51 protein-coding genes and 1 pseudogene (1 of these 52 only partly in view) are annotated in these 57,006 nt (G+C 71.7%); 13 read left to right on the forward strand and 39 right to left on the reverse strand.

Going from position 1 to position 57,006, the window contains the following annotated elements:
* Positions 1–173: 173 nt before the first annotated feature.
* The 16 genes from dapB to rimP form a co-directional block, all read right to left on the reverse strand.
* Positions 174–917, reverse strand: a complete 744-nt coding sequence (dapB, locus tag Ade02nite_RS03330) for a 4-hydroxy-tetrahydrodipicolinate reductase (RefSeq protein WP_203759998.1) — start codon at positions 915–917, stop codon at positions 174–176.
* Positions 914–1,834, reverse strand: coding sequence for a phosphatase PAP2 family protein (locus tag Ade02nite_RS03335; RefSeq protein ID WP_239168491.1), 921 nt, complete (start codon positions 1,832–1,834; stop codon positions 914–916). The genes dapB and Ade02nite_RS03335 overlap by 4 nt, the downstream gene beginning before the upstream one ends.
* A gap of 83 nt (positions 1,835–1,917) precedes the next feature.
* Entirely contained in the window at positions 1,918–3,249 is a 1,332-nt protein-coding gene (locus tag Ade02nite_RS03340; RefSeq protein WP_203760000.1) for a M16 family metallopeptidase, read from the reverse strand.
* A gap of 6 nt (positions 3,250–3,255) precedes the next feature.
* Positions 3,256–5,616, reverse strand: coding sequence for a polyribonucleotide nucleotidyltransferase (locus Ade02nite_RS03345; RefSeq protein ID WP_203760001.1), 2,361 nt, complete (start codon positions 5,614–5,616; stop codon positions 3,256–3,258).
* Between the two features lie 192 nt (positions 5,617–5,808).
* Entirely contained in the window at positions 5,809–6,078 is a 270-nt protein-coding gene (rpsO, locus tag Ade02nite_RS03350) for a 30S ribosomal protein S15 (RefSeq protein ID WP_026206975.1), read from the reverse strand.
* A gap of 112 nt (positions 6,079–6,190) precedes the next feature.
* Entirely contained in the window at positions 6,191–7,117 is a 927-nt protein-coding gene (locus Ade02nite_RS03355) for a bifunctional riboflavin kinase/FAD synthetase (RefSeq protein ID WP_203760002.1), read from the reverse strand.
* 93 nt (positions 7,118–7,210) lie between these two features.
* Positions 7,211–8,092, reverse strand: coding sequence for a tRNA pseudouridine(55) synthase TruB (gene truB / locus Ade02nite_RS03360; RefSeq protein ID WP_203760003.1), 882 nt, complete (start codon positions 8,090–8,092; stop codon positions 7,211–7,213).
* Positions 8,093–8,152: 60 nt separating this feature from the next.
* Positions 8,153–9,487, reverse strand: a complete 1,335-nt coding sequence (locus Ade02nite_RS03365) for an MATE family efflux transporter (protein WP_203760004.1) — start codon at positions 9,485–9,487, stop codon at positions 8,153–8,155.
* Between the two features lie 448 nt (positions 9,488–9,935).
* Positions 9,936–11,069 carry a DHH family phosphoesterase gene (locus tag Ade02nite_RS03370; protein ID WP_239168488.1) on the reverse strand — a complete coding sequence of 378 codons (1,134 nt, stop codon included), beginning with the start codon at positions 11,067–11,069 and terminating at the stop codon, positions 9,936–9,938.
* A complete protein-coding gene (rbfA, locus tag Ade02nite_RS03375) occupies positions 11,066–11,533 on the reverse strand; it encodes a 30S ribosome-binding factor RbfA (RefSeq protein ID WP_203760005.1) in 468 nt (155 codons plus the stop codon). The genes Ade02nite_RS03370 and rbfA overlap by 4 nt, the downstream gene beginning before the upstream one ends.
* A gap of 85 nt (positions 11,534–11,618) precedes the next feature.
* Positions 11,619–11,912, reverse strand: coding sequence for a DUF503 domain-containing protein (locus Ade02nite_RS03380; protein ID WP_203760006.1), 294 nt, complete (start codon positions 11,910–11,912; stop codon positions 11,619–11,621).
* A 34-nt stretch (positions 11,913–11,946) separates the two neighbouring features.
* Positions 11,947–12,966 carry a TRM11 family SAM-dependent methyltransferase gene (locus Ade02nite_RS03385; RefSeq protein ID WP_203760007.1) on the reverse strand — a complete coding sequence of 340 codons (1,020 nt, stop codon included), beginning with the start codon at positions 12,964–12,966 and terminating at the stop codon, positions 11,947–11,949.
* 64 nt (positions 12,967–13,030) lie between these two features.
* Complete coding sequence (gene infB / locus Ade02nite_RS03390; RefSeq protein WP_203760008.1) at positions 13,031–16,099, reverse strand: translation initiation factor IF-2; 3,069 nt, start codon at positions 16,097–16,099, stop codon at positions 13,031–13,033.
* 120 nt (positions 16,100–16,219) lie between these two features.
* Positions 16,220–16,627, reverse strand: a complete 408-nt coding sequence (locus Ade02nite_RS03395) for a YlxR family protein (protein ID WP_379037127.1) — start codon at positions 16,625–16,627, stop codon at positions 16,220–16,222.
* Positions 16,605–17,621 (reverse strand): transcription termination factor NusA, encoded by a 1,017-nt coding sequence (gene nusA, locus Ade02nite_RS03400; protein ID WP_203760010.1) that lies wholly within the window; start codon positions 17,619–17,621, stop codon positions 16,605–16,607. The genes Ade02nite_RS03395 and nusA overlap by 23 nt, the downstream gene beginning before the upstream one ends.
* Entirely contained in the window at positions 17,618–18,241 is a 624-nt protein-coding gene (gene rimP, locus Ade02nite_RS03405) for a ribosome maturation factor RimP (RefSeq protein ID WP_203760011.1), read from the reverse strand. Before rimP ends, nusA begins: the two co-directional genes overlap by 4 nt.
* Before the next feature lie 187 nt (positions 18,242–18,428).
* On the opposite strand from rimP, the gene Ade02nite_RS03410 reads away from it, so the two are divergent.
* From Ade02nite_RS03410 to Ade02nite_RS03420, 3 genes are all read left to right on the forward strand, one after another.
* A complete protein-coding gene (locus Ade02nite_RS03410; protein WP_203760012.1) occupies positions 18,429–18,884 on the forward strand; it encodes a hypothetical protein in 456 nt (151 codons plus the stop codon).
* Entirely contained in the window at positions 18,881–19,306 is a 426-nt protein-coding gene (locus Ade02nite_RS03415; protein WP_203760013.1) for a ferritin-like domain-containing protein, read from the forward strand. The genes Ade02nite_RS03410 and Ade02nite_RS03415 overlap by 4 nt, the downstream gene beginning before the upstream one ends.
* Positions 19,307–19,368: 62 nt before the next feature.
* Complete coding sequence (locus Ade02nite_RS03420) at positions 19,369–20,076, forward strand: nucleotidyltransferase family protein (RefSeq protein ID WP_203760014.1); 708 nt, start codon at positions 19,369–19,371, stop codon at positions 20,074–20,076.
* On the opposite strand, the gene map is transcribed toward Ade02nite_RS03420, so the two are convergent.
* Complete coding sequence (gene map, locus Ade02nite_RS03425; RefSeq protein ID WP_203760015.1) at positions 20,073–20,930, reverse strand: type I methionyl aminopeptidase; 858 nt, start codon at positions 20,928–20,930, stop codon at positions 20,073–20,075. The genes Ade02nite_RS03420 and map overlap by 4 nt on opposite strands.
* Positions 20,931–21,051: 121 nt before the next feature.
* On the opposite strand from map, the gene Ade02nite_RS03430 reads away from it, so the two are divergent.
* Positions 21,052–21,366 (forward strand): STAS domain-containing protein, encoded by a 315-nt coding sequence (locus Ade02nite_RS03430; RefSeq protein WP_203760016.1) that lies wholly within the window; start codon positions 21,052–21,054, stop codon positions 21,364–21,366.
* Here the strand turns inward: Ade02nite_RS03430 and Ade02nite_RS03435 are convergent.
* From Ade02nite_RS03435 to Ade02nite_RS03465, 7 genes and pseudogenes are all read right to left on the reverse strand, one after another.
* Positions 21,353–24,862 carry a SpoIIE family protein phosphatase gene (locus Ade02nite_RS03435; protein ID WP_203760054.1) on the reverse strand — a complete coding sequence of 1,170 codons (3,510 nt, stop codon included), beginning with the start codon at positions 24,860–24,862 and terminating at the stop codon, positions 21,353–21,355. The two genes, Ade02nite_RS03430 and Ade02nite_RS03435, sit on opposite strands and share 14 nt — an antisense overlap.
* 145 nt (positions 24,863–25,007) lie before the next feature.
* A complete protein-coding gene (locus Ade02nite_RS03440; RefSeq protein ID WP_203760017.1) occupies positions 25,008–25,790 on the reverse strand; it encodes a gamma-glutamyl-gamma-aminobutyrate hydrolase family protein in 783 nt (260 codons plus the stop codon).
* 24 nt (positions 25,791–25,814) lie between these two features.
* Positions 25,815–26,504, reverse strand: a complete 690-nt coding sequence (locus tag Ade02nite_RS03445) for a gamma-glutamyl-gamma-aminobutyrate hydrolase family protein (RefSeq protein WP_203760018.1) — start codon at positions 26,502–26,504, stop codon at positions 25,815–25,817.
* A 255-nt stretch (positions 26,505–26,759) separates the two neighbouring features.
* Positions 26,760–27,524: a 3-oxoacyl-ACP reductase gene (locus Ade02nite_RS03450; protein ID WP_203760019.1), complete on the reverse strand. Its 765-nt coding sequence runs from the start codon at positions 27,522–27,524 to the stop codon at positions 26,760–26,762.
* Positions 27,525–28,898, reverse strand: a pseudogene (locus tag Ade02nite_RS03455) (aldehyde dehydrogenase family protein); the annotation flags it as partial.
* Between the two features lie 762 nt (positions 28,899–29,660).
* Positions 29,661–31,007, reverse strand: coding sequence for a glutamine synthetase family protein (locus Ade02nite_RS03460; RefSeq protein ID WP_203760021.1), 1,347 nt, complete (start codon positions 31,005–31,007; stop codon positions 29,661–29,663).
* A gap of 56 nt (positions 31,008–31,063) precedes the next feature.
* Positions 31,064–32,587 (reverse strand): amino acid permease, encoded by a 1,524-nt coding sequence (locus Ade02nite_RS03465; RefSeq protein WP_203760022.1) that lies wholly within the window; start codon positions 32,585–32,587, stop codon positions 31,064–31,066.
* Between the two features lie 727 nt (positions 32,588–33,314).
* Here Ade02nite_RS03465 and Ade02nite_RS03470 point away from each other — a divergent pair.
* The gene (locus Ade02nite_RS03470) at positions 33,315–33,689 is read left to right on the forward strand and encodes a helix-turn-helix domain-containing protein (RefSeq protein ID WP_203760023.1); all 375 of its coding nucleotides are present in this window, start codon (positions 33,315–33,317) and stop codon (positions 33,687–33,689) included.
* Here Ade02nite_RS03470 and Ade02nite_RS03475 read toward each other — a convergent pair.
* The gene (locus tag Ade02nite_RS03475) at positions 33,674–34,231 is read right to left on the reverse strand and encodes an MFS transporter (RefSeq protein ID WP_307871194.1); all 558 of its coding nucleotides are present in this window, start codon (positions 34,229–34,231) and stop codon (positions 33,674–33,676) included. The genes Ade02nite_RS03470 and Ade02nite_RS03475 overlap by 16 nt on opposite strands.
* A gap of 177 nt (positions 34,232–34,408) precedes the next feature.
* Between Ade02nite_RS03475 and Ade02nite_RS03480 the strand changes: the two genes are divergently transcribed.
* Together Ade02nite_RS03480 and Ade02nite_RS03485 are read left to right on the forward strand one after the other, a co-directional pair.
* Positions 34,409–35,302 (forward strand): ABC transporter ATP-binding protein, encoded by an 894-nt coding sequence (locus Ade02nite_RS03480; RefSeq protein ID WP_203760025.1) that lies wholly within the window; start codon positions 34,409–34,411, stop codon positions 35,300–35,302.
* Complete coding sequence (locus Ade02nite_RS03485) at positions 35,299–36,360, forward strand: ABC transporter permease (protein WP_203760026.1); 1,062 nt, start codon at positions 35,299–35,301, stop codon at positions 36,358–36,360. The genes Ade02nite_RS03480 and Ade02nite_RS03485 overlap by 4 nt, the downstream gene beginning before the upstream one ends.
* On the opposite strand, the gene Ade02nite_RS03490 is transcribed toward Ade02nite_RS03485, so the two are convergent.
* From Ade02nite_RS03490 to Ade02nite_RS03500, 3 genes are read right to left on the reverse strand one after another with little or no spacing between them, the layout of a single operon-like run.
* Positions 36,357–36,944 carry a TetR/AcrR family transcriptional regulator gene (locus Ade02nite_RS03490; protein ID WP_203760055.1) on the reverse strand — a complete coding sequence of 196 codons (588 nt, stop codon included), beginning with the start codon at positions 36,942–36,944 and terminating at the stop codon, positions 36,357–36,359. The genes Ade02nite_RS03485 and Ade02nite_RS03490 overlap by 4 nt on opposite strands.
* A gap of 38 nt (positions 36,945–36,982) precedes the next feature.
* Positions 36,983–39,127 (reverse strand): YhgE/Pip domain-containing protein, encoded by a 2,145-nt coding sequence (locus tag Ade02nite_RS03495; protein ID WP_203760027.1) that lies wholly within the window; start codon positions 39,125–39,127, stop codon positions 36,983–36,985.
* Positions 39,124–39,732, reverse strand: coding sequence for an ABC transporter ATP-binding protein (locus Ade02nite_RS03500; RefSeq protein ID WP_203760028.1), 609 nt, complete (start codon positions 39,730–39,732; stop codon positions 39,124–39,126). The genes Ade02nite_RS03495 and Ade02nite_RS03500 overlap by 4 nt, the downstream gene beginning before the upstream one ends.
* Before the next feature lie 128 nt (positions 39,733–39,860).
* On the opposite strand from Ade02nite_RS03500, the gene Ade02nite_RS03505 reads away from it, so the two are divergent.
* Complete coding sequence (locus tag Ade02nite_RS03505) at positions 39,861–40,823, forward strand: LLM class F420-dependent oxidoreductase (protein WP_239168494.1); 963 nt, start codon at positions 39,861–39,863, stop codon at positions 40,821–40,823.
* Between the two features lie 9 nt (positions 40,824–40,832).
* On the opposite strand, the gene Ade02nite_RS03510 is transcribed toward Ade02nite_RS03505, so the two are convergent.
* Positions 40,833–41,546, reverse strand: a complete 714-nt coding sequence (locus Ade02nite_RS03510; RefSeq protein ID WP_203760030.1) for a hypothetical protein — start codon at positions 41,544–41,546, stop codon at positions 40,833–40,835.
* 203 nt (positions 41,547–41,749) lie between these two features.
* A complete protein-coding gene (locus Ade02nite_RS03515; RefSeq protein WP_203760031.1) occupies positions 41,750–42,589 on the reverse strand; it encodes a GNAT family N-acetyltransferase in 840 nt (279 codons plus the stop codon).
* Positions 42,590–42,734: 145 nt separating this feature from the next.
* On the opposite strand from Ade02nite_RS03515, the gene Ade02nite_RS03520 reads away from it, so the two are divergent.
* Entirely contained in the window at positions 42,735–43,322 is a 588-nt protein-coding gene (locus Ade02nite_RS03520; protein WP_203760032.1) for a PadR family transcriptional regulator, read from the forward strand.
* 168 nt (positions 43,323–43,490) lie between these two features.
* Here Ade02nite_RS03520 and ispG read toward each other — a convergent pair whose 3' ends face one another.
* The 3 genes from ispG to dxr are packed head-to-tail and all read right to left on the reverse strand — an operon-like array spanning position 43,491 to position 47,179.
* Complete coding sequence (gene ispG / locus Ade02nite_RS03525) at positions 43,491–44,663, reverse strand: flavodoxin-dependent (E)-4-hydroxy-3-methylbut-2-enyl-diphosphate synthase (RefSeq protein ID WP_203760033.1); 1,173 nt, start codon at positions 44,661–44,663, stop codon at positions 43,491–43,493.
* Positions 44,664–44,670: 7 nt separating this feature from the next.
* Positions 44,671–45,951, reverse strand: coding sequence for a M50 family metallopeptidase (locus Ade02nite_RS03530; protein WP_203760034.1), 1,281 nt, complete (start codon positions 45,949–45,951; stop codon positions 44,671–44,673).
* 25 nt (positions 45,952–45,976) lie between these two features.
* Positions 45,977–47,179, reverse strand: coding sequence for a 1-deoxy-D-xylulose-5-phosphate reductoisomerase (gene dxr, locus Ade02nite_RS03535; RefSeq protein ID WP_203760035.1), 1,203 nt, complete (start codon positions 47,177–47,179; stop codon positions 45,977–45,979).
* A 60-nt stretch (positions 47,180–47,239) separates the two neighbouring features.
* On the opposite strand from dxr, the gene Ade02nite_RS03540 reads away from it, so the two are divergent.
* Genes Ade02nite_RS03540 through Ade02nite_RS03550 form a run of 3 tightly spaced genes read left to right on the forward strand, consistent with a single transcriptional unit; the run spans position 47,240 to position 50,658 of the window.
* Positions 47,240–48,067: a YhjD/YihY/BrkB family envelope integrity protein gene (locus Ade02nite_RS03540; RefSeq protein ID WP_203760036.1), complete on the forward strand. Its 828-nt coding sequence runs from the start codon at positions 47,240–47,242 to the stop codon at positions 48,065–48,067.
* Positions 48,068–48,100: 33 nt separating this feature from the next.
* A complete protein-coding gene (locus tag Ade02nite_RS03545) occupies positions 48,101–49,696 on the forward strand; it encodes a phytoene desaturase family protein (RefSeq protein ID WP_203760037.1) in 1,596 nt (531 codons plus the stop codon).
* 2 nt (positions 49,697–49,698) lie between these two features.
* Positions 49,699–50,658 carry a threonine ammonia-lyase gene (locus Ade02nite_RS03550; protein WP_203760038.1) on the forward strand — a complete coding sequence of 320 codons (960 nt, stop codon included), beginning with the start codon at positions 49,699–49,701 and terminating at the stop codon, positions 50,656–50,658.
* A gap of 210 nt (positions 50,659–50,868) precedes the next feature.
* On the opposite strand, the gene Ade02nite_RS03555 is transcribed toward Ade02nite_RS03550, so the two are convergent.
* Positions 50,869–52,425, reverse strand: coding sequence for a Rieske 2Fe-2S domain-containing protein (locus Ade02nite_RS03555; RefSeq protein WP_203760039.1), 1,557 nt, complete (start codon positions 52,423–52,425; stop codon positions 50,869–50,871).
* Positions 52,426–52,552: 127 nt separating this feature from the next.
* Between Ade02nite_RS03555 and Ade02nite_RS03560 the strand changes: the two genes are divergently transcribed.
* Positions 52,553–52,789 carry a DUF2631 domain-containing protein gene (locus tag Ade02nite_RS03560; protein ID WP_203760040.1) on the forward strand — a complete coding sequence of 79 codons (237 nt, stop codon included), beginning with the start codon at positions 52,553–52,555 and terminating at the stop codon, positions 52,787–52,789.
* 45 nt (positions 52,790–52,834) lie between these two features.
* Here Ade02nite_RS03560 and Ade02nite_RS03565 read toward each other — a convergent pair whose 3' ends face one another.
* The 5 genes in view from Ade02nite_RS03565 to pyrH are tightly spaced (at most 53 nt apart) and all read right to left on the reverse strand, a layout consistent with a single transcriptional unit that may run on beyond the window.
* On the reverse strand, positions 52,835–54,013 hold the full coding sequence (locus Ade02nite_RS03565; RefSeq protein WP_203760041.1) for a DivIVA domain-containing protein: 1,179 nt from the start codon (positions 54,011–54,013) through the stop codon (positions 52,835–52,837).
* 37 nt (positions 54,014–54,050) lie between these two features.
* Positions 54,051–55,226, reverse strand: a complete 1,176-nt coding sequence (rlmN, locus tag Ade02nite_RS03570) for a dual-specificity RNA methyltransferase RlmN (RefSeq protein ID WP_203760042.1) — start codon at positions 55,224–55,226, stop codon at positions 54,051–54,053.
* A 31-nt stretch (positions 55,227–55,257) separates the two neighbouring features.
* The gene (locus Ade02nite_RS03575) at positions 55,258–56,298 is read right to left on the reverse strand and encodes a phosphatidate cytidylyltransferase (RefSeq protein WP_203760043.1); all 1,041 of its coding nucleotides are present in this window, start codon (positions 56,296–56,298) and stop codon (positions 55,258–55,260) included.
* Positions 56,298–56,855, reverse strand: a complete 558-nt coding sequence (gene frr / locus Ade02nite_RS03580; RefSeq protein WP_203760044.1) for a ribosome recycling factor — start codon at positions 56,853–56,855, stop codon at positions 56,298–56,300. Before frr ends, Ade02nite_RS03575 begins: the two co-directional genes overlap by 1 nt.
* A gap of 53 nt (positions 56,856–56,908) precedes the next feature.
* On the reverse strand, positions 56,909–57,006 hold the 3' end of the coding sequence (pyrH, locus tag Ade02nite_RS03585; RefSeq protein ID WP_203760045.1) for a UMP kinase. 619 nt of this gene lie beyond the right edge of the window; the window shows 98 of its 717 coding nt (coding positions 620–717); its start codon lies off the right edge, out of view — the gene reads right to left on this strand; it ends in the stop codon at positions 56,909–56,911.

Genomic DNA, 57,006 nt, shown 5'->3' on the forward strand with positions numbered 1-57,006 from the left:
ACGCCATCCCCCGCCGCGCAACCCCCACAGGGCGGCCCCAGCCGACCACCCCGATATCCACAACCACAGTTATCCACAGCCCACCAGCACGATCTTGCGACGGCGCAGGACAATGACGCTGTCCAGGCGGGGGCCCCCTGGGGAGGGCGGGCGCTGTGTGGGGTGAGAGCCGATCAGTCGAGGAAGCTGTCCAGGCCGATCGTGAGACCAGGCCGGCCGAGGACCTTGCGGACCCCCAGCAGCACACCCGGCATGAACGAGACCCGGTCCAGCGAGTCATGCCGGATCGTCAGCGTCTCCCCCAGGCTGCCGAAGAGCACCTCCTGGTGCGCCACCAGCCCCGCCGCCCGAACCGCGTGCACGCGCACCCCGTCCAGGTCCGCCCCGCGGGCTCCCGGCACTTCCTCCTTGGTCGCGTCCGGCATCGGGCCCAGACCCGCCGAGGCTCGGGCTTGCGCGATCAGCCGGGCCGTGTGGGTTGCCGTGCCGCTCGGGGCGTCCAGCTTGCGGGGGTGGTGCTGCTCGATGATCTCGGCCGATTCGAAGTAGCGGGCGGCCTTGGCGGCGAACTGCATCATCAGGACCGCGCCGATGCCGAAGTTCGGGGCGATCAGCACGCCGGCCGACGGCTTCTCGGCGAGCCAGGCGCGGATCTGCTCGTGGCGCTGCTCGGTGAAGCCGCTGGTGCCGACGACGAAGCTGATGCCGCGTTCGAGGCCCCAGCGCAGGTTGTCCATCACCGCGCCGGGGTTGGTCAGGTCGATCAGCACCTGGGCGTCCGCCGCGGCGTCGAGCGGGTCGCCCCGGCCGATCGCGGCCACCAGCTCGAGGTCGGCGGCCGCCGCCACGGCCTTGCACGCCTCCGAGCCCATGCGGCCCTTGGCGCCGAGTACACCCACGCGGATCGGTTCAGTCACTGCGACAACTTAACCGGTGGCTCGATCGGTGTGCCGCGAGCCCCACGCCGGTTGCTCCACCAGCGTTCCGCGAACCCGACGACGGCGAAGGTCATCGCCACGTACAGCCAGCCCACCAGCACGTCGATCACGTAGTGCTCGCCGGTGTAGACGAGCGTGAAGGTCATCGCCAGCGGGTAGGCGAGCAGCAGCGGCCACCAGCGCCGGCGCACCATCGGCAGGAAGAAGGCGACGGCCAGCATCGCGTACGCGGTGTGCAGGGACGGCATCGCCGCGACCGGGTTGGACTGCTCGACCTGGAGCGCGTTGAGGGTGTTGCCGGCGCCGTGCAGGCCGAGCACGTCGAGGCCACGGGACGAGAAGCGCACCACGCGCTCGGGGAGGTAGCCGTAGTCCGAGGCCCACCACGGGGGCGCGGCCGGGTAGAGGAAGTACGTGATCAGCCCGGCCATGCTGAGGAAGATCCAACGGCGCATGAAGCGGTACGAGAGCCCGCGGCTGCGCACCCACAGGATGACCGCGACCGTGGGCACCGCGAGGAAGTGGGAGATGTAGACCAGCGTGGTCACGACTTCCCACCAGGGCACGTGGTCGCGGTCGTAGAGGTGCTGCTGGAGCCAGATGGTCGGGATGCGGCCGCCGGTGAGCCAGCCGAACAGCTTCTCGTCCGCGTCGATCATGAACTGGACGTGTGGCGCGAAGAGCTTGTCGGCCGAGCCGCGCGAGACGTTGTAGAAGACCAGCAGCAGCACGACCGGCAGCCAGTCGCGCAGGAAGAGCAGGTGCTCGCGCCACGGCCGGTAGTTGCGCCAGGCGATCGTGGCCAGCCACAGCCAGCCGAACGCGGTGAGCGGGTCGCTGGTCGGCACGCCCACCAGGGAGACGAAGCCGACGAACGCCGCCGCCCAGATCAGCATGCCGATGATCCGGCGGCGGCGCTGCCCGGGTGTCACCTCGGGCGTGGGCGTCGGCTTCTCCAGCGTCGTCACGGGGTCCAAGGTTAGCGAGCGGTGAACTCGGCCTCGTCGAACGGTCCCACGACGGCCAGCGACATCGGCTGGGCCAGCAGGTCCGCCGCGATCGCGTTGACCTCGTCGGCGGTGACCGCGTCGACCCGGCCGAGCAGCTCGTCGACGGACATCAGGTCGCCGTGGAGCAGCTCGGACTTGGCCAGCCGGCTCATCCGCGAGCCGGTGTCCTCGAGGCCGAGCACGTACGCGCCCTTGACCATGCCCTTGCCGCGGGCGATCTCCTCGGCGTTGACGCCGTCGGCGGAGACGCGCTCGAGCTCGGCGCGGATCAGGTCGAGCACCTCCTCGACCTTGCCGGGCGCGCAGCCGGCGTAGACGCCGAAGAGCCCGGCGTCGGCGTACTGGCTCGCGTACGAGTAGACCGAGTAGGCGAGGCCGCGCTTCTCCCGGATCTCCTGGAAGAGCCGGCTCGACATGCCGCCGCCGAGGACGTTGTTGAGCACGCCCAGGGCGAAGCGGCGGTCGTCGCGCCGGCCGATGCCCACCCCGCCGAGCACGACGTGGGCCTGCTCGGTGTCGCGGTTGCGGACGACCGTGTGGGCACGCTGGGTGGGGACCCGCTTGGAGCCGGTACGGGGACCGGCGGGCTCGGCCGGCGACGTGTCCAGCGCCGTGCCGGCGAGGGCCTTACGGACCAGCCGTACGACTGTCGCGTGGTCGAGGTTGCCCGCCGCCGCGATGACGATGTGCGGGGCCGTGTAGCGCCGCTTGTAGAAGCTGTTGATCTGGGCCCGGGTCATCGGGGTGATCGACTCCTCGGTCCCCGAGATGAGGCGGCCCAGCGGGTGGTCGCCGAAGATCGCCTCGGTGAAGATGTCGTGCACCTCGTCACCGGGCTCGTCCTCGTGCATGGCGATCTCTTCGAGGATGACGCCGCGCTCGGTCTCCACGTCCGCCGGCGCGATGATCGAGTCGGCGACCGCGTCGCACATCACGTCCACCGCGAGCGCCAGGTCGGCGTCGAGCACCCGTGCGTAGTAGCACGTGTACTCCTTCGTGGTGAAGGCGTTGGTCTCGCCGCCGACGGCCTCGATCTCGGCCGAGATCTGCAGCGCCGTGCGCTTGTGGGTGCCCTTGAAGAGCAGGTGCTCCAGGAAGTGGGAGGCGCCGGACATCGCCGGGGTCTCGTCACGCGAACCGATGCCGACCCAGATGCCGAGCGAGGCGCTGCGGGTGGTGGAGATGGCCTCGGTGACGATGCGCAGACCACTGGGCAGCACGGTGCGCTTCACGCCGTCCTGCAGGGTCTTGGTAGAAACGCGGGCCGGCCTTCCGGCCGACCCGCGGGATGTCGCTGTCACTGCTGGTTACTCGCGGCGCTCGCCACGGTCACCGCCGCGCTCGCCGCGGTCGCCACCGGAGCGCTGCCGGCGACGGCGGGGCTCGCCACCGCCCTCGCCACGCTCGCGCGGCTCACGCGCCGGACGGCCCTCGCCCGACCCGGAGGCGGCGGGAGCGGCCGCGGGGGCCTCCTCGCCCTCGGGGCGGACCTTGTCGAGGTAGATCTTGCCGCGCTGGTCGATGTCCGCGATCGAGACCTCGACCTTGTCGCCGACGTTGAGGAAGTCCTCGACCTTCTCGACCCGCTTGCCGTCGCCCACCTTGGAGATGTGCAGCAGGCCGTCGCGGCCGGGCAGCAGCGAGATGAACGCGCCGAACGCGGCCGTCTTGACCACGGTGCCGAGGAACTTGTCGCCGACCTTCGGCAGCGTCGGGTTGGCGATCGCGTTGATCCGCTCGACGGCGGCCTCGGCCGACGGGCCGTTTGTCGCGCCGACGTAGATCGTGCCGTCGTCCTCGATGGAGATGTCGGCGCCGGTCTCGTCCTGGATCGCGTTGATCGTCTGGCCCTTGGGGCCGATGACCATGCCGATCTTGTCGACCGGGATCTTGACCGAGGTGACCCGCGGAGCGTACTCCGACATCTCGGCCGGCGCGTTGATGGCGGCGGCCATGACCTCGAGGATCGTGGCGCGGGCGTCGTGCGCCTGCTGGAGGGCACCGGCCAGCACGTCCGACGGGATGCCGTCGAGCTTGGTGTCCAGCTGCAGGGCGGTGACGAACTCGCTGGTGCCGGCGACCTTGAAGTCCATGTCGCCGAACGCGTCCTCGGCGCCGAGGATGTCGGTCAGCGCGACGTACTGCGTCTTGCCGTCGACCTCGTCGGAGATGAGGCCCATCGCGATGCCGGCGACCGGCGCCTTCAGCGGCACGCCGGCGCTGAGCAGCGACAGCGTCGAGGCGCAGACCGAGCCCATCGAGGTCGAGCCGTTCGAGCCCAGCGCCTCGGAGACCTGGCGGATCGCGTACGGGAACTCCTCGCGCGTCGGCAGCACGGGCACGAGCGCCCGCTCGGCCAGCGCGCCGTGGCCGATCTCGCGGCGCTTCGGCGAGCCCACCCGGCCGGTCTCACCGGTCGAGTAGGGCGGGAAGTTGTAGTTGTGCATGTAGCGCTTGGACTTCTCGGGCGCCAGGGTGTCGAGCGCCTGCTCCATGCGCAGCATGTTGAGGGTGCTGACGCCGAGGATCTGCGTCTCGCCACGCTCGAACAGCGCCGAGCCGTGCACCCGCGGCAGCACGCCGACCTGGGCGCTCAGCGGGCGGATGTCGCGCGGGCCGCGGCCGTCGATGCGAACCTGCTCGCGCAGCACGCGCTGACGGACCTCGCTCTTGGTGACCGAGCGGAAGGCCGCGCTGATCTCCTTCTCGCGGCCCTCGAAGCGCTCGTCGAGAAGCTCGTGCGCCTTGGCCTTGACCAGGTCGAGAGCCTCCTCGCGCTCCTGCTTGGCAGCGATCTTGAGCGCCTCGGCGGTCTCCTCGCGGACGGCCTCGGCCACGGCCTGGAAGACGTCGTCCTGGTAGTCGAGGAAGACCGGGAACTCGACGGCCGGCTTCGCGGCGACCTCGGCGAGCTCGCTCTGGGCGCGGCACAGCTCGCGGATGGCGGGCTTGGCGGCCTCGAGACCGCTCGCCACGACCTCCTCGGTGGGGGCGGTGGCGCCGGCCGCGATCAGCTTGACCGCGTTCGGGGTGGCCTCGGCCTCGACCATCATGATCGCGACATCGGCGCTGTCGCCGTCTCCGACGACTCGTCCCGCGACGACCATGTCGAAGGTGGCCCGCTCGAGCTCCTCGATGGTCGGGAACGCGACCCACTGGCCGTCGATGTGCGCGACGCGGGTCGAGCCGATCGGGCCGCTGAACGGCAGGCCGGAGAGCTTGGTCGACATGGAGGCGCCGTTCATGGCGACCACGTCGTAGGGGTGGGCGGGGTCGAGCGCGAGGACGGTCTCGACGACCTGGACCTCGTTGCGCAGGCCCTTGGTGAATGACGGGCGCAGCGGCCGGTCGATCAGGCGGCAGGTGAGGATCGCGTCCTCGCTGGGGCGGCCCTCGCGGCGGAAGAACGAGCCGGGGATGCGGCCGGCCGCGTACATCCGCTCCTCGACGTCGACGGTCAGCGGGAAGAAGTCGAAGTGCTCCTTCGGCGCCTTGCTCGCGGTGGTCGCGGAGAGAACGGTGGTGTCGCCCAGCTGGACGATGACCGAGCCGGCGGCCTGCTTGGCCAGGCGGCCGGTGGAGAAAGTCACCTCGCGGGTGCCGAACGACCCGTTGTCGATGACGGCGGTGCGAGATTCGGTGCCGAGAGCGGTGTTCTGCTCTGTCATGTGGTGCGGTACTCCTTCGTCGAGGACCCGGCGGTCAACACAGCGCGGTGGGAGGCTGCCGGTCTTCGATCGAAGTGCCCAGGACTGGGGCCTGGGAACCACTACCGAGGACCGGTGGCTTGCCTGCGTACCGCGCGGGTCCGTGGGTATTGCTCGGGGGAGCGGCCCTGTGGCCACTCCCCCGGGGTCAGGCTATCGGCGCAGGCCGAGGCGCTCGATGAGCGACCGGTAGCGCTGGATGTCCTTCTTCTGAACGTAGTTGAGCAGGCGGCGGCGACGGCCGACCAGCAGCAGCAGACCACGACGGCTGTGGTGGTCGTGCTTGTGCACCTTGAGGTGCTCGGTGAGGTCGGCGATCCGCTTGGTCAGCATCGCGACCTGGACCTCGGGGGATCCGGTGTCGCCGTCCTGCGCCTTGTACTCGTCGATGATCTTGGTCTTGGTCTCTTGATCGAGCGCCATGTTCTCCGAACTTCTGTGTTGCCGAGTGACTCGGACTCCGCACCCGCGGCGTCGGGCAGGCACGCGGAACCGTTCGCTGGTAGTCCAGCGTCGCGTCAACCCTACCAGGCAGTCACCGAAGCAACACTCGGGTCTCTTCCACGTCCTCCCGGATCTGGGTGATCAAGGGCTCGATGGCGTCGTACGTGCGCTGTTCGCGCAGGTGGGCGACGAAGTCGAGGCTGACCCGCTCGCCGTAGAGATCACCGTCGAAGTCGAGCACGTACGCCTCGACGCGGCGCTCCCGTCCCTCGAAGGTGGGATTTGTGCCGATTGAGACGCTGGCGGGCAGGCGCGTGCCGTCGCCCCGCAGGAACCAGGCGGCGTACACCCCGTCGGCCGGAATCGCCGCGTACCGATGAGTCATGAGGTTGGCGGTCGGGAAGCCGAGCTCGCGCCCGCGCTGATCGCCCCGGACCACAACCCCGGTGACCTGGTGCGGCCGGCCGAGGGCGTCGGCGGCCGCGCGGACATCGCCGGCGTCGACACAGCTGCGGATGTAGGTCGACGAGAAGACCAGCCCGTCCTCGGAGACGAGCGGAGCGTCCTCGACGGTGTAGCCGAACGACGTGCCGAGCCGGTCGAGCAGGGCCACGTCACCGGCCGCCTTGTGCCCGAACCGGAAGTTGTCGCCGACCACCACGACCGCCGCGTGCAGCGACTCGACCAGCACGTCATGGACGAACGCCTCGGGCGACAGCTGCGAGAACGCCTTGGTGAACGGGACCACGCAGAGCGCGTCCACGCCCAGCTCCTCGATCAGCTCGGCCTTGCGCACCGGCTCGGTCAGCACGGCCGGATGCGACCCGGGCCGCACCACCTCGGCCGGGTGCGGGTCGAAGGTCACCACGACGGACTGGAGCCCGAGATCGCGGGCGCGCTTCACGGCGTGCCCGATGATCGCCTGGTGGCCGCGGTGCACCCCGTCGAAGACGCCGATCGTGACGACCGACCGGCCCCAGCCACCCGGAACCGACTCGAAGCCCCGCCACCGCTGCATGTCCGCGCACCCCTTCGGTGTTCGCCCGTTAGCGGTACTCAGCGTATCGGGCTCGGCGCCCCGCCCCGGCCCGGGCGTATCAGGCGTGACGCGTCACGCCGGAGCCAGGACGATCTCGGCGCGGGCGCGGCCCTCCCGCTCGGAGACGATGGCGAGCACGTCACCGTTCGGGGCGAAGACGGCGTACGGCCCCGCGATGCCGACCGGGGCGAGCGGGCCGCCGTGGCTGAGCACGCGCGCCTCGTCGGGGGTGGCCTCACGCTGCAGGAACGCCTGCCGGGCGGCCTCGGACATCGGGAGCGTGACGACGTCGGGCTCCCGCTCGGCGAGTTGGTCGAGGGTGAGCGCCTCGTCGAGCGTCATGCCACCCACGGCGGTGCGCCGCAGCGCGGTGAGGTGCCCCCCGACGCCGAGCGCCGCACCGAGGTCCCGCGCGATCGACCGGATGTACGTGCCCGAGGAGCAGGTGACCTCCACGTCCACGTCGACGAAGTCGCCCACCCGCCGGATGGCCGGCACGTCGAGCCGCGAGATCGTCACCCGCCGCGCCGGCAGCTCGACCTCCTCGCCCTCACGGACCCGCTTGTACGCGCGCTGGCCGTTGATCTTGATGGCGCTCACCGCGCTGGGCACCTGATCGATCTCGCCCCGCTGCCGGGCCAGCCCGTCCCGGATCGCGTCGTCGGTCACACCGCCCGCCGGCACGGTCGCCGTGATCTCGCCCTCGGCGTCGTCGGTGATCGTCGACTGCCCGAGCCGAATCGTCGCGGAGTAGCTCTTCTCCGACCCGATCACGTACGTGAGCAGCCGCGTGGCCCGATTGACCCCGATGATCAGCACGCCGGTCGCCATCGGGTCGAGCGTCCCGCCGTGCCCCACCCGCCGCGTCTTCGCCAGCCGCCGGATCCGGCTGACCACGTCGTGCGAGGTCATCCCCGCGGGCTTGTCCACCACAATCAGTCCGTCGGCACTCACCCGACCACCTTAGGGTCCGGCCGCGGGCGCTCCGCTCCCAGCCCGTCGCGCGCTCCGCCGTCAGCCGGCCTGGGCCGCCTTGAGCTCCGCGCCGACCACTGCCCAGCGGGCCGAGCGCCAGCGCCACACCGTGCCCGCGAAGCGGATGCCGATCAGCAGGGCGAGGCCGGCCCACACGCCGCCGAGGCCGAGGTCGAGCCAGTAGGCGATCCAGATGGCCGGCAGGAAGCCGAGCAGGGTGGCGGCCAGGGTGATGTTGCGGAGGAAGCGGACGTCGCCGGCGCCGATCAGGACGCCGTCGAGGGCGTAGACGATGCCGGCGAAGGGCATCAGCGCGATGAACCAGGGCCAGACGATCGCGGCCTGGTCGTGCACCGCCGGATCCGAGGTGAACCAGCCGGGGATCACGCCCGCGCCGGCCGCCGCCAGGGCGGCGAAGGCCACGCCGGCCAGGGCGCCGGCGATCGTGACGCGCCTGGCGATGTCCTGGGCCGTCTTCGCGTCCTCCGCGCCCAGGGCCGCGCCGACCAGCGACTGGGCGGCGATCGCCACCGCGTCCAGCGCGAGCGCGCTGAAGAACCACAGCTGCAGCGCGATCTGGTGGGCGCCGACCGCGGCCACCCCGAAGCGGCTGGCGACCGCCGTGGCCGACAGGAAGCAGACCTGGAAGGAGGCGCCGCGGATCAGCAGGTCCCGGCCGAGCACCACCTGCTGGACGATGACCTGCGGGACGGGGCGCAGCGCGCGGGTCTCGCGGACGAGCGCGGCGACGAAGAGGCCGCCGGAGACGGTCTGTGCGGCGACGTTGGCCACCGCGGAGCCGTTCAGTCCCCAGCCGGCCGGATAGACGAGCAGCGGGCAGAGCACCGCGGAGAGGACGTTCGCGCCGAGGACGTAGAGGAGCGGGCGCCTCGTGTCCTGGACTCCGCGCATCCAGCCGTTACCGGCGGCGGCGAGCAGCAGGCCGGGGATGCCGAGCGACGCGATCCGCAGCCAGTGGGCGGCGGCGTCGGCGGTCTCGGGGTCGCCGGCCAGGGCGTGCACGAGCGGGCCGGCGCCGATCTGGGCCAGCAGGACGAGCAGGGCGCCCAGCGCGAGCGCGAGCCAGGAGGCCTGGACCCCTTCGGCTACCGCGGCGGCACGGTCACCGGCGCCGAACCTGCGGGCGGCGCGGCCGGTGGTCCCGTACGCCATGAGCGCGCCGAACCAGGCGGCCACCGACATCACGCTGCCGCTGACAGCCACCGCGGCGAGGGGCACGGCGCCGAGGTGTCCCACGACCGCCGTGTCGACCAGCACGTAGAGCGGCTCCGCCGCGAGCACGACGAGCGCCGGCAGGGCCAGCGCGGCGATCCGTCGCGCCGAGGCGGGAGAGGGCTGGGCAGGCGGGCTCATGGTTTGTCATGATGCCCGCCCAGCCGTAAGGAGCGCAAACGGCGCTGGTGCTTACTGGCGCGTGTCCATCGACGTCTGCAGGGCGCGGCGCGCGGCCTCGCGGGCTTCGTCGGTGGCGGGGGGCTTCTGCTTCGCAGCCATGATCGTGGTCCTTCCACGGTGGGTGGAGACGCGGCGCGACGGCGCGCCTGAGGTCGGTCGAGCGGGGCGTCGCGAGGGCCGGTCCGGGATCGCCGGACGTCTGGCAAGGGCGACGCTGCCCGGGCGGGTGGGCCCGGGTGGCTCGAGGTTCCGCGGCGGGCAGTGGTCACGACCGCGCAAAACCAAATCACCGTTCAGGTCCCAAACTATCGTTCAGGTCCGGGAAGTGAGGCGCCGTTCCCATCCAGCGGGACAAACAAAAGGGCCGGCGTCGCCGAAGCGACACCGGCCCGGGGCCCGGAACTGCCTATTGCGTGAGCGCGCCCTCGAGCAGGTCCTTGACCTGCTGGACGACCTCTTCGGGGCTGCCGTGGCCGGTGAACCCCGCCGCGAGGCGATGACCGCCGCCGCCCAGGGCCACCGCGACCTTGCTGACGTCGACCGCGCCCTTCGAGCGCAGCGACACGGCCCACTCCCCCGCCTTCATCTCCTTGACGAGCACCGCCACGTCCGCCTCGGCGACGCTGCGCACGGGGTCGATCAAAGACTCCAGCACGTACGGCTTCTGGGCGTGCCTTTCCAGGTCGGCCTGGGTCGCCCAGGTCCAGACCAGGCCGCGCCCGCCCGCGGCGCCGGCGTCGAGCCGGGCCCGGCCCAGCACCTCGCCGGAGAGCTTCATAGCACCGAAGGGACGCGTGTCGAAGATGCGCCGGGAGATCTCGGCGGGGCTGATGCCGGTAGCGATCAGGCGGGCGGCGAGCTCGTGCACCTCGGGCGTGGTCAGGTCGAACTTGAACGAGCCGGTATCGGTCGACAGCGCCACGTAGAGGCACTCGGCGATCTCGGCGTCGAGCGGCACGCCCAGCCGGGTCAGCAGGGCCTCGGCGACCACCGAGGTCGCGGCGGCGCGCGGGGCGACCAGGTTGATGCCGCCGAAGCCGGTGTTGGAGGCGTGGTGGTCGAGCACGATCACGACCGGCGCGACGGGCAGCAGCTCGACCAGGGCGCCGAGCCGCGACTCCGCGGCCACGTCGAAGATCAGGACCAGGGCCGGCGCGCGGTAGGCCTCGTGCTCGGGCACGAGCAGGTCGCTGCCGGGCAGGCCCTTGTAGGGCTCGGGGACGTCGAAGTCGCCGGGGAAGGTGGCCCGCAGGCGGGTGAGGCCGAGCCGGCGCAGCCCGAGCGCGAAGCCGAGCATGCTGCCGAGCGCGTCACCGTCGGGGTTGACGTGGCAGATGAGCTGGACCTCGTCGTCGGGGCCGAGCGCGCGGATCGCGTCGACCGCGGCGGCCCACTCGAGGTCGGCCACCCCGCCGATCACGGCCGGGGCGCGGTCGAGACCGTCGGAGACGGGCGCGGCACCGCCGAAGGACCACGCGGAGGCCGGCCGGGGCACGCCCCCGGGGGCCATGCCCCCGGGGATGCTGGAAACCGCAGTCACCCTTGGTCCTCGCGGGCACCGACCCGCTCGGTGTCGTCCTCGTCCTCGTCGTCGTCCGAGCGGTAGGGGTCGGGGTCGCCCGCGTACTGCTTGCCGGCGGCGAGCCGCTGCACCTCCTGGTCGCGCAGGCGCGCCTCGGCGAGCAGCTCGTCGATCTCCTTGGCGTGGTCTTGCACGTTGTCGAGCACGAACGTGAGGCTCGGCGAGTGGCGCAGGCCCAGGGCGTGGCCGACGCGACTGCGCAGCATGCCCTTCGCGCTCTCCAGAGCCGCCTTGGTGGCCGCCTGCTCGGTCGGGTCGCCGAGCACCGTGTAGTAGACGGTCGCCTCGCGCAGATCGCCGGTGATCCGCGCGTCCGTGATGGTCACCATGCCGAGCCGGGGATCTTTGATCTCACGTACCAGCGATGCCACCAGCTCCCGTACGCGCTCAGCATGACGGCGCGTCTTGGCCGGGTCCGACATATCGCCCACCTCCGACTGTGCTTCCGCGGGTCCGAACCGCCCCCGCCCAACTGCTGAAGCCTACCCACCCAGGGGGAAGGCTGAACTAGTCGTCCTCCCCGTAGAGACGGCGCTTGACGGACAGGAGCTCGATCTCGGGGCGGCCCGCGACCTGGTGCTCACAGGTGTCGATGACGGCACGCGCCTGCGCGGGCTCGGCGGCGACCACCGCCACCCCGAGCAGCGCCCGCCCGTGCAGGTCGTGAAAGCCCACCTCGGCGGCGCTGACCTCGTATTTCTTCAGCATCGCGAGGATCGGGCGGACGTAGGAGCGCTTCTGCTTGAGCGAGCGGGAGTCGCCGGGCAGGAGCAGGTCGAACACTGCGGTTTCGGTATACATCAGCGGGAAGGCTACCGCCGGGGTACGACACTTCTCACCGGGTTTTGCGAGCCACCAGCACATCCCGTTCGATGCCCTGGTCCACCCGGTGCTCCAGGGGCAGCTGGGGCACGATCTCCAGCCCGTTGGCGAGCAGGATGTCCTCGGCCAGCTCGCGCCTGGCGACCTTGGTGTTCCAGGACAGGCCGACCGCCCCGCCCGGGCGCAGCAGCGGCAGCCACTGCGGCACGGCGCGTTCCAGCAGGTCCAGCGGCCGCCGCGAGATGCCGCCCTCGTCGTGGCTGCCGTGCGCGATCCCGTACGGCAGGTCGGCGACCAGCACGTCGGCGACCCCGCCGCGCAGCAGGCCCTCGAGCTGCGTGGTGTCCGCCTGCACGACGGTGACCTTTTGCACGGCGCCGGCCCTGTGGTCGTCCTTGCTGGCCGCCAGCGTCACCTCCAGCCGGCGCGCGGCCCGCTTGCCCTGCCGCCGCACCGGCACGAGCTCGGCGGTGTGCTTGAGGCGCTTGCGCTTGAGCCAGGTCTGGAGGAACAGCTTGTACGCCTCGACGTCCTTGCCGTCGATCTCCACGCCGACGCCGTCGTAGCCGTACATGAGCGCCTGGTTGAGGGTCGTCCCGCGGCCGCAGAGCGGGTCGAGCACGGTCAGGTGCCCGTCGAGCATGCGGCCGGCCGAGGCCGAGGCGAGCAGGGTGAGGTTGAGCACGAGCTTGGTGAACTGCTCGTTGGTCTTGCCGGCGTACTTCGGGATGGTGATCAGGTCACTGTCGTAGCGGGCCAGCGGCGTCAGCTCCAACGGCCGCAGCAGATCGTCGACCTGCTCGAACAGCGCGTACGCCGACGACAGGTTCGACAAATACGCGATGTCCCGCGCGCCGAGGGTCCCGGAGAAGGTCAGGTACTCCACTCCGCCGAGCAGGGTCACGTCGAGGTCCGAGATCTCGGACGAAAGCACCGGCCCGAAGGCGGCGAGCTCGGCGCGGGCAAGCCGAGAGGCCTGATCGGCGTAGACGCGATTGGCGGAGGGAGCGAGGAGCAGGGCGTACCGGGACATGGGTGCCATTTCAGCAGAACGGCCCCCGCGCCTGAGCGCAGGGGCCGTCCTTACCGCCGATCTATCAGACTCGCGGCTTCTCGCGCATCTCGAAGGTCTCGATCACGTCGCCGACCTGCGGGGTGCCGAAGCCGCTCAGGGTCAGACCACACTCGAAGCCCTCGCGGACCTCGGTCGCGTCGTCCTTGAAGCGGCGCAGCGAGCTGATCGTGACGTTCTCGGCCACCACGACGCCGTCCCGCAGGACGCGGGCCTTGGCGTTGCGGCGGATGAGACCGGAGCGGACCATACAGCCGGCGATGAGACCGATCTTGGACGAGCGGAAGACCTCGCGGATCTCCGCCGTGCCCTGCTCGACCTCCTCGTACTCCGGCTTGAGCAGGCCCTTGAGCGCGGCCTCGATCTCCTCGATGGCCTGGTAGATCACGCTGTAGTAGCGGATCTCCACGTTCGCCCGGTCGGCCATCTCCTTGACCTTGTTCGAGGCCCGGACGTTGAAGCCGATGATCGTGGCGGTCGCCTCGGAGGAGGCGCTCGCCAGGTTCACGTCGCTCTCGGTGATCGCACCGACGCCGCGGTGGATGACCTTGAGCTGGATCTCGTCCGGAATCTCGATCTTGAACAGCGCGTCCTCGAGGGCCTCGACCGAACCGGACGAGTCGCCCTTGATGACCAGGGTGAGCGAGGTCTTCTCGCCCTCCTTGAGCTGCTCCATGAGCGTCTCGAGGGTCGCCTTGGTCGACGAGTTGGCGAAGCTGGCCGCACGACGGCGGGCCTGCCGCTGCTCGGCGATCTGCCGGACCGTGCGGTCGTCCTCGCCGGCGAGGAACGTGTCGCCCGCGCCCGGCACCGAGGTGAGACCGAGGACCAGCACCGGGCGAGCCGGCAGCGCCTCGGCCACCTGCTGGCCGTTCTCGTCGAGCATGGCGCGGACGCGGCCGTGCGCGCCGCCCGCCACGATCGAGTCGCCGGCCCGCAGCGTGCCCTTCTGGACCAGGACGGTCGCGACCGCACCACGGCCCTTGTCGAGGTGCGACTCGACGATCGCGCCCTGCGCCGAGCCGTCGACCGGAGCGGTCAGCTCCAGCGAGGCGTCGGCGGTCAGCAGGACCGCCTCGAGCAGGTCGTCGATGCCGATGCCGGGCTTGGCAGCGACGTTGACGAACATCGTGTCGCCGCCGTACTCCTCGGCGAGCAGGCCGTAGTCGGCCAGCTGCTGGCGCACCTTCTCGGGGTTGGCGTCCGGCTTGTCGACCTTGTTGACCGCGACCACGATCGGCACCTCGGCCGCCTTGGCGTGGTTGAGCGCCTCGACCGTCTGCGGCATGACGCCGTCGTCGGCCGCGACGACCAGGATCACGATGTCGGTCACCTGGGCACCACGGGCACGCATGGCGGTGAACGCCTCGTGACCCGGGGTGTCGAGGAAGGTGATCGCCCGGTCCTCGCCGTTGTGGTCGTAGTGGACCTGGTAGGCGCCGATGTGCTGGGTGATGCCACCCGCCTCGCCGGCGACCACGTTGGTCTTGCGGATGGCGTCGAGCAGCTTCGTCTTACCGTGGTCGACGTGACCCATGACGGTCACGACCGGCGGACGGGTGACCAGGCGGTCCTCCGCCACCTCGGCGTCGAGGTCGATGTTGAACTGCGCGAGCAGCTCACGGTCCTCGTCCTCGGGGCTGACGATCTGCACGTTGAAGCCCAGGTGCTCGCCGAGCAGCAGCAGCGTGTCGTCGGAGCACGACTGCGTCGCCGTCACCATCTCGCCCAGGTTGAACATCTCCTGGACCAGCGAGCCGGGGTTCGCGTTGATCTTGTCGGCGAAGTCGGAGAGCGACGCGCCGCGGGAGAGCCGGATCTCCTGCCCGTTGCCCCGCGGAGCGCCGGAGCTCATCTGCGGAGCGGACAGGTTGTCGAACTCTTGACGCCGCTGCTTCTTCGACTTGCGGCCACGGGTCGGCCGGCCACCCGGACGCCCGAAGGCACCCGCGGCACCGCCGCCACGACCGCGGCCGCCGCCGCCGGGACGGCCCGGAGCGCCGGCACCGGCCGGAGCGCCGCCGCCACCGCCACCGGGGCCACCGCGGTAGCCACCGCCACCGCCGCCGCCACCGGGACCGCCGCGGTAGCCACCGCCACCGCCGCCGCCACCGCCGGGACGGAAGCCGCCACCGGCACCGCCGCCGCCACCGGGACGGAAGCCGCCACCGGCACCGCCACGGCCGCCGCCACCGCCGCCGGGACCGCCACGGCCGCCGCCACCGGGGCCCGGACGGGGACCGGCGGGACGCTGCGCGGGCATGGAGGCGGGGCTGGGCCGCGGCGGCATCGAGGCAGGGCTCGGCCGCGGCGGCATGCCCGGCTGGTTGGGCCGGGGCATCGAGGCGGGCGACGGACGGGGCGCGTTGCCACCGGAGACGCCGAACGGGTTGTTACCCGGGCCACGCGACGGCGGGCGCGGGGTGTTGCCACCGGCCGGGCCGGGGCGCGGGCCGGACGGGGCGCCCGGCGTGGCCGTGCGGCCGGCCGCGGGAGAACCCGGGCGCGGCGGGACCGCGCCGGGGCCGGGGCGAGGGCCGCGAGGCGCGGCGCCACCGTCGGCCGGGCGCTGCTGCGCCTGGCGCTCGGCGGCCTGGGTGCGGGCGGCCTGAGCGGCCTTGACCGCGGCCTCCTGCTCGGCCTTGAGCGCCGAGGCACGGGCCTCTGCCGCGGCGACCTCGATGTCGTGGGCGCTCGCCGGCTTGGCGACCGGACCGGGCGTGGGGCCCGGGCGGCCGGCCGGCGGCTTCGGACGCGCGAACTGGCCGGGCGACGGCGCGGGCGACGTCGGGGCGCTGGGCGCGCTCGACGCGGGACCGGGCCGGCGGGGCGGCTGGGGGCGCGCTGCGGGCGGAGCCGGGCGAGCCGCGGACGGCGCGCTGGGCGCAGCACTGGCAGCGGGCGCGGACGGGGCGGGCGCCGCGGGAGCGGAACCTGCCTCGAGGGCGCCACGCAGTCGCCGGGCCACCGGGGCCTCGACGGTGCTGGATGCGGACTTAACGAACTCGCCCATCTCCTTGAGCTTGGCGAGAACGGTCTTGCTGTCGACCCCGAGCTCCTTCGCGAGCTCGTGTACGCGGGCCTTTCCTGGCACTGCACTCCTCACTTCGAGGTCGTGCGAGCGCACCCGCAACGACCTCACTCGTGCACTAGAAGCCTGTTCATCTCAGGGACTTCATCGTGTGCTCATCTGGGTCGTCCTACCTTGCTGGGTTCATGACGGGGCCACCGTGGCCTCGTCATCGGTCGTTCCGCACGGCCATGCCGTACGGATGTGCTCGGCCAGCAATCCGGTGTCAGCAACACCGGTGAGACGCAGCGCGCGCCCGAAGGCGCGGCGCCGCTCCGCCAGCGCGAAGCAGGCCGGATCAGGATGCAGGTGTGCTCCCCGGCCCGGCAGTCGGCGGCCCGGATCGGGCTGGAGCCGGAGATCATCCCCGGAGCCGGCCGCGACGAACCGAATCAACGCGGAGGCCGGCGCGCGCTTGCGACAACCGACACATGTCCTGACAAAGTCAGTACGTGCGCTGACCGAGTCAGGACGTGTCGGGCCGACCATGAGAAAGTCTACTCCTCGCACGTGCCCAACGCGTATCCGGTCAGCTTCCCGCCTCCGCCGCATCGCGGTCGGACGCGGGAGCCGGCTCGTTGTCCGGCCGGATGTCGATGCGCCAGCCGGTGAGCCGCGCCGCGAGCCGCGCGTTCTGCCCCTCCCGCCCGATCGCCAGCGAGAGCTGGAAATCGGGCACTGTCACCCGGGCCGTGCGGCTGGCCGCGTCGACCACCTCGACCCGCAGCGCCTTGGCCGGGGAGAGCGCGTTGCCCACGAACTGGGCCGGATCCTCCGACCAGTCGATGATATCGATCTTCTCGCCGTGCAGCTCGCTCATCACGGCGCGGACCCGCTGGCCCATCGGGCCGATGCAGGCGCCCTTGGCGTTCACGCCCGGCACTGTCGAGTGCACCGCGATCTTCGTACGGTGACCTGCCTCACGCGCGATCGCGGCGATCTCGACGGTGCCGTCGGCGATCTCCGGCACCTCGAGCGCGAAGAGCTTCTTGACCAGGGCCGGGTGCGACCGCGAGAGGGTCACCTGGGGGCCGCGGAAGCCCTTGGCGACGTGCACCACGATCGCCCGGATGCGGGAGCCGTGGTCGTACGTCTCGCCGGGCACCTGCTCGGACTGCGGCAGCACCGCCTCGATCTTGCCGAGGTCGACGATGACGATGCCCTTCTCGGCCCGCGCGGCGTCCGCCTGCACGATGCCGGTGACCAGGTCGCCGTCGCGCCCCGCGTACTCGCCGAAGTGCTGCTCGTCGGTGGCCTCGCGCAGCCGCTGGAGGATGACCTGCTTGGCGGTCATCGCCGCGATGCGGCCGAAGTCGTGCGGGGTGTCGTCCCACTCGCGCACGACCGTGCCGTCGGCGTCCAGCTCCTGCGCCAGCACCGACGCGACGCCGGTCTTGCGGTCGATCTCCACACGGGCGTGCCCCTGCGCGCCCTCGGTGTGCCTGTACGCGGTCAGCAGAGCGGTCTCGATCGCCGCCAGAATCGTCTCGAACGGGATCTCCCGCTCGCGCTCCAGGGCGCGCAGCGCCGCGAGGTCGATGTTCACTCCCCGCCCTCCCCATCGTCGGTGTCGGTGTCGTCGTCGTCCTCGTCGCCGAAATCGGCCTCGTCGAGCCGCTTGAACTCGATCTGCACCTTGCCGGGGCCGAGCTCGGTGTAGCGCAGCTCGCGCGGCGTGCCGTCGACGTCGAGCACGATGCCCTCGTCGTCGGTGTCGATCACCCGGCCGGTCACGCCGTTCACGGCGACCAGCCGGCCCCGGTTGCGCCGCCAGTGCCGCGGCGCGGTCAGCGGCCGGTCGACGCCCGGCGAACCGACCTCCAGTTGGTACTCCCCCGCGAGGACCTCGTCGCCGCGCTCCTCGGCGGCGTCGAGCGCCTCCGAGATCGTGCGGGAGACGACGGCCACGTCGTCCAGGCTGATCCCGCCGTCGGTGTCGACCAGGACGCGGACCACGTGCCGGCGGCCGGCGCGGGCGACGCTCACGTCCTCGAGGTCGTATCCGGCGTCGGCGATCACCGGCTCGATGACGGCGCGAACCCGGGCGCGGGCCGCGGCGAGATCGACGCGCGGAGCGGCGGGAACCCGCTCCTCCGCCTCGTCGCGCCTCTTGCGACCGCCGGGGCGCCCTCCAGGCCGGGCACCGGCGCGACCACGCTGCGTCATCGGGCCTCGACCTTTCCTCAGCATCCAAAGCAACGACTGTATGCCGCCGGGCGAACGCCCCGCGGCTGACGCAGAGCGTAACGCGCCGGTCGCATCGACGGTTCGCCGCCGCACCGATTCCGCGCCATCCGCAGGTCACCGGCCGTACCGGATGGTGTTGACTGGCGCGGTGCTGCAGAGTTGCGACATGGGACACAGCCGCCGGTGGGTGCTCGGCACGGCCGCCGGCGTGGGCGCCGCCGCGCTGACCGGCTGCGGCCTCTTCGACTCCGACGATCCCGAGCCGCCGAAGGCGCCCGACCCGCTCGAGCCGGTGCTCGCGGAGGCGCTGGCCCTCGCCGCCGCGTACGACCAGGCCGTGGTCACCCAGCCGGGCCTGCGCACCCGGCTCGCGCCGCTGGCCGAGGACCACCGCACGCACGCCGCCGAGCTCTCCCGGCTGATCGGCGAGCCGATGCCGTCCGCGCCCGCGCCGAGCGCGAGCGCCGCCGCCGCGGCGACGACCGTTGCGGCGCTGCGGCAGGCGGAGCAGGCGGCCCAGAGGACGGCGGTGGCGGCCTGCAAGGTGGCGCCCGCGGACCGGGCCGGGCTGCTCGGCTCGATCGCCGCGTGCCGGGCCACGCACGCGGAGGCGCTGCGGTGAACGAGCAGCTCGGGGCGGCCCTCGCGGCCGAGGAGGCGGCCATCTACGCGTACGGCGTGATCGGCGTGCACCTGAACAGCAGCGGCGACATCGCCGAGGCGCGCGCCGCCGAACAGGCACACCGGCGCAAGCGCGACTATCTCGTCGGCCGGTTGTCGCAGCTCAAGGCGAGCGCCGCGCCCTCGCCGGCCGGCTACGAGCTGCCCTTCCCGGTGACCGACCGGGCGACCGCGCTGAAGCTCGCGATCCAGGTCGAGGACGGAGTGGCGCAGGCCTGGCGCCCGGTGCTGCCGGCGACCGAGGGCGCGGACCGGGGCACGGCGCTGGCACACCTGACCGAGGCCGCGGTGCGGGCGACGCGCTGGCGCCGGCTCGCCGAGGTCAGCCCCGCCACGATGGCGTGGCCGGGACGCCCCGAATAGTCCGTTCTACCGCTACGCGGCGTAGACCTTTCGCGTACACATTCATCCCACAGAATGACGGGGTGCTGGAGGAGATCGATCTCACCTCGCCCCGGGGACGCCTTGCCGTGCGCCTGCGGGACGTGATCGAACGGCGGTGGACGGCCGAGGTGCAGGCGATCGGGGTGTACGGGTCGCTCGCGCACGGCGACGACCGCGACGGCAGCGACGTCAACCTCCAGGTCGTCACGTACCGCCAGGCGGCCGGCCCGAAGCCCGCGCTGCGCCGGGTCGACGGCATCCTGGTCGATCTCCAGGTGACGACCGCCGACGAGGGCATGCGCCACGCGCGCGACCTCACGCCGCGCTGGCCGCTCATCGCCGACCGGCTGGTGTGCACCCGGGCGCTGCACGACCCGCGCGGCTGGTTCGACGCCCGGCGCGACGCGCACCTGGCCCGGCTCGCCGAGACGCGGCCGCCCGAGATCACCGCCCTGGCCCGGCACGACTGGGAGGTGGCGGCGGCCGCGCACGACCGCGCGGTGCGGCTCGCCGAGTGGTACGAGACCGACGCCGCCCTCGTGATGATCGCCGAGGCCCGGCTGCACGCGGCGCTGGTCGCCGGCCTGCTCAGCCGCACCTACTTCCGCAACAAGGCCGACGCGGTCAAGCGCACCGGCCTGGCCGGCGCCGACGTGCAGGAGCTGGCCTCGGTGCTGAAGTCGCAGGCCGAGGAGCTGACCGCGCGCGGCCGCCCGGTCGACGGCAGCCTCGCCGACCTCTTCGGCTAGGGCAGGGTGAGGATGTCGGCGCCGTCCTCGGTCACCACGAGCGTGTGCTCGAACTGGGCCGTCCACTTGCGGTCCTTGGTGACGACCGTCCAGCCGTCCTTCCAGATCTCGTACTCGTGGGTGCCCAGCGTGATCATCGGCTCGATGGTGAAGGTCATCCCCGGCTCCATCACCGTGTCGAGCCGCGGATTGTCGTAGTGCGGGATGTAGAGCCCGGAATGGAATGTCTCACCGATGCCGTGACCGGTGAAGTCGCGCACCACGCCGTAGCCGAACCGGCGCGCGTACGCCTCGATGACCCGGCCGATCACGTTGATCGGGCGGCCCGGCGCCACCGCCCGGATGCCGCGCATCATCGCCTCGTGGGTGCGCTCGACCAGCAGGCGGGCCTCGTCGCCGACCTCGCCCACGCAGAACGTCGCGTCGGTGTCGCCGTGCACGCCGTCGAGGTACGCCGTCACGTCGACGTTGATGATGTCGCCGTCCTCGATCACCGTCGAGTCGGGGATGCCGTGGCAGATCACCTCGTTCAGCGAGGTGCAGCACGATTTGGGGAAGCCCTTGTAGCCGAGCGTCGACGGGTAGGCCCCGTGGTCGCAGAGGAACTCGTGGACCACCCGGTCGATCTCGTCGGTGGTCACGCCGGGCTTGCAGTGCTCGCCCGCGAGCTGGGTGGCCTGCGCCGCTATCCGCCCGGCGATCCGCATCTTCTCGATGGTCTCGGCGGTCTGGACATGGGATCCGCGCCACTCTTTCGGGCGCTTCTTGCCCACGTACTCGGGGCGGACGATCTGGGCCGGGACCGCACGCCAGGGCGTCTGCTTTCCCGGCACCAAGGGGGCACGAACGGTCATAGGCCCAGCCTATCCCCGGGGTCTCCGGGCGGCCGGTGCGCGGGCCCGGCCCGGTAACAGGTCCGTTGACCACAATCAACCGGTTCTTGCCGCGTTTCCGGCGCTGTGTAATCGTGTGTTCGTGGATCAAGAGGGGGTCGACCCGAACTTCACCGCGACCGGAGTGGTGAGCGCCGACCGGGTCGTCGTGACCGTGACGGGAGAGGTGGACATGTCCACCGCCGACGCGATGTACCAGGCCGCGACCAAGGACAACACGAGCGCGGCCACACTCGACCTGCGCGAGGTCACCTTCTTCGACTCGGCCGCCATCCACGCCCTGCTCCAGCTCGCCGACCGCTTCGGCGAGGGCCTGGTGGTGCACCCGTCCGCGCAGGTGCGCCGGGTGCTGGAGATCTCCGGTCTGTCCACCCAGCCCTGGCTCAAGGAGCGATAGACAGCGGCCTGCGCAGGGTCACCGAGGTCCCGGAGTCCGATCTGCTCACCGACAGCTCGGAGAGCGCGCCGATCAGCGCCAGACCGCGCCCGCGGAAGCCCTCCGCAGCGGTCTCGCGCCAGCGGCCCGAGTCGCGCACGGTGATGACCACCGCGCCGTCCACCAGGGACGCCTCCACTGTGATCACCGGCTCGACCGGGTCGACCGGGTGCTCGATCGCGTTCGCCGCCGCCTCGGAGACCGCCACGGTCAGGTCGAAGACGTCGTCGTCGGGCACGCCGTTGCCGGTGAGGAAGTCCTCGAGCCGCCGGCGCAGCACGCTGAGCCGCCCCGGCTCCGCCGGCAGCCGCAGCACGAACTCGCTGGGCTCGGTGACCTGCAGCGCCAGCAGCGCGATGTCGTCGCGCCGGGTCCGGCGCACGGCCTTGGCCAGCAAGTCGTCCAGCAGGTCCTCGACGTGCTCGGCGGGCTTGGCGGCGTCCGCGGTGAGATCGGCGAGCCCGCTGTCGATACCGATGCGCCTGTCCTCCACCAGCCCGTCGGTGTAGAGCAGCAGCCGGCTGCCGGCCGGCATCTCGGTCTCCAGCGTGGGATAGACGGCGTCGGCGAGGGCGCCGATCGGCGGGCCGAGCGCCGACGTGTAGAGGAACGAGCCCAGGTCGCCCGGCGGCACCAGCACGGGCGGCGGGTGACCGGCCGACGAGTAGTGCAGGCCGCGGGTGACCGGGTCGTACCGCACGCAGACGACGGTGGCGAACTGACGGCGCCCCAGGTTGTCCACCAGGCGGTTGAGTCGCGTCAGGGCCTCACCGCAGTCGAAACCCTCCAAGATGTACGCCCGGAGCGCGTTCCGCAGCTGCCCCATGCCCGCGGCGGCCTGCACACCCTTGCCCACCACGTCGCCGATGACCAGCACGAGCTGCTCGTCCGGGGCGGCGATGACGTCGTACCAGTCGCCGCCCACCTCGGCCTCGTTGCTGCCGGCCAGATAGCGGCTCGCCACGATCGTGCCCGGCATGCGGGGCAGCGACTGCGGCAGCAGGCTGTGCTGAAGGGTGCTCGCGATCCGGTGCTCGGCCTCGTAGAGGCGGGCGTTCTCGAGCCGCAGGCCGATCAGCCGGGCGAGCTGGATCAGCACGGCGGGCTCGAGCGCGCCGTCGGGTGGCGACCACACCCGCAGCTCGCCGACGGTGGCGCCGGACGTGTCCGGCAGCGGCAGCACCGAGTCGGGCTGGGTGCCCGGGGCGGCGCCGCCGTCCACCTCGGCACGGGAGCCGGGCACCGACACCACGACCCGGCCGGCGGTGGTCATCGCCCGCACGTGCTGGGCCGCGACGTCGAGCACCTCCGCCGTGGTGCGCACGGTGTTGAGCGCGGCGGCCGTGTCGACCAGCCCGCGCAGCCGGCTGATGATCTGGCGCCGGGCCTGGCCGAGGTCGAGGTTGGCGCGCACCCGGGCGATCAGGTCGCGCGCCGAGAACGGCTTGACCAGGTAGTCGTCGGCGCCGGCGCCGAGGCCCTCGACCGCGGACTCCTCGCCGGCCCGGGCGGAGAGCACGACGATCGGCACGTCGCGGGTGCGCTCGTCGGCGCGCAGCGCGGCGATCAACCCGAAGCCGTCCAGCCGCGGCATCATCACGTCGGTCAGCACGAGGTCGAAGCGGCCGCGCCGGGTCAGCTCGAGCGCGGCCTGCCCGTCCACCGCGGTGGTCACGTCCCAGTGCGGCCGCAGCAGGCGGGCGACGTGGTCGCGCAGGTCGGCGTTGTCGTCGGCCAGCAGAATCCGGCCCGGACGGCGACCGGCCGGCGGCGGCAGCGGCAGGGTGACCGGCTCGTCCCCGGTCCACCAATGCTCGGCCTCCTCGGCGTACGGGCGTGCGTCGAACTCGGGCGCGATCCGCTCGCCGTCCGGCAGGACGCGGTCGGCGGGCAGGTGGGCCGTCCCGAAGGGCACGCGGACCGTGAAGACACTGCCGCGACCGGGCTCGCTCGCCGCGCTCGCCGACCCGCCGTGCAGCTCGGCCAGCTCGCGGACGAGCGCGAGGCCGATGCCGGTGCCCTCGTGGCTGCGCGCCCACGCACCGGTGACCCGGTGGAAGCGGTCGAAGAGCAGCGGCTGCTGGTCGGCCGGGATGCCCACGCCGGTGTCCTCGACGGACAGCACCGCGTCGCCCGCGTCGGCACCGATCCGCACCACCACCCGGCCGGCGGCGGTGAACTTGACCGCGTTCGAGAGGAGGTTGAGGACGATCTTCTCCCACATCTCGCGGTCGACGTAGACGGGCGCCGACAGCGGCGGCGTCTCCACGACCAGCTCGAGCCCGGCGCGCTCGGCGGCGGACCGGAACGTGCTGGCCAGCCGCCACGTGTAGTCGGCGAGGTCGGTGGCCCGGTACTCGGCGCGCAGGCGGCCGGACTCGAGCCGCGAGAAGTCGAGCACCGTGTTGACGAGCTTGAGCAGGCGCAGGCCGTTGCGCTGCATCGGCAGCAGCCGCTCGCGCTGAAGGGCGGGCAGCCGCGGATCGTCGAGCACGTCCTCGAGCGGGCCGAGGATCAGGGTCAGCGGCGTACGGAACTCGTGGCTCACGTTCGAGAAGAAGTTGGTCTTGGCCTGGTCGAGGGCGGCCAGTTCCGCGGCGCGGGCGCGTTCCTGCTCGTACGCCCGCAGGTTGCCCACCGCCCGCGAGATCTGCGCCGCGGCGAGCTCGAGGAAGTCGCGGTAGCCGCCGCCCAGCTCGAGATAGCGGCTCAGACCGACCACCAGCGCGCCGGCCGTGGCCGTGCCGACCGTGATGGGCAGGACGAGCGCTTCGGCTGCCGCGTCCGCCGGCGGCCGTTCGACGATCTCGGTCAGCGCCACCCGGGCGGGCTGCCCGCTCTCGATCACCTGGCGGACGACCGGGTGCGGGCCGACGGCGTCGTCGAGGACCAACTCGGCGAACGGCGCGTCGGCCGCGTTCTCGCCGAGCACGGCCACGACCTCGGCCGCCAGGGCCGCTTGATCGGGTGAGTCGGCGAGCCGCGAGCCGAGCGCGCTCAGCGTCCGCACGCGGCGTTCGCCGAGCACCCGCCCGGTGGTGTCGCTGACGATGCAGAAGAGCCCGCCCACCTCGCCCGAGTCCAGCCGGATCGGGTCGTAGGAGATGTCGAAGTACGTCTCCTCGAGGAAGCCGTGCCGCTCCAACCGGAACGGGTAGTCGGCGGCCCAGAACGCCTCGTCGCCGGTGACCACGCCGTCGAACAGCGGCTGCAGCACCGTCCAGGCCTCGGCCCACATCTCGCTGCCGGGCCGGCCCAGGTAGCCGGGGTGCTTGCTGCCCAGGGCGTCGATGTACGCGTCGTTGTAGAGCGCGCAGTATTGCGGACCCCAGAACAGGCAGATCTGCGCCCGGGACGCGAGCATGATCGCGACGGCCGTGCGCAGCTCCGCCGGCCAGCCGGCGGGCGGCCCGAGCGGGCTCGCCGACCAGTCGAGCTCGAGCATCCGGCGGCCCATCTCGCCACCGCGCTCGAAGGCGGTGCGCAGCTGAGCCGGGAGGGCGCCGGCCGCACCGCTGCCCAAGGGGACCTCCCCGCGTGACTCACCGGCCGGAGACTGTTCCGCCGGTACGGATAGGCACCGTAACACCGTGCCACGGGTGTCACACGGCGAGCGGCTCCTCCCGTCCGGCGCCCTTGACCGGGGCCCACGTGCTTCCGCCGCCCGACCGCCGCGCCGCGGCTTCCACCAGGCGCGAGAAGACGCGAAGGTCGTTGGTGCGCTCGGGGTGCCACTGCACGCCCACGGCGTACGTCAGTGCGGGATCCTCGATGATCTCGATGACCTTGTCGTCGGGGCACCAGCCGACAGCGGTGAACGAGCCCGGGTCGTCGACAGCCTGGTGGTGGAACGAGTTGACGGTGAGGAACTCGCCGAGCATCTCGTGCGACCGCGAGCCGGGCTGCACCCGCACGTCGTGCCGGCCGTAGGCGGCGGCGCCCGCGGCGAGCGGGTCGGTGCCGGGCGCGCCGCGGTGCCGGTCGTTGCCGAGCACGTCGGGCAGGTGCTGGTGCAGCGTGCCGCCACCGGCCACGGCCATCACCTGCATGCCGCGGCAGACACCGAGCATGGGCAGGTCGGCCTCGATGGCGGCCTTCATCAGCAGCAGCTCGGACTCGTCGCGCTCCTTGTCGATCTCGGTCTCCGGGTGCCGCTCGGCTCCCCAGTACGCCGGGTCGATGTCGCCGCCGCCGCTGAACACGATGCCGTCCAGCGACTCGATGACGTCGGTGCCGGGCTCGTCCGGGGTGATCAGCACGGCTCGCCCGCCGACGGCGTGCACGGCGCGAATGTACGTCATGGGGAGCATGCCCGCCATGAGGTCGTTGCTGCCGTACTGCACCTGCTGGGCGTACGCGGTCATGCCGATCAGGGGCCTGCGCATGCGGTGAGTTCCTCCTCGTACCTTTTAGATCTCGTCGGTCGCGGCCGCCACCAGGGCGCCGAACAGGCGCCGGTCGCGGACCACTTCCGGATGCCACTGGACGCCGAGGACGAACCGGCGGCCCGGATCCTCCACGGCCTCCGGGAGCCCGTCCTCGGCACGGCCCGTGACGGTGAGCGTGCCGGGGTCGTCGACGCCCTGGTGGTGGAAGCAGCGGATGGCCAGGTCGTCGCCCATCAGCTCGGCGATGCGGCTGCCCGGCTCGAACCGGGCGTCGTGCTCGCCGTACACCCCCGGCGCCGGGCGGTGCTTCTCGTGCCCGAGCAGGTCGGGCAGGTGCTGGTGCAGGCTTCCGCCGGCGGCGACGGTCAACAGTTGCATGCCGCGGCAGATGCCGAGCACCGGCACGTCCCGGTCCAACGCCGCGCGGACGAGCCGCGATTCCGCCTTGTCCCTCTCAGGGCGTACGACCGTGTGCGGCCCGGGCTCCTGGCCGTACATCTCGGGGCCGAGGTCGGAGCCGCCGGCGAGCACCAGGCCGTCGAGCACGCGCAGGACGTCGGTGTCCTCCTCCGGGGGGATCAGCACCGGGCGGCCGCCGGCCAGCGACACGGCGGCGGCGTAGTCGTGCGGGACAAGCGTGGTGGGCAGGTCTCGCCAAACGCCCCACGTGGCGTCTTCCACATAGGTCGTGATGCCGATGATCGGGCGCATCGGACCACCGTAACCAGATCATGTTTCTGTTCAATCGCAGATCGGGTGCGAGGAAGGTGTTTACTCCGCACAAGGGCGGCGGCGGGGTGGTCGGAAGGGGGGTGCGAGGCGTCACCTGACCTGGAGGTGACGCCTCGCCCTGGGCCCATCTGTCCCACCTACACAGGGATCGACCTGCGCGGGCGGGGATTCGACCCCTTCACCCCTCACCGGGTGTGTTAGGGGCGTTGCCCGTGGAAACGAACGTTCAAACGTTCACAGCGGGGTTACATAGGCCCCGGTGATTCCGCCGTCCACCACGAACTGCGAAGCGGTCATGAACGACGCGTCGTCGCTCGCCAGGAAGGCCACCGCCGCCGCGATCTCCTCGGGCTCGGCGAACCGGCCCATCGGCACGTGCACGAGCCGCCGCGCGGCCCGCTCGGGATCCTTGGCGAAAAGCTCCATGAGCAGCGGCGTCGCGACCGGCCCGGGACAGAGCGCGTTGATCCGGATGCCCTCGCGGGCGAACTGCACGCCCAGCTCACGGGTCATCGCCAGCACGCCGCCCTTGCTCGCCGTGTACGCGATCTGCGAGGTGGCCGCGCCGAGCAGCGCCACGAACGACGCGGTGTTGATGATCGACCCCTTGCCCTGGCGCTGCATGTGCGGAATCGCGTATTTGCAGCAGAAGAACACCGAAGTCGTGTTGACCTTGAGGACGCGCTCCCACGCGTCCAGGCCCGTGACCAGGATCGAGTCGTCGTCGGGCGGCGAGATGCCCGCGTTGTTGAAGGCGATGTCGACGCGCCCGTGCCGCTCCACCACACCGTCGAAGAGCGCCCTGACCTGCTCCTCGTCGGACACGTCGCACGCCACGAACTCGCCCTTGGTCTCGGCGGCGACGGCCTCGCCCGCCTCCGCCGAGATGTCCACGGCGACGACCTTGGCACCCTCGGCGGCGAAGCGCCGCGCGGTGGCCAGCCCGATACCGCTGCCGGCGCCGGTGATCACGGCAACCCGGTCCTGCAAACGCTCCACTTACTGGTCTCCCATCGCCATAAACACGTTCTTCACGTCGGTGAAGCTGAGCAGGGCGTCCGGGCCGAGCTCGCGCCCCAGGCCGGACTGCTTCATGCCGCCGAACGGCGTCCAGTAGCGCACCGACGAGTGGCTGTTGACGCTCAGCGCGCCGGTCTCGACGGCACGCGAGACGCGCAGCGCCCGCCCGAGGTCGCGGGTCCAGAGCGAGCCCGACAGGCCGTACTCGGTGTCGTTTGCCAGCCGGACGGCGTCCTCCTCGTCGCGGAACGGCAGCACCGAGAGAACCGGCCCGAAGACCTCCTCGCGCCAGTGGCGGTCGTCCGCCGAGCGGGCGAGCAGCACGGTCGGCGGGAACCACCAGCCGTCACCCTCCGGCGCGCGCCCGGTGAAGGCGACATCGGAGCCCTCCACGTACGAGGCGACGGACGCGCGATGCCCCGCGGAGATCAGCGGGCCCATCTCGGCCGTGGCCAGCGCCGGGTCCTCGACGCGGAAACCCTTGACGGCGGGCTCGAGCAGCCCGAGGAACTTGTCGTACACCGACTCCTGCACGAGCAGCCGCGAGCGGGCGCAGCAGTCCTGCCCGGCATTGTCGAAGACCGAGGCCGGCGCGGAGGCGGCCGCCCTCTCGAGGTCGGCGTCGGCGAACACGATGTTGGCACTCTTGCCACCCAGCTCCAGCGTCACCCGCTTCACCTGATCGGCGGCCCCCGCCATGATCGACTTGCCCACGCCGGTCGAGCCGGTGAAGCAGATCTTCCGTACGGCCGGATGGGTCACGAACCGCTGCCCGACCACCCTGCCCGGACCGGGCAGCACCTGGAACACGTCCCGCGGGATGCCGGCCTCGACGGCGAGCTCCCCCAGGCGGATCGCGGTCAGCGGGGTGAGCTCGGCCGGCTTGAGCACCACCGTGTTGCCGGCCGCGAGCGCCGGGGCGAACCCCCAGCCGGCGATCGGCATCGGAAAGTTCCACGGCACGATGATCCCGACCACGCCGAGCGGCTCGTGGAAGGTCACATCGATGCCGCCCGGCACCGGGATCTGCCGCCCGGTCAGCCGCTCGGGGGCACCCGCGTAGTAGTCGAGCACATCCCGGACGTTGCCGGCCTCCCAGCGCGCGTTGCCGATCGTGTGGCCGGCGTTGCGCACCTCCAGCTCGGCCAGCTCGTCGACATGCTGATCGACCAGGGCCGCGAACCGCCGCAGCAGCCGAGCCCGATCACCGGGCGCCACCGCACGCCAGGCGGGGAAGGCCTTGGCCGCCCGCTCGACGGCGGCATCGGTCGCCGCCAGATCCAGCGAAGGCACGCTGGTGAACACCGCACCCGTCGCCGGGTCGATCACGTCAGTTGTCGTTGTCACATCGCCCTCCCGCCAGGATCTTTACACACCCGGAGGCGTCTGGATCCGCTCCTGTGGACAGCCGCTTCTGCCTGTGGACGGCCACGCCCGCCGGGCCGTGCTCACCCGGGCCGGTGCCCGGTGGCCGGCTCCGGGCGGGCGGCCGGTTCGCCTGAATGCAGGCGAGCGCGGCCCAGGCCAGGGACGCTGCTCACACTCCCGGGCCACCAACGCCGGGGCGCCTCCCCTGCCGCCAACGCCTGCCACCAACGCCAGGCCGCCCACACTCCCGGGCCAGCCACGCCAGGCCGGCCTCACCGCAGCCGCCCACACCAGGCCCTCACATGCCCGCCCACCTCACCGCGGCCGCCCATACTCTCCGGCCGTCCGCGCTGGGGCACCGCGCCCCGGCCGTCCACGCCAGGCCGCCTCATCCCGGCCACCACGCCAGGCCGCCTCATCCCGGCCACCACGCCAGGCCGCCTTCGCCCGTGCCCAGCCGGCGGTGCCTTCCCCGCCCCATTTCCAGCCCACCGGCGCCTCGCCCGATCGTGCGCAGCCCACCCGCGCCTGTGGATAACTCCGGCCCGGCGGGCCGCTGTGGCCTAGAGTCGGGCCCGCCCCCTGGTCGGGCGGGGTGGGGTGTGTCCGGCTCAGACCGCACCCCACGCGCTCTCCCCTGTGGACAACTCCGGCTCGGCCGGCTCCGGTGGCATAGCATCGGGCCCGCCCCCTGGTCGGGCGGGGTGGGGTGGCCGGGGCCGACACAGAGCCGCGGCGAAGTCCTCCTCACATGCGCTCGAAGCCGCGCCGCAACTCCCAATCGGTCACCGCCGCGTCGAACGCGTCCAGCTCCACCTGCGCCATGTTGGCGTAATGCCCGACCACGTCCGCGCCGAAGGCCTGCTGGGCCACCTCGCTGCGCAGCCACAGCTGCTGCGCGTCGCGCAGGTGGGTCGGGACCCGGTCGGCCGTCGCGTCCTCGTAGGCGTTGCCCGTGAACTCGCCTTCGAGTTCGAGGCCGTTCTCGATGCCGTGCAGCGCGCCCGCGATCAGCGCCGCGATGGCCAGGTACGGGTTGACGTCGCCGCCGGGCACCCTGTTCTCGACGCGCATGCCCTGGCCGTGGCCGGCGATGCGCAGGGCGCACGTCCGGTTGTCGATGCCCCAGCGCAGGGCGGTCGGCGCGAAGGAGCCGGGCTGGTAGCGCTTGTACGAGTTGATGTTCGGCGCGAAGAGCAGGCTGAACTCGCGCATCGTCGCGAGCAGGCCGGCGATCGCCTGCCGGCCGGTCTCGCTGAGGTGGGCGGGGCCGTCGACGAGCATCGCCGACTTGCCGTCGCGGCCGCGCAGGGAGAAGTGGATGTGGCACGAGTTGCCCTCGCGGGCGTTCGGCTTGGCCATGAAGGTCAGCGACATGCCCTCCTGCGAGGCGATCTCCTTGGCGCCGTTCTTGTAGATCACGTGGTTGTCGGCGCAGGTGAGCGCGTCGGCGTAGCGGAAGGCGATCTCGTGCTGGCCGAAGTTGCACTCGCCCTTCGCGCTTTCGGGCTGCATGCCCGCGCCGTACATCTCGTTGCGGATGCGGCGCAGCAGCGGCTCGACCCGGGCGGTGCCGAGCAGCGAGTAGTCCACGTTGTACTGGTTGGCGGGGACGAGGTCGCGGTAGCCCTTGTCGAAGGCCAGCTCGTAGGAGTCGCGGAAGAGGACGAATTCAAGTTCGGTTCCCGCGTACGCCGTGAGGCCGTGCCCGGCGAGCCGGTCGATCTGGCGTTTCAGGATCTGCCTCGGCGAGGCGTAGACGGGGTCGCCGGCTGTCGTCTCGAGGTCGGCGAGGAGCATCGCGGTGCCCGGCTGCCACGGCACCCGCCGCAGCGTCGTGAAGTCGGGCCGCATGACGAAGTCGCCGTAGCCGCTGTCCCAGGACGACATCTCGTACCCGTCCACGGTGTTCATGTCGACGTCCACCGCGAGCAGGTAGTTGCAGCCCTCGCTGCCGCCGGTGGCCACCTCGTCCATGAAGTAGCGGCCGTGCAGGCGCTTGCCCTGCAACCGCCCCTGCATGTCGGTGAGCGCCAGCACGACGGTGTCGATGCTGCCGTTCTCGACCGAGACGTCGAGCTCCTCGAGATCCATGCGGGTGTCCCCTCCCTCGCCGAGCCGGGCGGCGCGACGCCGCCCGGCCCCTCCGATCATTCCGTGGGCAGCGTCGGTTCGCCGTGTGCGGCTTTCTCGATCAGGTTCTGCCGCGGGCCGGTGAACCACTTGCGGGCGCCGGCGAACCACCAGACGGTGGCCAGGCCGACGACGACCGCCACCGCGACGATCGTGTAGTTGAAGTTGGACGCGGTGATCGGGCTGGCCGTCGGCAGGACGAACAGCACGCAGATGATCACCACCCAGATAATCGCGAGCCAGCCGACCGGCGCGCTCCACTTGCCGAGGTGCCAGGGCCCCGGCTCGAAGTCCGGGTTGATCCGCCGCAGGAAGACCGGCATGACGTACGCGATGTAGAGGCCGATGACGGCGATCGACGTGGCCGCCAGGTAGGCCGTGGTGTTCCAGAGCGACGGCAGCACCAGCAGGATCGAGATGCTGACGCAGAGCCAGATCGAGTTGGTCGGCGTACCGGTGCGGGGGTTGACCTTCTTCCACAGGCGCGAGCCGGGCAGCGCACCGTCGCGCGCGAAGGCGTACGACATGCGGGAGTTGGCCGTGACCGAGGCCATGCCGCAGAACCACTGCGCGACCACGCAGATGAACAGCAGGAACGTGCCGGTGTCGTGGCCGACGGCGTCGATGAAGATCTGCGCGGGCGGCAGGCCCAGGTCGGTGCCGAGGGCGCCCTCGTAGTCCTGGATGGACCAGGTGATCGCGAAGAGCAGAATGAAGCCGGCGATCACCGAGACGACGACGGACATCACGATGCCGCGGGGCGCGGCGCGGGCGGCGTCGTGCGTCTCCTCGGCCACGTGCGCCGAGGCGTCGTATCCGGTGTACGTGTACTGGGCCATGAGCAGGCCGATGAGCACCGCGTAGACGCTCGCCCCGGCGAAGGTGAACCCGGTCGAGTTGTGCACCTCGGTGAAGACCTCGGAGATCGGCTTGTGGTTGTCCGGCACGATCGCCAGCACGCCCACGATGATCGCGACGCCGACCAGGTGCCACCACGCGCTCACGTCGGACAGCACCCGGACGAGGTTCACGCCGAACGTGTTGAGCAGGCCGTGCACGACGATGATGACGAGGAAGACCAGGAAGGTCCGCCCGGTGGTGACCTCCCAGTCGAAGGCCAGGCTGAGGAAGGCCGAGGTGGTGATCGCCGCACCGAAGTCGATGGCGGCGGTGACGGCGACCTCGCCGAGGAAGTTGAACCAGCCGACGAACCAGGCCCAGGCGGCCTTGTTGCGCTTGGCCAGCGCGGCCGCCCACCAGTAGAGCGCGCCGGCGGTCGGATAGGCCGAGCACACCTCGGCCATCGCGAGGGCCACGAAGGTCACCATGATGCCGACGAAGAGCCAGCCGAGGGTGATGGCGAGCGGGCCACCGGCGTTCATGGCGATGCCGTACGACGTGATGGCGCCGGCGAGGATCGAGATGATCGAGAAGGAGACCGCGAAGTTCGAGAAGCCGGACAGTCGGCGGTGCAGCTCCTGCTGGTAGCCGAGTTGGGCAAGGCGTTCTTCGTCGGTGCTGGGTGCGGGGTTGACGCTCATGTGCGGCTCCCTTACCGAGGGGTTGCTGTGACCGGGGTCACGGCGTGCCGTGATGATCTCGCCGCACTGTTACGCGCGTCAATGATCAACGTTAATTGCGTTGCCCGGGTCGCCGGCGGGAGCGCACACTCAGGACAGTTCAGGCATTCGCGAGTCCTCGGCAGACGTCGCGAACCACAGGGCGCCGAGCGCCCTGCCCCGCGGCGGCGCGGGGGCGCGGTCACCTCTCTCTCACACGGCTTCGCCGTGCCCGGCGCCCGCCCCCACGCCGCCGCCTTCACTTGGGCATCCCCCGCCTCAGGAGAGACGCCGGCCACGTCTAGTACTCCTTGCACTACTCTCCGATGACTCTTGTCTGATGATTTGTCCAAAAAATCTGTAGCGCCGGTACTAGAAATTCGCCGGTGATGGGCATAGTCTTCGTGGTGTCGGCCACGCACAGCCGACACGCAACTGGCAACAGACGCCCCGTTCGGGCTCAGTTGGAGAAGGAGGACGAGATACCGCAGCAACGCGTCATCACAACGTCCCCGACCCGACAAGAGGTGATCGCAGCCGATGCCCATCACTCAGGTGGCCCGCTAGCGGCACGCAGGCGGACGACCTCATGCGCCGACGACGGTCGGCATCAGAATTGAAAAGCCAGGGCCCCGGTTACCCGCCGGGGCCTTGGACTGTGCGAAGACGTCCCGGAGACCCCGGTTCCCCCCTCGCCACGGAAGGCATCATGAACAGCACGTCCTTCGACGACGCCGACTTCCCGGCGTACACGATGGGCCGCGCCGCCGACATGATCGGCGTGACGCCGGCCTTCCTCCGCAGCCTCGGCGCCGCGGGCCTGATCGAGCCCGAGCGCTCCCTCGGCGGCCACCGCCGCTACTCCCGCCACCAACTCCAACTCGCCGCCCGCGCCCGGCAACTGCTCGACGAGGGCATGCAGCTCACCGCCGCCTGCCGCGTCGTCACCCTGGAGGACAGGCTGGCCGCCGCCCACCGCCGGATCCTCGACCTGGGCGGCACGCTCACCCCCGACGACGACGTGGACATCCCGACCCAGACCCACCCGGACATCGCGAAGACGCAGTACTACCGCGCCCCCTGAGGCTGCGCGGCCCGCAACGGCGACAGCCAGGCCAGCGCCACCGCCACCAGCCCGAATCCGGCCGCCGCGACGAACGCCCAGCGCGGTCCCCACACCGACGCGACGAACCCGCTGACGAACGCGCCGGCCGGTGTGCCCATCCCCCACGCCAGCATGCGGCCGGCCGCGTTCACCCGGCTCAGCAGGGGCTCCGGCGTCTCCGACTGCCGGTAGACGATGCTGTTGCTCGCGTTCGTCGTATAGACCGCCGCCCACAGCGCGATCACCACGACGAGCGGCGCGAGCCGCGTGGGCAGCGCGCAGAGCAGCACCGCCACGGTCGAGATCGGCGTGCTGACCAGTGCCACCCGGTTCGCTGCGACCCGCTTGCGCAGCCTCGGGTAGACCACGCTGGAGACGAGCCCGCCGGTGCTGAACGCCAGGAACATCGCCGACGCCGACCAGCCGGCCCGCTCGTCACCGAAGAGGTCGTGCGCCACCGGCACGAACTGGCCGAGCGCCGCGCCGCCGCACGCGCTCTGGGCGAAGCTCATGATGGTCATCGGCCGGATGGTCGGATGGCTCCAGAGGAAGACCAGCCCCTCACGCGCCTCGGCGAAGAGCAGGTGAGGCGTGATCCGGCGGACGAGATGAGGCTCGCGGTCCAGTACTTCACGAAGTCGCGGTTGTGCCGGATCTTCATGCCGGCGAATGTAGCTTGATCTCCTTACGCTGAGCGCATGACCAGCGTGCTCCACGTCGATGGCGTCAGCCGCGCGTTCGACGGCCGGCCCGTTCTCTCCGAGGTCTCCTTTCAGGTGGCGGGTGGGCGGATGACCGGCTTCGTCGGCGCGAACGGTGCCGGCAAGACGACCACCATGCGAATAATCCTGGGTGTGCTCGCCGCGGACAGCGGCGACGTCCTGTGGCGGGGGAAACCGCTCAGCCGGGAGGTCCGGCAGCGGTTCGGCTACATGCCGGAGGAACGCGGGCTCTACCCGAAGATGTCCGTGATGGAGCAGATCGTCTACCTGGGACAGCTGCACGGCCTCTCCCGGGCCTCGGCCGCCGGCAAGGCCACCAAGCTGCTCGACCGGCTCGGCCTGGGCGAGCGCGCCGGCGAGAAGCTGGAGAAGCTCTCGCTCGGCAACCAGCAGCGCGCCCAGGTGGCGGCCGCGCTCGTGCACGACCCCGAGATGCTGGTGCTCGACGAGCCGTTCTCCGGTCTCGACCCGCTGGCCGTGGACGTCGTGGTCGACGTGCTGCGTGAGCGCGCCGCGAGCGGGGTGCCGGTGCTCTTCTCGAGCCATCAGCTGGAGCTCGTCGAACGGCTCTGCGACGACCTGGTGATCATCGCGGGCGGCACGATCCGCGCCGCCGGTGACCGGGCGCGGCTGCGCGAGTCGTACGCCCTGCCGCGGTTCCAGCTGCACACCGGCGCCGACGTGTCCTGGCTGGCGTCGTGGCCGGGCGTGACGGTCGTCGAGTCGGACGGCACGCGCGCCGTCATCGACCTCGCCGACGGCGCCGACGACCAGAAGCTGTTGCGGGCGGCCCTGGACCGCGGCGCGGTCCGCTCGTTCGGGCCGGTCAGCCCGACGCTGGCCGAGATCTTCCGAGAGGTGATCCGGTGACCACGTTGCAGGCGGCGCGGGTGGTGGCGGCCCGGGAGATCCGGGTGAAGCTGCGCGACAAGACGTTTCTCTTCAGTACGGTGTTCTTCCTGCTCATCGCCGTCGCCTCGACGGTGCTGCCGGCCCTGATCGACGGCGGGAAGACCTCGGTGGCCGTCACCGACCCGGCGGCCGTGAGCGTGCTGCGGCAGGCCGGCTTCGAGGTGCGCCAGGTGGACGGCGACGCGGCGGCCGAGCAGCTCGTGCGCGACGGCGACGTGGACGCGGCAGTGGTCGCGGGCCCGACCGTGCTGGCCATGGACGACAGCCCGGGCGACCTGGTGCGGGCGCTGAGCACCGCCCCGCCGGTGCGGCTGCTCGACCCGGACGCCGTCGACCCGTTCCTGATGTTCGTGGTGCCGTTCGCGATCGCGTTCGTCTTCTTCTTCACCAACTTCCTCTTCGGCGTGCAGATCGCGCAGAGCGTCACCGAGGAGAAGCAGACCCGCATCGTGGAGATCCTGGTGTCGAGCGTGCCCACCCGCGCGCTGCTCGCCGGCAAGGTCGCCGCGCTGACGCTGCTCGCGTTCGGCCAGGTGGCGCTGATCGCGATCGCGGCGGTGGTGGGCGCCCGGGTGGCCGGGCTGGACGCGACCGTGCTGTCGCTGCTGGAGCCGGCGATCGGCTGGTTCCTGGTCTTCTTCGTGCTCGGTTTCGTCATGCTGGCCTCGCTCTGGGCCGGCGTGGGCGCCCTCTCGGCCCGCCAGGAGGACATCAACGGCGCGTCGGCCCCGGTGCAGATGCTCGTGATGATCCCGTTCTTCGCCACCATCTTCCTCATCGAGAACGACGCGGCGATGCGCCTGCTGTCGTACATCCCGTTCTCGGCGCCGGTGGCGATGCCGGTGCGACTGTTCACCTCGGACGTGGCGGCGTGGGAACCGGTCGTGGCTCTGCTGATCCTCGCCGTCACGGCGCTCGCGCTGCTCGCCGTGGGGGCGCGCATCTACCAGGGCTCGCTGCTGCGCACGAACGGCCGGACCTCGTTCGCGACGGCGTGGAGGTCGAAGCCCGGCTAGCCGACCCGCCGCACGATGGCCAGGAGCGACTCCTCGACGTCCTCGATGGGTCGCTCCGGCATGAACACCAGCCAGTCGACGGCCACCACGAGCCCCACCCCGAACAGCGCCGACGAGGCGACCCGCACGTCGAGCTCGGCGGGCAGGTCGCCGGAGTCGACGCCGGCCCGCAGCGTCTCGGCGATCACCCCGATCGCCTGCTCGCGGAGCAGGATCAGGGTCTGCTGCCACTCGCGGTTGGTGCGCCACATCTCCGAGAGCAGCAGCTGGGCGAAGGCCCGGTAGCGCCGGATGTACTCCAGCTGGCTGCGCACCAGCGCGGCCACCGCCTCGCGCGGCGGCAGGCCCTCGACCGCCGCCCGGAACTCCGCGGTGAGCAGCCCGATGCCGTGGCGCAGCAGCTCCTCGAACAGGTCGGTCTTCGACTTGAAGTTGTAGTAGACCGTGCCCTTGGCCACCTTGGCCCGCAGCGCGATGTCGTCGACGGTGGTGGCCGAGAAGCCCTGCTCGGCGATGAGCTCGACGGCCGCCTCGAAGAGACGCTGCCGGGTGTCCTCCCGGCGTCGCTGCCGACCGTCCGCCACCGCCGTCGCCTCCTCCACCGTCGTGCCCGCGCCCCTAATCACAGCACGAGCTCGGGGTGGAGGTCCGAGCCGGTCATCCGCCGGCTGCGCCGGGCCGCCAGCGAGGTCAGGAGGACCGCGCCGAGGCCGTACGCGACGAGCAGCAGCGCGCCCTGCACGACCGTCCCCCACGGCCCGCCGTCGATCGCGTGGCGCGCCGCCGCGACCACGTACGTCATGGGCAGCAGCGGGTGGACCGCCTGGAAGAAGCCCGGCGAGGTCTGGACCGGATAGGTGCCCCCGGAGGACGTCAGCTGGAGCATGAGCAGCGCGAGGGCGAGGATGCGGCCCGGTGCGCCGAAGACCGCGCCGAGCATCTGGATGATCGCCGCGAACACCGCCGCGGCGAGCAGCAGCAGGCCCCACGTGGCCCAGGGGCTGACCGGGTCGAGGCCGAGCCCGAAGTGCACCACGGCGAAGAGGACGGTCGCCTGCACGAGCCCGATCGCGACGGCCGGCAGCAGGCCGGCGAGGACCACGCGGTGGGTCGGCGCCTCGGACATCAGGTAGCGCCGGTTCAGCGGCTTCAGCACGAAGAACGTGATCATCGCGCCGACCCAGAGGGCCAGGGCCAGGAAGTACGGGGCGAAGCCGACGCCGTAGGTGCCGGCGGGGTGGCGCACGCTGCGGTCCAGCGACACCGGGTCGGCGAGCACGCCGGCGCGGCCGTTCGTGTCGTCGCCGTACCCCGGGATCCGCTCGGCGCCGTCGGTCAGACCGGCGGCGAGCTGCCCGGCACCGGCCTGGAGGTCGCCGAGCCCGGCGGCCAGCTTGTGGCCGCCGGAGGCCAGGGTGGTGAGGCCGCCGCTGAGCTGCTGGGCGCCGTCGGCGAGGCGGTAGATGCCGTCGCGGAGGTCGGTCGCGCCGCGCTCGGCCCGGGCCGTGCCGGCGCTGAGCCGTTCGGCGCCGGCGGCGAGGGTGTCGAGGCCGCTCGCCAGCTGGTCGACCTTGGCCCGGGCGTTGCGGACGTCGTCGGCGAGATGGGGCGCGGCCGCCGCGATCTGGCGGGCGGTGGCGGCGACCTGGCGCAGCTCCTGGCGTAGGCCGGCGAGGTCGGCGCCGGCGATCGTGCCCCGCACCTGTCGCGCGGCGGTGACCAGCCGGGCGGCGAGGGCCTTGGCGTCGGCCAGCCCCTCCGTGCCGGCGGGCAGGGCGTTCAGATAGCGCTGGAGCTTCTGGGCGTCGGCGACGGCCTGGCCGGCGGCCGTGTCGATGGCCGTGATGTTGGCGGCGAGGGCGTCGGCGCCGCGGGACACGAGGGTGGCGGCGGTCTGGATGCGCTCGGCGTTCCGGCGCAGCAGGGGTTCGGCCCTGCCTGCGGCGGCGTCCACGGCCGTGGCGAGCTGCCGGCCGCCGGCCGCGGCCTGGGCGGTGCCGGTGGCGAGTTGGTCGGCGCCGGCGCGGAGCTGGGCGAGCCCGTCGGCGAGGTCGTCGGCGCCGCTGCCCGCCGAGCCGAGGCCGTTGTCGAGGGTCCGGGCGCCGCTCTCGGCATCGTCGAGGCCGTCGGCGAGCTTGCCGGCCCCGCTGCGCGCCGTCCGCGCGCCGCTGTCGAGCTTGGCTGCGCCGTCGGCGGCCTTCTCGGTCTGCGACTTGAGGTCGGTGAAGCCGATCAGCATCTTGTCGTAGTAGTTCGCCGAGGCGCTGGCGGAGGCGGCGGCCTGCACCTCCTGGAAGGCCGAGCGCGCGAAGACGCCGGAGAGGTAGTTGGTGGCGTCGTCGCTGACGGCCACGAGCTGGGCGGCCCGGGGCGTGGCGCCGGCGTCGGGCGGGGTGGCCAGGTCGGCGGAGAAGTCGGCGGGGATGCGGAGCAGGAGCTGGTATCGACCGTCGGCCAGCCCCTTCTCGGCGCTGGCCTCGTCGGTGACGTGCCAGTCGAAGACCTGCCGGTCCTCCAGCTCCTTGGCGAGGTCCTGCCCGGCGTGCAGCGTGGTGCCGTCCTGGGCGGTGGCCGGCCGGTCCTGCACGACGAGCGCGGCGGGGATGTGGTTGAGGCGGCCGTACGGGTCCCAGAAGGCGTAAAGGTAGAGCGCGCCGTAGAGCAGCGGGATGACCGCGAGCACGACCAGCGCGGCGGTGGTGAGCCGGCCACGCAGGAAGCGGCGGAGCTCCAGGCCCGCGAGGGACAGGGTGGACAGGCCTTTCATCGCTCCTCCTCCGGCTCCGGAGCCGGCGTCCGGTCGCCGGGCAGCCGGATCACGGTGCTCACTCGCGCGGGGTCGACCTCGCGCGCCGTGACCAGGACGGCGGTGCCGCTCGCCACGATTTCGTCGAGCAGCCGCCACAGGTCCTCGCGTTCCCGGCGGTCGAGCCCCTCGTCGACGCCGTCCAGCGCGATCACCGACGGCTCGCTCAGCCGCGCCAGGATCAACCCCAGGACCTGCTTCTCGTACGGGGAGAGGTCGCGCCCCCGCCGATCCGGCTCGAGCCCGTGCAGCGGCACCTGCGCCGCACCGGCCCGTGACCGCCCGAGCAGGGCCAGGCGCTCGCGCACGTGCTCCGTGACGCTGAAGACAGGTTCGGGCCCCTCCACGTCGGGCACGTAGCCCAGCGACGCGGTGCCCGAGACGTCGACGGACCCGGCGCTGAGCCGGAACCGCCTCGCCAGCGCGAGCAGCGCGGTGGTGCGCCCACTGCCCGGCGGCCCGACGACCGCGACCAGCTCACCCGGCTCGACGGTCACGTCGAGGTCGCGGAAGAGCCAGCGGCGCCGGTGACGGACGCCCGCCCCGCGCGCGGTGACAACCGACATGCCCGGCCTCCCTTTGCACTGACTGGTCAGTGCAAAAAGTTACCCCCGTGCGCCCGCGGATCCGTCACAAGTGATGGACCTCACGGGCAGCCCACGGCAGGATCGTGGTCATGTCGACGCGATGGGGCATGACCGTTCCGCTGGCCGGGGTTCCGCTCGCCGATCACGCCGCCCTGTACGCGGCCCTCGACGAGGCCGGCTATACCGACGTGTGGTCGTCCGAGGTGAACGGCTCGGACGCCTTCACCCCGCTGACCCTCGCCGCCGCCTGGCAGCCCCGGCTGCGCCTGGGCACCGCCATCGCGCCCGTCTTCACCCGCGGCCCCGGCCTGCTCGCGATGACCGCCGCGGCGCTCGCCGAGGCCGCGCCCGGCCGCTTCCAGCTGGGCATCGGCGCGTCCTCGCCGGTGGTGGTCGGCGACTGGAACGCCGCCGACTTCACCGAGCCGTACGAGCGCAGCCGCGACATGCTGCGCTTCCTCAAGCCGGCGCTCGCCGGCGAGCTGGTCGACGGCGAGTTCGAGACCTTCACCGTCCGCCGGTTCCGCCTGGAGCGGCCGCCGGCGAGCCCGCCGCCGATCCTGCTCGCCGCCCTGCGCCCCGGCATGCTCCGGCTGGCCGCCGCCGAGGCCGACGGCGTCATCCTCAACTGGCTCTCCGCCGGCGACGTCCCCACCGCCCTGGCCGAGCTCCGGGGCGCGGCGGAGGGCTTCGAGGTGGCCGCGCGCATCTTCGTGTGCCCGACCGGCGACGCCGCCCACGCGCGCGCGATCGGCCGCCGCATGATCGCCGCCTACCTGACCGTTCCCGCGTACGCGGCCTTCCACCGCTGGCTCGGCCGCGGCGAGATCCTCAAGCCGATGTGGGACGCCTGGTCGGCCGGCGACCGCAAGGGCGCCCTGGCCGCCATCCCCGACGAGGTCGTCGACGACCTGATCGTCCACGGCACCCCCGAGGAGTGCCGTGGACGGGTCGAGTCCTACGCCGCCGCCGGCGTCACCGTGCCGGTGATGGCCCTGCTACCCACTCCGGCGCTGAGCTCCGGCGACGCCGTCACCATCCGTAAGGTCCTGACGGACCTCGGGCGCTGAGCGGGCCGGTCACCAGCGCGGGCCGCAGAAGCGGTAGGCGGCGTAATGGCGGAAGGCCGTCCTGCCCGGCTCCGCCACCCTGACGTCGATGGTGCAGACGTCGAGGGTCGCCCGCTGCTGCCAGGTGCTGCGGTCGGCGAAATAGACGTAATCGGCGCGCTGACCCACCTGATAAATGTGATAGGCCGATCGCACGAGACGATAGGCGGCGGCACATCCCTCGCCGCCGAGATAAGAAAGGTGATGCGCTATGGTGCCCACCTTTTGCATCAGCGTCGCGCGCCGCACGGTGTCGGCGAGGTCCTTGACCCGCAGCGCCCGCGCCGCCGAGAGCACCCGGATCGGGCCGACACCGGGAAGGAAGGACGAGAACGCGGACGGCGCGCATCGCAGGATCGTCCGGTTGTGCTTGACCAGGAGGTCCAGCGCGACGCCGGAGGCGTACTCGCTGCGGTACCAGCCGTTGCGGTAGCCGCTGGCGTGCTCGGAGCCGACGAGCGGCTGGGCAGCGGCGGCCCGGGCGAGCGAGGCGGCAGCGGCCGGCGGGGCACCGGCGGCCCGGGTGGGCAGAGCGGCATCGACCGGCTGGGCAGCGGCGGCCCGGGTGGGCAAAGCGGCATCGACCGGCCGGGCACCGGCGGCCGGAGCGGGCGAGGCCACACCGAGCGAGAGCGCAACAGTCGCGGCCAGCACGGCCGCGAACAATCGACGAGAATGGAACAACGGAGCCTCCCCAATTCGATCTTCAATGCACGGAAATTGATTCCGCGAATTCGAATGGGTTGACTATACGATTGTGCGCGGCCCCCGCCCGGCGGCGTTACCCATTAGGGGAGCGATACGGATGATCGCCTTACCCCGCCGAATATCGCACCCCGAAAGAAAAGCCGTTCGGCCGATCCGATCTGCGTCCAGAACAACACGGCTCAGAACAACACCGTGGCGAAGCTGCCCGCCGAGACGAATCCACACCGTGCGTAAACGCGGCGTGCTGGCGCGTTGTAGTCGTTCACGTAGAGGCTCACGGTCGGTGCCACCCGCCGCAGCGCGTCCCGGACGACGGCGGCCATCGCCGGAGCGGCCAGGCCGCGGCCGCGGAACTCCGGATCGACCCAGACTCCCTGCACCTGGGTGGTGCGGCGGGTGACGATCGCCAACTCAGCCTTGAAGATCACGCGGTCGCCGACGAAGCGGGCGTAGGCCCGCTTGCCCTTGACCAGCTCCGCGATGCGGCGCCGGTAGCCCCGGCCGCCGTCGTCGAGCAGCGGCGAGACGCCGACCTCCTCGGTGTACATCGACACGGCCGCCGGGAAGAGCTGGTCCACCTCGCCCGGGCGGACGAGCCGCACCTCGGGGTCGGGCGGCACGACCGGGTCGCGGTCGGCGACCAGCAGCGGCTGGTTGGGGCGTACGTCGCGCGCTTTGCCCCAGTGACCGCCGAGCCGGTCCCACAGGTCCAGGACCTGTTCCGAGCGGCCGATGATCGAGGAGCAGATGCGCGGCTCGGCCCCCAGCATGTCGGCGAACGCGGCGGTCGCCGGCGGCGTGGCACAGAGCGGCACCAGATGGGCGCCCGACCAGATGATGGACTCGACGCGGCGGCCGGGACCATACCCGAAGATCCGCCCGTCGGAGCGCCACCAGTTCAGGCCGTGCGCCGCCACCCGCTCGGCGATCTGGGCGCCGGCGAAGGGGTCGCGGTCGAGGATCTTCTCGACCGACGCACGCTCGGACTCACCGAGCTGGCGAATCGGCACCGTCAGCACAGGTATCACATTGCCAGATCCACCCCGCCCCACACCCGTCGCTACCCCCTCCGTTCGAGAAACCGCCGTGAGCTACACAACGAGACTTGTCGGCGATGCATTGCCGATATATCGTCTAACTATCGACAACAGATCGGAGATAGTCATGAGGCACATGCACGAGGGTCCCCACGGCCGGCGTCACCGCGGCTTCGGCTTCCCGGGCGGTTTCCCGTTCGGCGGCCCCGACTTCGGCGGCTTCGGCCCCGGCGGCCCGTTCGGTGGCCCGGGTCAGCGCGGCCCGCGCCGCGGTGGCCGCGGCCGGCTCAACGTCCGCCCCGCCGTCCTGGCGCTGCTCCTGGAGCGCCCGATGCACGGCTACGAGATCATTCAGGAGCTCGACTCGCGCACGAACGGCATCTGGCGCCCGAGCCCCGGCTCGGTCTACCCGACGCTGCAGCTGCTCGAGGACGAGGGCCTGATCGAGGCCGAGCCGAACGGCGGCCGCAAGAGCTACCGCCTCACCGAGGACGGCCGGCCCGAGGCCGAGACCGCCGCGCAGAACCCGCCGTGGGCCCGCATCGGCGACGACACCATGTCTCAGGTGCAGGACTTCCGCGACGCCGCGGCCGGCATCCTGGGCGCCCTGAAGCAGGTCGGTTTCTCGGGCACCGACGAGCAGCGCCAGCGGGCGCTGGAGGTGCTCAACGAGACCAAGCGCAAGCTGTACGCCATCCTCGCCGACAGCGAGTGAGGACCGAAGCGGTACGCGGTCGCGCGGCCCTCAACCGCGGGCGCGGGCGCGACGCCTCCCGGCACCGGCGGGGCGGCCCCGAGGCCGTACTCCGCCACCGGGCCGGTGGGTGGGAGAAAGCAGCAGGCCCCGTCGATCACGACGGGGCCTGCTGCTTTCTGAAGTTGATCAGTGGACCGTGACCTGCGGCCCGGGCACCAGGTCGCGCAGCTCCTCGGGCAGGTCGGCGCCCATCTCGTCGGCGAGGCGCAGCGCCTCCTCGACCAGGGTCTCGACGATGACCGACTCGGGGACGGTCTTGATGACCTTGCCCTTGACGAAGATCTGGCCCTTGCCGTTGCCGGAGGCCACCCCGAGGTCGGCCTCGCGGGCCTCGCCGGGACCGTTGACGACGCAGCCCATCACGGCCACGCGCAGCGGGACGGGGAAGCCGTCGAGGGCGGCCGTCACCTGCTCGGCCAGGGTGTAGACGTCGACCTGGGCGCGCCCGCAGCTCGGGCAGGAGACGATCTCGAGGCCGCGCTCGCGCAGGCCCAGCGACTCGAGGATCGCCTGGCCGACCTTGATCTCCTCGACCGGCGGGGCGGAGAGCGACACCCGGATCGTGTCGCCGATGCCCTCGGCCAGCAGGGCGCCGAACGCGACCGAGCTCTTGATCGTGCCCTGGAAGGCCGGCCCGGCCTCGGTGACGCCGAGGTGCAGCGGGTAGTCGCACTGCTCGGCGAGCTGACGGTAGGCGCGGATCATCACGACCGGGTCGTTGTGCTTGACCGAGATCTTGATGTCGCGGAAGCCGTGCTCCTCGAAGAGCGAGCACTCCCACAGCGCCGACTCGACCAGCGCCTCCGCGGTGGCCTTGCCGTATTTTTCCAGCAGGCGCTTGTCGAGCGAGCCCGCGTTGACGCCGATGCGGATCGGCACCCCGGCGTCGGACGCGGCCCGGGCGATCTCCTTGACCTTGTCGTCGAACTGCCGGATGTTGCCCGGGTTGACCCGGACCGCGGCGCAGCCCGCGTCGATCGCGGCGAAGACGTACTTCGGCTGGAAGTGGATGTCGGCGATCACCGGGATCTGGGACTTCTTGGCGATCGCGGGCAGCGCCTCGACGTCGTCCTGCGACGGCACGGCCACCCGGACGATCTGGCAGCCCGAGGCGGTGAGCTCGGCGATCTGCTGGAGGGTGGCGTTGACGTCGGCGGTGAGCGTGGTGGTCATCGACTGCACGCTGACCGGCGCGCCGCCGCCGACCGGGACGTTGCCGACCATGATCTGGCGGCTCTTCCGGCGGGGCGCCAGCGGCGGAGGGGGCACCGCGGGCATACCGAGACTGACAGCGGTCACTTTCACATCACCTGTTGAAGATCGTGATCGGGTTGACGATGTCGGCGGTGACGGTCAGCAGCGTGAACGCACCACCGATCAAGATGACTGCGTAGGTGACAGGCATCAGTTTGTAGTAGTCGACACGGCCCGGGTCGGGCTTGTGCAGGCGCGCGTAGAGCCACGACCGCGCCCGCTCGTACCACGCGATGGCGATGTGCCCACCGTCGAGCGGGAGCAGCGGCAGCAGGTTGAAGATGCCGATGAACACGTTGAGCGAGATGAAGATCGTCAGGAACAGCTGCGGCACGCCGTTGGCGAGCGCCTCGCCGCCGAGCCGGCTCGCGCCGACCACGCTGATCGGGGTGTCGGGGTCGCGCTCGTCGCCGGTGATCGAGTGCCACAGGGCGGGGATCTTGTCGGGGATCCGCTTCATCGCCTCGAACGTGTTCTCGACCAGGAACCAGCCGTAGTCGAAGGTCGCGGGCACCGCCGAGGCGACGTTGTACTTGATGATGCCGGGCACGCTCGGGTCGTCCCAGCCGATGGCGGCGATCGAGACCGTGGTGGTCTTCGCGTCGTCGCTGTCGTCGGTGATCGCGGCACGCTCGGCGCTGACGAGGGTGACGTCGGCCGTGCCCGCGGTGCCGTTGCGCTCGTACTGGAAAGTCACCTTGCCGGCGGGCAGCGAACGGATCTTGTTGACCAGGTCGCCGTAGGTGACGATCGGCGTGCCGCCCACGTTGGTGATCAGGTCGCCGTCGCGGATGCCGGCCGCGTAGGCCGGGCCGGCGATGGCGCCGTTCACGCCGGGCTTGCAGTTCTCGGCGGTGGCGCCGGCCGGGGCCGTGCCCGCCCACACGCAGGCGGGCGCGTCGATGACCGGGCGGAACGACAGCTGCTCGGCCGTGGTGGTCGGGTAGGACGTGTTCTGCAGGCCGAAGGTGAACGCGGCGATCCAGGTGGCCACCAGCGCGAGCAGGAAGTGGGTGATCGAGCCCGCGGACATGACGATCGTGCGCTTCCAGACCGGGAACCGCCACATGGCGCGCGGCTGGTCCTCGGGGGCGACGTCGTCGTCCTGCGGCGTCATCCCGACGATCTTGCAGAAGCCGCCGAGCGGGATCGCCTTGAGGCCGTACTCTGTCTCACCGCGCCGGAACGAGAACAGCGTGGGACCGAAGCCCACGAAGTAGCGGGTCACCTTCATGCCGAAGCGCTTGGCGGTGATCATGTGGCCGGCCTCGTGCAGGCTCACCGAGATCAGGATGGCCAGCGCGAAGGCGGCGACACCCAGCCAGTACAGCATCAAGCTCCTTTTGCCGCAGTCTCGATCAGGCGCCGTGCCTGGCGATCACTCTTTGTGCCTGGGCGCGCGCCCATGTTTCGGCGGCGAGCACTTCCTCGACGGTACCCGGCTCGGCAAACTCCGGGGCCTCCGCGAGCACCTCTTCGAGCGTGTCGACGATGCCCAGAAAAGGTAGCCGACCGGCGACGAACGCGGCCACACACTCCTCGTTGGCCGCGTTGTAGATGGCCGGGCGGCAGCGGCCCTCGCGGCCGGCCTGCTTGGCGAGCCGGACCGCCGGGAACGCCTCCTCGTCGAGCGGGCGCAGCTCCCAGTTGTGGGCCAGGGTCCAGTCGACCGCGGCGGTCGCGCCCGGCACCCGCTCGGGCCAGGCCAGGGCCAGCGCGATCGGCAGCCGCATGTCGGGCGGGCTGGCCTGGGTCAACGTCGAGCCGTCGGTGAACTCGACCATCGAATGGATCACCGACTGGGGATGGACCATGACCTCGATGTCGTCGTAGGGCACGCCGAACAGCTCGTGTGCCTCGATCACCTCGAGCGCCTTGTTGACCATCGTGGCGGAGTTGATCGTGACGACCGGCCCCATGTCCCAGGTCGGGTGTTTCAGCGCTTCCTCAGGTGTGACGTTCGTCAGCTCGGCCCGCCGGCGGTCGCGGAACGCTCCCCCGCTGGCGGTCAGCACGAGCCGGCGCACCTCGTCGCGGGCGCCGCCGCGCAGGCACTGGGCGAGCGCCGAGTGCTCGGAGTCGACCGGGACGATCTGGCCCTCCTTGGCCACGCGGCGCACCAGCGGGCCGCCGGCGACCAGCGACTCCTTGTTGGCCAGGGCGAGCACCCGGCCGGACTCGAGGGCGGCCAGCGTGGGCGCGAGACCGAGGCTGCCGACCACGCCGTTGAGCACCACGTCGCACGGCCAGCGGGCGAGCTCGGTCATCGCGTCGGGACCCGCCACGATCTTGGGAAGCTTGAAGTCGCCGGTGGCCCAGCCGCGCCGCTGGGCCTCGGCGTAGAAGGCGAGTTGGAGGTCCTGCACGACCGAGGAGCGGGCCACGCCGACCACCTCGACGCCGAGCTCGAGGGCCTGGGCGGCGAGCAGCGCGACGTTGCCGCCGCCGGCGCCGAGGGCGACCACCCGGAACCGGCCGGGGTTGCGGCGCACGATGTCGATGGCCTGGGTGCCGATGGATCCGGTGGAGCCGAGCAGGACGAGGTCGCGCATGCCGCCCATCTTCCCGGATCGCCGCGCGCGGCTCGCGTCGGCCTGTGGACAACTGGGTATGTCGGTGCCATGCCGCGGTGGTTGATCTCGCTCTTTCGGCCACTGAAGGGCCGTGACCTGGCGTTGCACGCCGCGGCGGTCACGTTCTACGCCGGAATCGCGGTGGTTCCGATCGCTTTGCTCGCGATCTGGGTGACCGGCTGGCTCGCCGGCGCCGACCGGGTACGGCGGCTCACCGGGCGCACGATCGACGCGCTGCCCGGCGAGATCGGCGCCCCCCGGGCGCTCTCGGCGCTGATCGACGCGGGCCTGCATCTGACGCCGTGGCTCGCCCTGGCCAGCCTGCTCCCGGCGACCTTCTACGGCGAGGGACTGCGGCGGGCCTTCGTCTCGCTGCGCTCGCGCGAGCCGGGCAACGAGCCGCTGGTCGGCTGGCGCGGGCGTCTCCTCTGGCTGCCCCTGCTGGCGGCGGCGCCGGCGCTGCTGCTGGCGACATTCCTGGCACTTCCGGCGACGAGCGGCCTGTGGGTGCGCGGTGGCTGGTATTCGGTACTAGGCGTGGTTCTGTCGTTTCTCGCGTGCTGGCTCGTGCTCACGCCGGTGGTGATCTGGGTCTACCGGTACGTGGCGCCCGGCCGCCCGCGCTGGCTCTCGACGGTCCTGGTGGGCTCGTTCACCGCGGCGAACCTCTCCGGCTTCCTGCACGGGTTCGTCCTGTTCTGTTCGCTGCCGCTCGACCTGGGCGCGCCCTTCGGCGGCTTCGACGCGATCGGCGGGATGGTCGCGGTCGGCCTGTGGCTCTACCTCTTCCACGTGATCATCCTGGCGGGCTACGCCGCCACCAGGAGCGCCAGCTCATACCAAGAACGGCGTATTTCAAACCAGTCAGCTGAGTGATCTTCACATAACAGCGCGCTACGCTCACTCGCCATGACCACTCTCCCCCAGCGTTCCGACGTGGTGATCATCGGTGCGGGCCACAACGGCCTCGTCTCCGCGATCCTGCTGGCGCGCGCCGGCCTGAGCGTCGTGGTGCTCGAGGCGGCGGACGTTCTCGGCGGCGCGGCACGCACCGAGCGGCCGTTCCCGGCCGCGCCCGGGCTCGGTCAGTCCACCGGTTCCTACCTGCTCGGCCTGATGCCGCCGGAGCTGCTGCGCACGCTCGACGTGGACATCCCGGTGCTGCGCCGCGACCCGCACTACTTCCTCCCGACGCCCGGGCCGGCCGGCTCGCCGTACCTTCTGTTCGGCCGCGACCAGCAGGCCACCAGGGCCCAGCTCGAGCGCTTCTTCTCGCCGCGCGACATCGCGGCCGACGAGCAGCTCGCGGTCGAGATCGCCGCCCTGCGCGCCGACCTCGCGCCCGCGTGGCTCGAGGAGCCCGGCACGGTCGAGGAGATCGCCGACCGGCACATCCGGCCCCAGCTCCAGAGCACCTTCGTCGACCTGGTGCGCGGCTCGGTCGCCGACTACCTCGCACGGTTCGGCTTCAAGAGCGAACTGCTGATGAGCATGTACGCGGTGACCGACGGGCTGTCCGGCCTCAACGCCGGCCCCGACGACCCGGGCACCGGCCACAACTTCCTGGTGCACAACATGTGCCGCCTGCCCGGCTCGGACGGCACGTGGATGATCGCCCAGGGCGGCATGGGCACGGTGTCGCGGGTCTTCGCCGACGCCGCCCGGGCCGCCGGAGCGCAGATCCTCACGAACGCGCCCGTCGCGTCGGTGACCGTGGACAACGGCGCGGCGAGCGGGGTCGTGCTGGCCGACGGCCGCGCCATCGGCGCCCGGGTCGTGCTCGGCAGCTGCGACCCGTACAAGCTGATCGATCTCGTGCCGGACGGCGCGCTGCCCTCGTCGCTGACCGGCCACATGCGGTCCGTGCGCAGGACCGGCACCACGCTCAAGCTCAACCTGGCGCTGCGCGGCCTGCCGCAGTTCTCGTGCCTGCCCGCCGGCAGCCCGTCCCCGTTCGGCGCGACGATCCACCTGCTGCCCGGCTCGGCCGGTCTCGCGGGCCTCCCCGGCTCCGACTCGCCGATGGCCGCGCTGCGCGCCATGTGGGCCGACGTGCAGGCGGGCCGGCTGCCCGAGGAGCCCACCATCGAGTGGTACCTGCACACCACCGTCGACCCGTCCCTGCGCGACGCCGAGGGCCACCACTCGTCGGCGCTGTTCGTGCAGTCGGTGCCCTACGAGCCGGCCGGCTCGTCCTGGGAGGCGGAGCTTCCGGGGTACGTCGACAGGCTGCTCGACATCTGCGAGCGGTACGCGCCCGGCACGCGTGACCTGGTCGTCGACATGATGCCGCTCACGCCCCCGGGCATCGAGCAGCACTTCGGCATCACCGGCGGCCACATCCACCACGTCGACAACACGGTCGCCTTCAACGAGCGCATGCCCTACTTCACGGGCCTCGACGGCCTCTACGCGGGCTCCGCCGGCACCCACCCCGCCGGCAGCGTCATCGGCGCGGCCGGCCACAACGTGGCCAAGCGCATCCTGAAGGACCTCGGCGTCTGAGCGTGTCACTGGTCACGGCCGACGAGATCGGAGCCGCGGGAGCACGGCTGAGCGGGCGCGTCGTGCGCACGCCCACGCTGCCCTGCCCCCGCCTCACCGCCTCGTCGGGCCCGGAGATCGTCGTCAAGGCCGAGAACCTCCAGCACACCGGCAGCTTCAAGGCCCGGGGCGCGCAGAACGCCCTGCTGGCCCGTGCCGAGCGCGGCCGGCTGCCGGCCGGGATCGCGACGTTCTCCGCCGGCAACCATGCCGTCGCCGCGGCCTTCGCCGGCCGGGCGGCGGGCCTGCCGGTGGTGGTCTGCATGCCGCCGAACGCCGTCGACGTCAAGGTGGCCGCGGCCCGGCGGTACGGAGCCGAGGTCGTCCTGACGGAGGATCTGACCGGCACGTGCCACGCGCTGGCCGCCGAGCGCGGCTACGAGCTGCTGCACCCGTTCGACGACCCGGACGTCATCGCCGGCGCCGCCACGGCGGGCGCCGAGCTGATCGCCGACGCGGGCCCCCTCGACCTCGTGCTCGTGCCGGTCGGCGGCGGCGGCCTGATCAGCGGCATAGCCGCCGCCGTGAAGACGGCCTCGCCGGGCACCCGAGTGATCGGCGTGGAGCCGGCCACCGCCAACGCGGTCACCCACGGCCGGCGCGCCGGCGCCCTCGTCCCGCTGCCGCACCGCCCGGTGTCCCTGGCCGACGGCCTGACCGCGCCGTATGTGGGCGAGCACAACCTCGCCCACATCGAGACCTACGTCGACGACGTGATCGAGGTGCCGGAGGACTCCATCGCCCCGGCCTGGTGGGAGCTGCTGGACACCACCAAGCTCCTGATCGAGCCCTCGGCCGCCGTCGGCCTGGCCGCCCTCCACCTGGGCCTGGTGCGGGCCGACGCCGGCACCCGGGTCGCCCTCGTCCTGTCCGGCGGCAATGTCGCGCCCGCCGCCCTTACCCGGCTCTCGGCTCAGCGCTAGCGGTCGCGGCTGGTACGCGCTTGCGGACCGTCGCCCGGCGGCTCGGTGGTGACCGCGCGCTCACCCGAGTTTCGGGGTTCGGGCGTGACCACTCACGCACGTCGCCCGGGTGGGGTGAGCGCTCTGGGCGCGCCGGCGCCCTGCTCGCCCCGCCCGGGCCCTCGGCGGGAGCAGCGGTCCGTACGCCCCACCCCGCTACGACATCTGGGGTTATTCGGTCTTCGAAGCTCGGATCTTGTGGCCCACGCTGGTCAGGCAGCGGCCGCTGGGGAGGTCGAACTTCCAGCCGTGGAGCTGGCAGGTGAGGACGTTGCCGTCGACGACGCCGAAGCGGCTCAGGTCGGCCTTGAGGTGGGGGCAGCGGCGCTGGACGGTCCAGTCGCCGAACTGGGTGTCCTCGGCCTCGACGGCCTTCTCGTGCTCGTCGTACCAGCCCTCGGCGTACTGGAGGCGCTCCTCGGAGAGGCACTTGAAGAAGGCGTAGACGAACTCGTTGTACTGACCGATGCGGGCGGCGGAGAAGCGGCAGCTCAGGAACAGCGAGTTGACCCAGTCGCCCTCGTCGATGTGGATGAGGTGCTCGACCAGGGCGCGGCCGGTCTTGAAGCGGTAGCGGACCTTTTCGCCGGCGTAGGGGCGGACCTGCTTGCCGGGGAAGTCGACCACGATCGACTCGAGGATCTCGCCGGTGGGGCCGAACGAGTCGGTGAAGTCGAAGCGGACCGGGCCGCCGACGCCCTGCGCCATGTAGATCGACTCTTCGAGCAGGGGCTCGATGCGCTTCTTCAGCTCGCCCAGCACGTCGATCTCGGGGTGCCGCCAGGACGCCTTCTCGGCCGCGATGATCGGGGCCTTGCGCTCGCGCATCTCCTCGAGGTGAGCCTGCTTGTTGGCGAAGAACTCGTCGACCGGGACCGGGTGGGTGGTCTCCGCCTCGCCGGCGGCGGTGAGCGACGTCACCGAGCCCGGGAGCAGGACGATGCCGTTCGTGCCGCCGACCTTGGCGTACTCCTCGAGGAAGACCGCCTGGTCGGGGAAGATGTTGCCCTCGTCGCCGAAGATGTCGTTGAACTGCCAGAGCTCGTCGTCGAGGAAGCACGGCGGGCCGGCGATCGGGAAGACGTGGTCGGCCTTGAGGTCGTCGATGTAGCGCCAGGTGCGGTCGAACTGGCGGTCGCGCTTCTGCTTGCCGAAGGCGGTCTTGGCGGCGTCGGGCAGCTCGTAGACCATCGGGTACCAGATCGCGCCGGAGAACTGGAGCATGTGGGCGTGCACGTGGCCCAGCTCGTTGAAGCGGCTCAGGTCGGTGGGGCGGGCGTCGTTCTGGTTGAGCACCCGGATGCCGTCGTGCTCGACCCAGAGCGACGAGTCGCCGATCGGGCCGTCGGTGGGGCTGATCAGCGCCTGGATCATGATCTTCAGGCCGCCGTCGAGCTCGTGCACCTCGTCGGACTTGGTGCGCAGGAAGCTGGTGAAGCCCAGCTCACGCAGCTCGTCCTCGAGCTGGCTCGTCGGGTATTCGGGCAGGAGCACCGTCGCCTTCTTGTTGATGAAGCGCTTGAGGTGCTCCGCGTCGAAGTGGTCGCGGTGCAGGTGGGACACGTAGAGGTAGTCGACGTTGCCCAGCGTCTCCCAGTCGAGCCGCGAGTTGTCCGGGAAAGGGAACCATGATGCGAAATATGCGGGATTGACCCACGGATCGCACAGAATGCTGCCGGCGGCGGTGTCGATCCGCATGCTCGCGTGTCCAGTGCCTGTGATCCGCACCGTATTACTCCCTCGATCCAAGAACCCGACCGCATCGAAGGTACCGGGTCCGGGTTGGTGGGCCGCGCGCGGAGCCGCCGTGCGAGACTGAGCAGGAGTGAGAACGCCTTCAAGGAAGGACTCCGGCGTGTCTGCGGAAGAACATGAAGAGGTCTACGCGCCCGATCAGCTCAAGCCGGGCAACCGGAGGCGGGGACAGAAGGGCGCGATCATCTCGGCGATCGTCATCCTGATGTTCTTCTGGGGCAACCACGAGGGCAACACCGAGAACATCTACCTGGTCGTCTTCGCGGTCGGCCTCGTTCTCGCGGTGATCGCCGACGCCGTGCTGCGCCGCCGTGGCCTGCGCCCCAGCGAGCAGTAGACCGGCCACTCCACGAAAAAGGCCCGCCATTCGGCGGGCCTTTCTTCATCGACGGCGCGTCAGGATGTCCTTGACCTCACGCAGGGCGGCGTCCACCTCGGCCTCGAAGTAGCCGCCCGGCACCAGGCCGAACTGGAGCATGTCCAGATCATTTTCCGGTACGGGCATCGGGCCTCGCCCGGTCATCGCCTGAAGGATGCCCTCGAACAGCCGGTCGACCTGCATCGGGTCGTATCCGCTGCCGAAGCGCCGCGGCTGGAACGTGCGGCGCAGCTGGTCGACGCGGTAGAGCTCGCCGCCCGGCTCGCCCATCGGCGGCGGGAGCTGCGGCTGCGGCGGGCCGCCGTAGCCGGCGCCGCTCATCGGCGCGTTGCCCATCGGGGGCGGGCCACCCATCGGAGGCGGTGCGCCGTAGCCGCGCGGGTCCTGCTCGCGGGGCATGCGGATCTCGGCGGTCATGTCGGTCTTGCCGTGCCGGCCGGCCTCGAAGCCGTCGAAGCCACCGGTGTTGTCGAACCCGCCGGTGTTGTCGAAGCCCTGGTCGTAGCCGCCCTGGTCGTAGCCGCGCGGATCACGGGGATCGCGGGGGTCCCGCGGGTCGTAGGCGGGCGGGGGCGGCGGCTGCTGGGCCGGGCGCTGCGGCAGCTGAGGCTGCGGCGGCTGGCCGTAGCCGGTGGGCTCGTCGAAACGGCCGCCGTACGGGTCGGGCGCCGGCATCTGCGGGCGCTGCGGCATCTGCGGCGGCTGCATGCGGTCGGGCATCCGGTCGTCGCGGATCGGCGGGGCGGGCAGGCGCTCGGTGGGCGGCGCCATGCGGCCGGCGGTGTTGATGCCACCGGTGTTCATCCCGCCGGGAGCCATGCCGCCCGGTGGCATGCCACCGGCGTTCGCGCCGGCGGGCGGCCGGGCGAAGCTGCCCGTGGTGAGGCCGCCGCGCAGGGAGTCACGCATCGGGTCGGGCGCGGGGGCGGGACGGCCGCCGCGGTCCTCGAGCTCGGCCAACTGCCGCTCGACCCGGTCGAGGTGCAGGTCGACCTGCCACTCGTCGTATCCGCCGAAGCGCACGCGGAAGACCACGTCGTGCACCTCCTGGGCGCCCACGGGCGGCCCGACCTGCTCGCCGGCGAGGGTGGCCTCGACCCGGTCCAGGAACGCGTCGACCTCGTCGACCTTGTAGCCGCGGCGCAGCGCACGCCGCCGGAAACGTTGCCCCTGACTCGTCACAACGTCTCCCACTCCGCTCGCTGGGACCTACGCCCAGTCACTGTGCCACCTCCGCGTCGGCCGCGCCCCCAGCGCTCGCCTCCGTCAGCTCGCCCGCGGCCAGCTGGCCGCACGCGCCGTCGATCTCCCGGCCCCGGGTATCGCGGACCGTCGTCGCCACGCCGGCCTCGCGAAGGCGGCGGACGAACTCGCGCTCGACCGGTTTCGGGCTCGCATCCCACTTGCTGCCCGGTGTCGGGTTGAGCGGGATGAGATTCACATGGGCCAGCTTGCCGCGCAACAGCTTGCCGAGCAGGTCGGCACGCCACGGCTGATCGTTGACGTCCCTGATCAGGGCGTACTCGATCGAGATCCGGCGTCCCGTCTGCGCCGCGTAGTCGAACGCGGCATCGAGCACCTCGGCCACCTTCCAACGCTGGTTGACGGGCACTAGCTCATCGCGCAGATCATCATCGGGGGCGTGCAGGGACAGCGCAAGGGTCACGTTCAGGTCTTCCGCCGTCAGCCGCCGCATCGCGGGCACGAGACCCACGGTGGAGACGGTTATGTGCCGTTGCGAAAGTCCCAGGCCCTCCGGCGCCGGAGCGGTCAGCCGGCGGACCGCCTCGATCACCCGGGGGTAGTTGGCGAGCGGCTCGCCCATGCCCATGAACACCACCCGCGACAGCCGCGGCGGCGAACCCGTGACCGCGCCCGAGGCGGCGACGCCGGCCAGGTAGACCACCTGGTCGACGATCTCGGCCACCGACAGGTTGCGGGTCAGGCCCTGCTGGCCGGTCGCGCAGAAGGGGCACGCCATGCCGCAGCCCGCCTGGCTGGAGACGCAGGCCGTCACCCGGTCGGGGTAGCCCATCAGGACACTCTCGACCAGCGCCCCGTCGTGCAGCCGCCACAGCGCCTTGCGCGTGGCGCCCTCGTCACAAGCAAGCTCTCGTACGGGGGTGAGCAGCGTCGGCAGCAGATCGCCGGTGAGCCGGGCGCGCGTCTTGGCCGGCAGGTCGGTCATCTCGTCGATGTCGCGCACGAGCCGGCCGAAGTAGTGGGCGGAGAGCTGCTTCGCGCGGAACGCGGGCTCGCCGAGCGCCGTCACGGCGGCCTGGCGGGCGGCCAGGTCCATGTCGGCGAGGTGACGCGGGGGCATGGCCGGGCGGCGACGGGTGGTGACCGCGTCGGGCTTGTCGGGGCTGGTCGGGATGACCGGAAGAATCGTCATGGCAGAACAAGTCTCGCACGCTCGGGGAAGTTCACTGGGCCCACGCGATCAGGGCGAAGAGGAGGTACGCGGTGGGCACGGCGAACAGGATCGAGTCGAGCCGGTCCATGAGCCCGCCGTGGCCCGGCAGCAGGTTGCTCATGTCCTTGACGCCGAGGTCGCGCTTGAGCATCGACTCGGCGAGGTCGCCCACGACGGCGACCACCGAGATCAGGGCGCCGAAGAGCAGGCCCCAGTAGACCTGGATGTCGAGCAGGAAGTAGAGCAGCAGGGCGCTGCCGATCGCCGAGGCGCAGACGGAGCCGGCGAAGCCCTCCCAGGTCTTGCCGGGGCTGATCGACGGGGCCATCTTGTGCTTGCCGAAGAAGACGCCGGTCGCGTAGCCGCCTGTGTCGGAAAGCACCACGGCGAGCAGCGTGCAGAGCACCCGCCAGCGGCCGTCCTCGTGATCGGGCAGGAAGAGCAGGATGCCGAAACTGAGCAGGAACGGCACGTAGACCGCGATCAGGACGCTCGCCGTCAGGTCGCGGCGGAAGGCGGCGGGGCCGTCGGCGAGGCGCCAGACGATCGCGGCGAGCACGGTGACCAGCAGGCCGAGCAGGAGGGCGTCGGTGCCGCCGTACCAGGCGAGCCCGGTCATCAGCACCGAGCCGGCGAGCAGCGGGACGGCGGGGGCGTTGGCGCCGGAGGAGCGCAGCGCCCGGACCATCTCCCAGACGCCGACCCCGGACGCGATCACGATCACGCCGAAGAAGGCCGGGCCCCAGAAGAGCAGTGAGGCGAGGACCACCAGGACCAGGCCGACGCCCACGCCGATGGCGGCCGGCAGGTTGCGGCCCGCGCGGCTGGTCGTGGGCACGCCGGGCGCACCTCCCTTGGCTCGGCGGCGGCCCGGGCCACGTTTCGGCGGGGGCGCCGCCTCCTCCTCGGGCTGCACCAGCGGCAGCTGGCTGGTGGGGGCGTTCTCGGCCGCGTGCCAGGCCGTCTTGCCCGGAACGTCATAGGCGTACGGCGCCGGCACGCTCGTGTCGTCGCCGGAAGTCTGCCCGGCACGCGGATCGAGGTAGGACATCAGACCTCGAGCAACTCGGCTTCCTTGTGCTTGACGAGCTCGTCCACCACCGAGACATAGCGGTGGGTCACGTCGTCGAGCTCCTTCTCGGCGCGACGGCCCTCGTCCTCGCCCGTCTCGCCGTCCTTGACCAGCTTGTCGATCTGCTCCTTGGCCTTGCGGCGGACGTTTCGGATGGCCACCCGGCCCTCCTCCGCCTTGGAGCGCGCCACCTTGATCATCTCGCGGCGGCGCTCCTCGGTCATCTGGGGCAGGTGGATGCGCAGCTGGGTGCCCTCGTTGTTGGGGTTGACCCCGAGGTCCGAGTCGCGGATCGCGCGCTCGATCGACCCGAGCTGGGACGCGTCGTAGGGCTTCACGATGACCATGCGCGGCTCCGGGACGCCGACCGAGGCCATCTGCGTCACCGGCGTGGGCGCGCCGTAGTAGTCCACCAGGATCTTGGAGAACATGGCCGGAGTGGCCCGCCCGGTGCGAATCGCGGCGAACTCCTCCTTGGCGTGCTCGACCGCGCTCTCCATCTTTTCCTCGGCCTCGAAGAGGGTCTCGTCGATCACCGGCTCTTCTCGCCTCCTAGCTTGTCTCGGTGGTGCGGGGATGTCAGGGAGCTTCAGGCGGTGATCAGGGTGCCGATCTTCTCGCCGCTGACGGCGCGCACGATGGTGTCGTCGCCCTCCGCGCCGAAGACGAGCATCGGCAGCTTGTTCT

Source organism: Paractinoplanes deccanensis (assembly GCF_016862115.1).
Classification (GTDB): Bacteria; Actinomycetota; Actinomycetes; order Mycobacteriales; family Micromonosporaceae; genus Actinoplanes; species Actinoplanes deccanensis.

Coding starts and splice junctions, on each gene's coding strand:
- Ade02nite_RS03470 (WP_203760023.1), top strand. CDS start 33,315: ATGAACAGCACGTCCTTCGACGACGCCGACTTCCCGGCGTACACGATG.
- Ade02nite_RS03445 (WP_203760018.1), bottom strand. CDS start 26,504: ATGCGCCCGATCATCGGCATCACGACCTATGTGGAAGACGCCACGTGG.
- rpsO (WP_026206975.1), bottom strand. CDS start 6,078: ATGGCGCTCGATCAAGAGACCAAGACCAAGATCATCGACGAGTACAAG.
- Ade02nite_RS03355 (WP_203760002.1), bottom strand. CDS start 7,117: ATGCAGCGGTGGCGGGGCTTCGAGTCGGTTCCGGGTGGCTGGGGCCGG.
- Ade02nite_RS03365 (WP_203760004.1), bottom strand. CDS start 9,487: ATGAGCCCGCCTGCCCAGCCCTCTCCCGCCTCGGCGCGACGGATCGCC.
- rlmN (WP_203760042.1), bottom strand. CDS start 55,226: ATGACGATTCTTCCGGTCATCCCGACCAGCCCCGACAAGCCCGACGCG.
- rbfA (WP_203760005.1), bottom strand. CDS start 11,533: ATGTCGGACCCGGCCAAGACGCGCCGTCATGCTGAGCGCGTACGGGAG.
- map (WP_203760015.1), bottom strand. CDS start 20,930: ATGACCGTTCGTGCCCCCTTGGTGCCGGGAAAGCAGACGCCCTGGCGT.
- Ade02nite_RS03395 (WP_379037127.1), bottom strand. CDS start 16,627: ATGCGGCGGAGGCGGGAAGCTGACCGGATACGCGTTGGGCACGTGCGA.
- Ade02nite_RS03410 (WP_203760012.1), top strand. CDS start 18,429: ATGGGACACAGCCGCCGGTGGGTGCTCGGCACGGCCGCCGGCGTGGGC.
- Ade02nite_RS03495 (WP_203760027.1), bottom strand. CDS start 39,127: ATGAAAGGCCTGTCCACCCTGTCCCTCGCGGGCCTGGAGCTCCGCCGC.
- Ade02nite_RS03480 (WP_203760025.1), top strand. CDS start 34,409: ATGACCAGCGTGCTCCACGTCGATGGCGTCAGCCGCGCGTTCGACGGC.
- dxr (WP_203760035.1), bottom strand. CDS start 47,179: ATGGGCGGCATGCGCGACCTCGTCCTGCTCGGCTCCACCGGATCCATC.
- Ade02nite_RS03440 (WP_203760017.1), bottom strand. CDS start 25,790: ATGCGCAGGCCCCTGATCGGCATGACCGCGTACGCCCAGCAGGTGCAG.
- Ade02nite_RS03465 (WP_203760022.1), bottom strand. CDS start 32,587: ATGAGCGTCAACCCCGCACCCAGCACCGACGAAGAACGCCTTGCCCAA.
- Ade02nite_RS03575 (WP_203760043.1), bottom strand. CDS start 56,298: ATGTCCTACCTCGATCCGCGTGCCGGGCAGACTTCCGGCGACGACACG.
- Ade02nite_RS03345 (WP_203760001.1), bottom strand. CDS start 5,616: ATGACAGAGCAGAACACCGCTCTCGGCACCGAATCTCGCACCGCCGTC.
- Ade02nite_RS03385 (WP_203760007.1), bottom strand. CDS start 12,966: ATGTCCCGGTACGCCCTGCTCCTCGCTCCCTCCGCCAATCGCGTCTAC.
- Ade02nite_RS03520 (WP_203760032.1), top strand. CDS start 42,735: ATGAGGCACATGCACGAGGGTCCCCACGGCCGGCGTCACCGCGGCTTC.
- Ade02nite_RS03335 (WP_239168491.1), bottom strand. CDS start 1,834: ATGCTGATCTGGGCGGCGGCGTTCGTCGGCTTCGTCTCCCTGGTGGGC.
- Ade02nite_RS03460 (WP_203760021.1), bottom strand. CDS start 31,007: ATGGATCTCGAGGAGCTCGACGTCTCGGTCGAGAACGGCAGCATCGAC.
- Ade02nite_RS03545 (WP_203760037.1), top strand. CDS start 48,101: ATGACCACTCTCCCCCAGCGTTCCGACGTGGTGATCATCGGTGCGGGC.
- Ade02nite_RS03540 (WP_203760036.1), top strand. CDS start 47,240: ATGCCGCGGTGGTTGATCTCGCTCTTTCGGCCACTGAAGGGCCGTGAC.
- Ade02nite_RS03380 (WP_203760006.1), bottom strand. CDS start 11,912: ATGTATACCGAAACCGCAGTGTTCGACCTGCTCCTGCCCGGCGACTCC.
- Ade02nite_RS03475 (WP_307871194.1), bottom strand. CDS start 34,231: ATGACCATCATGAGCTTCGCCCAGAGCGCGTGCGGCGGCGCGGCGCTC.
- Ade02nite_RS03505 (WP_239168494.1), top strand. CDS start 39,861: ATGACCGTTCCGCTGGCCGGGGTTCCGCTCGCCGATCACGCCGCCCTG.
- Ade02nite_RS03500 (WP_203760028.1), bottom strand. CDS start 39,732: ATGTCGGTTGTCACCGCGCGCGGGGCGGGCGTCCGTCACCGGCGCCGC.
- Ade02nite_RS03530 (WP_203760034.1), bottom strand. CDS start 45,951: ATGCTGTACTGGCTGGGTGTCGCCGCCTTCGCGCTGGCCATCCTGATC.
- rimP (WP_203760011.1), bottom strand. CDS start 18,241: ATGACGCAGCGTGGTCGCGCCGGTGCCCGGCCTGGAGGGCGCCCCGGC.
- Ade02nite_RS03435 (WP_203760054.1), bottom strand. CDS start 24,862: ATGGGCCGCCGGATGCTCGAGCTCGACTGGTCGGCGAGCCCGCTCGGG.